The organism is Streptomyces sp. JH002, from assembly GCF_050916115.1.
Taxonomy (GTDB): Bacteria; Actinomycetota; Actinomycetes; order Streptomycetales; family Streptomycetaceae; genus Streptomyces; species Streptomyces xiamenensis.
Window position 1 is genome coordinate 1,257,323 of sequence record NZ_CP087989.1, and the last position, 57,671, is coordinate 1,314,993.

The following is a 57,671-nucleotide window of genomic DNA, read 5'->3' on the forward strand; positions in this document are numbered from 1 at the left end:
CCCGCCGCCGCTCCTTCGGCGCCGGGCCGCTCATCCGCGAACTCACCGGTCCAGCAGGGGCTGCACGGAGGCGCACACGTCCCCGAGCACCGCCGGTACGTCCGCGCCCGGCTTCCACAGCGCGTCCAGCTGGGCGCGCACGGTCTGCGCGATCTGCTCCTGCCCCAGGTGGCTGGGCTTGACCACGCCGCCGGCGATGCCGGCCACCACGGTGTCCTGCAACTGCTCGGCGCTGAGCAGCGGGTTGGTCTGTGCCAGGGTCTCGGCGGTCAGCTGGGACTCGCGGGGCGGCGGGAAGTACTCGGCGAGCCGGGCGGAGTTCTCCGGTGCGGTGAAGTGGGCCAGGAAGTCGGCGGCGATCTCGGGGTGGTCGCCGACCCGCAGTACGCCGAGCCCGGCCTGCCCGATCACCGCGTACTCGCCGGCCGGACCGGCGGGCAGCGGCACCATGTCCCAGGCGAAACCGGCCTCTTCCAGGAGCGAGGCGCGGGAGATCTGGGTGACGGTGTAGGCGGCCTCACCGGCGAAGAAGTCCGCGCTGGTCCCCGGCCCCGGCATCGCGCCGTGCTCGAAGACCGCATCGTGCAGGAAGGTCATCGCCCCGACCATCTCCGGCCGGTCGAAGCCGCACTGGGAGGACTCGTCCCAGGCCCGGGCGTCCCAGCCGGTCCACAGGGTGGCGAGGTAGTCCCAGCCGGTGTAGTCGAAGTCGCGGATCACCATGCCGGAGGCGTCGGTCTGCCCGGCGACGGTGGACGCGGCGCCGATGACCTCGTCCCAGGTCCACTCCCCCGCCCCCGTCATCTCGCTGGGCGCGGGCACCCCGGCCTCGGCCAGCAGGTCGAGGTTGGCGAAGACCGCGAAGGGCGAGGTGGAGAACGGGTAGGCGAACAACTGGTCGTCCTCGCGCCAGAGTTCGGTGGTGGCGGGCAGCAGGTCCTCGAACGCGTACCCCTCGGTCCCGGTCAGCACCTCGTCCAGCGGCACCAGCGCGCCGGAGGAGACGAAGTCCGGGGCGGAGCTCTCGAAGATCCAGGCCAGGTCGGGGGCGTTGCCGCCGGCGATCTGGGTGGTCAGCGCGGTGGTGTACCCGTCGAAGGGCAGCGGGTCGAAGGTGATCTTCTCGACCCGGGGGTGCTCCGCGATGTAGGCGTCGGCTATCTCGTCGAACAGCGCCAGGTGGTCGTCGTTCGCGGTCCACACGGCGACGCGCAGCGAGACCGGCGCGTCGGGGTCGCCCCCGCTGCCGGAGCCGCCGCAGGCGGTGAGGGTCAGCAGGCCGGCCAGCGTGGCCGCTGCCATGGGCCTGCTCATGGAAGGCTTCATTGCACTTCTCCTTGAGTCGTGCCTGGTGTCGTGATGTCCGGTAGGTCGGTGACGTCGCCCGTCGTCGGCGGCGCCGGGTCAGTAACCCGCGATGTCGGGCCAGCTCAGTTCGACGCCCTGGGCGGTCAGCCGGTCCTGGAAGGACGCCAGCTGCGCCGGGTCGTTGCGCACGGCGCGCGGGGTGGTGGACTGCTGGAGACAGTGGGCGGCCAGGGTTCCGGCGGCCTCACCGATGTTCCATTCGACCGGGTGCAGGCGGTAGCAGCCATTGGTGATGTGGGTGGTGCCGATGTTCTTCCCGGCCGGCAGCAGGTTCTCCATGCGGACCGGGATCAGCGCTCCGAGCGGGATGCGGAACGGACTGGCGGCGACGTCGATGTAGTTGTCGCCGCCGGTCGAGGGGTGCAGGTCGATGCGGTACATCCCGACGCCGACGGTGTCGTGGTAGGGGACGGCGCCCTTGTCGCCGCGCAGCGCCACGGACAGGTCCTGTTCCACGACGGTGTACTCGGCGGCGATCCGCCGCGACTCGCGGTAGTACGGCGCCTGGGCCAGGCCGTCCGCCGAACCGGTGATGTCGCCGCGCAGCCGCAGCCCGGGGAAGCCGGTGCCGCCGTCGGGGCGCGGTGCCTCGGTCTGCAGCCAGTACAGCACGCTGTACGACAGTTGCCGGGCCGCCGCCAGCCGGGCCGCCGCGTCGGGGACGTCGATGACGGGGGCCAGGAAGTAGTCGATCATCGGCCAGTTGACCAGGCAGATGTCGCTCTCGTAGGCGCCGGGGGTGAAGTTGCGGCGGGCCGCGATGCGGCGGAACGTCCACAGGTTGGCGTCGCCGCCGGACAGCCGCTGGTCGGCGACGACCGCGTCCGGGTCGTCGTCCGGGTTGGGGGTGAAGCTGCGCGTGCCCGTTTCCAGGGTGCGGGGGTTGGGGGTGTTCCAGCCGAGCAGGTTGCCGCCCCAGAAGTCGGTGCGGAACTCCCGCCAGAACCCGTAGTCGGCGGGCCGGTCGATGGTGTGGTCGCCGTCCACGTGGTCGACGGCGAAGCAGACCGAGACGGCCTGCATGTTCATCGGCTGGGCCTCGGCGGGGGCGCTGGGTTCGCCGGTCACCTCGCCCGACTCGAACCCGGTGACGTACTCGGTGCCGGTCAGCGGCAGCAGTTCGCCGCTCTCGGTGGCGTCGATGACGTACCGGCCGGTGACGGTGATCTCCTCCCCGCCGTCCCGGTGGGCGAGCCGGACGGCGCTCACCCGGTCGCCCTCGGTCTCCGCGCCGATCGGCCGGTAGGGCTGGAGCACCCGCAGCCGCCCGCTGCCGCGGTGGGGGGCGAGCATCTCCTCGATGACGGCGACGGCCACACGCGGCTCGTGGCACAGCCGGCTGACGTGCCCGGCGCCGGGGTTCAGGTCGCGACGTGCCCTGGCCCGCGGCGTCAGCGGGTAGTTGCGGCGGTAGTACGCGCGGATGCCGTCCCGCAGCTGCCGGTAGGAGGCCGTGACGCCGAACTGCTCGACCCAGGAGTGCTCGTCCGGCGGTACGGCCTGGCTGGTCAGCTGGCCGCCGAGCCAGTCGTACTCCTCGGTCAGGATGACCCGTTGGCCGGCGCGCAGGGCGGCGAGGGCGGCGGCGACGCCGCCGAGGCCGCCGCCGACGACCACGAGGTCGGTGTCCAGTTCCGTCATGTCTCGCCTCTCATCAGGGGGTACGGGTGTGCGGGTGCGGCGGAGTCCTCGGTGGGGTCCGCGGTACGGGCGCGGGTGCGGCGGCGCGGTCATCCGGGCGGCGGTGCGAGGCTCGCGCCCCGGTGGCTCGCACAGCCGAGCAGGCGCTGCGTCGCGGTGCTCTCCTCCTCCAGCAGGGCGCTGAGCACCTCCACGGCCTGCCGTCCCATCTCCCGGCGGGGGATGCGGAATCCGGTGAAGTCGATGTCGGCGGTGGCCGGCCGGGTCGGGTCGCCCAGCGCCACGATGGAGATCCCGGCCGGTACCGGATGCCCGAGTTCGCCCAGCCGGTCGGCCAGTTGCTGGCAGTCGGCGGGCTCCTCGACGAACAGCGCGGTCACGCCGTCGGCGAGCAGTTGGGGCAGCCGTGCGATCAGCTCGGCGGTCTCCCCCGCGAGCACGGTGCCCGTGGCGCCGGTGGCGGTGAGCCCGGCGGTGAAGCCGTCCCGCCGGTCACCGCGCGACTCGGCCCGGCTGCCGCTGCCCAGGTAGGCCAGCCTCCGGTGTCCCCGGTCCACCGCCCCGGCCACGAGTGCGGCGACCGCGCCGGGGTAGTCGGCGCCGACGTAGGGCACCGGGCCGCCGGCGGCCGCGCGGCGGCCGACCGAGACGAAGGGGTAGTCCTCGGCCACCAGCCGGGCCAGTTCGCCGGAGTCGGTCTCCCGGCCGAGCAGGATGCAGCCGTCGGCGAGCCGGAAACGGTTGCCGTCGTGGAAGATGCGCCGCCGTCCGTCCACCACCGGGGCGCTGGTCAGCAGCAGAAGATCGCAGCCGAGTTGTTCGGCGCTCTCCTCGATGCCTGCCAGAAAAGGCTGGTAGAAGTCCCGGGTTCCGCTGGGGAAGACGGCCTCGTAGGTGAAGACGCCGATGATCCGGTTGCGCCGGGCGACCATGCGCCGGGCCACCGGGTCGGCCACGTAGCCGGTCTCGGCGATGGCCTCCAGCACCCGTTCCCTGGTCTCCGGCGCGATCCGTACCCCGGCGTCGAGCCGGTTGTTCAGCACCAGGGAGACCGTGGTCTGGCTGACGCCGCTGATCCGGGCGATGTCCTGCTGGGTCACCCGGCGGCGGGGTCCGGTCACGGCCGCCTCCTCTCGACTGCCATCCATGGCGCCATGGTTGATCCGCACGGCCTGCCCATCATCACTAATACGTATTAGTGGCCGGTGCGTTCCGCCATGCTGCATTCCCGGCCGAGGGCCGTCAAGAAGGTAATTCGTATTAGCACCTTGACGCTGCTGCGAGCGGCGCGGAAGCTGTGCTGCCATCGGCTCCCCGAGCGGGAGGACCGAGCACGACCGTCGTCAGCCGTCGGCAACCCCATGTCACGCAACCCCCCTCACTCTTCTCACTCTGGAGTCGTCATGACGGACGAAGTGAGCCCCTCCCCCACCACTCCCCTGAGCCGCCGCACCCTGCTGCGCGGCACCGCGGCGCTGGGCACAGCGACAGCGGCCGGCGGGCTGCTCTCCCTGACCGGGGCCTCATCCGCCCAGGCGGCCGTCCCCGGATTCCCCACCTTCAGCCACTACGGCGTGGTGCTCGACAAGAGCCGGCTGAAGTACAACCCGAGGAACGAGCTGATCTTCCCCTCCGTGCGGTACGTCGCCGGCCGGATCGCCAACCCGCTGGGCCGCTGGTACATGTACTACGCCCCGCACGACGCGCCCGGCGGGATCTGCCTGGCCTACGCCGACACGGCCACCGGCCCCTGGAAGGAGTACCCCAACAACCCCGTCATTCCGCGCACCTGGGCGAGCTTCGACGTCTCCCACGTCTCCAGCCCGGACGCGTTCTACAACCCCGCCGACCGCAAGATCTACCTGTTCTTCCACGGCGAGAACCACACGACCCGGGTGGCGAGTTCGTCCGACGGACGCAGCTTCCAGTACCACAACAGGGTGGTGGGCACCTACATGCTCCCGGGCGTCAGCGAGACGTCCTACGCGCGGGTCTTCCCGCACCCGACCCAGTCCGGCGTCTACATCATGCTCTTCATGGGCAACCACGGCGGCACCCGCAAGATCTACATCGGCTGGTCCCACGCGCTGACCTCCGGCTGGCAGGTCAAGCAGAAGCCGCTGATCTCGCCGCAGGCGGGCGAGGGCGGCCAGCTCTCCGGCGCGCACTACTGGTCGCGCAACGGCGGCGGGCACGTGGTGTACCACTCCGGCGCCGGGAACATCCATGTCGCCCGGGTCGGCACCGGCTTCGACCGCGAGGACCACCTCGGGGTGCTGTACGACTCCCGGTCGGCCGCCCCGGACAACGGACGGGCCGCCGCACCCTCGTTCGTCGAGGTGGACGGACGGCTGCACATGTTCTACGAGGCCGGGCAGCGCGGCGCGACCAACATCGCCCTGGCCCGCGCCAACTGATCTCACACGTGTGGGGCTCCCCCGGCCGGGGAAGCCCCACACGTCAACGCGTCATTCAGCCCTGGGTCGCCAGCGCGTACGGCTCCAGCAGCGCACCCAGCTCCGGGTGGACCCGCGCGGTCAGCAGCGTGCCGTCACCGGTGTGCTCCTCGCGGAGCACCTCACCCTCGGAGTGCACCCGCGAGACCAGCGCGCCCTCGGTGTACGGCACCAGCGCCGCCACCTCCACGTCGGGGCGCGGCAGCTCGTCGTCGATCCAGGCCAGCAGCTGCTCGATGCCGAGCCCGCTGTGCGCCGACACGGCGATCGCCCGCCGCTCCGCGCGCAGCAGCCGCTGAAGGGTCAGCTCGTCGGCGGCGTCGGCCTTGTTGATCACCACGATCTCCGGCACCTGGGTGGCACCGACCTCGCGGATCACCTCGCGCACGGCCGCCAGCTGCTCCTCGGGCACCGGATGCGAGCCGTCCACCACGTGCAGGATGAGATCGGCCTCGCCGACCTCCTCCATCGTGGAGCGGAACGCCTCCACCAGGTGGTGCGGCAGATGCCGGACGAACCCCACCGTGTCCGCCAGGGTGTACAGCCGCCCGCTGGGCGTCTCGGCCCGGCGCACCGTCGGGTCCAGGGTGGCGAACAGCGCGTTCTCCACCAGCACCCCGGCACCGGTCAGGCGGTTCAGCAGGGAGGACTTGCCGGCGTTCGTGTATCCGGCGATGGCCACCGACGGCACATGGTTGCGGCGCCGCTCGCCCCGCTTGATCTCCCGGCCGGTCTTCATCTCGGCGATCTCCCGGCGCATCTTCGCCATCTTCTCGCGGATGCGCCGCCGGTCGGTCTCGATCTTGGTCTCACCGGGGCCACGGGTGGCCATGCCGCCACCGCCGCCGCCACCCATCTGCCGGGACAGCGACTGACCCCAGCCGCGCAGCCGGGGCAGCATGTACTGCATCTGGGCGAGCGAGACCTGCGCCTTGCCCTCCCGGGACTTGGCGTGCTGGGCGAAGATGTCCAGGATCAGCGCGGTGCGGTCGACCACCTTGACCTTGACGACATCCTCCAGCTTGATCAGCTGGCCGGGGCTGAGCTCACCGTCGCACACGACGGTGTCGGCGCCGGTCTCCAGCACCAGGTCACGCAGCTCCTGTGCCTTGCCGGAGCCGATGTAGGTGGCGGGGTCGGGCTTCGAGCGGCGCTGCGTGACGCCCTCGAGCACCTGCGCGCCCGCCGTCTCCGCCAGCGCCGCCAGCTCCGCGAGGGAGTTGTCCGCGTCCTGGGCGGTACCCGAGGTCCACACGCCCACCAGCACCACGCGCTCCAGGCGCAGCTGGCGGTACTCGACCTCGGTGACGTCCTCCAGCTCGGTGGACAGCCCGGCGACGCGGCGCAGCGCGGCGCGCTCCTCGCGGTCGAACTGCTCCCCGTCCCGCTCTTCGTCGAAGGTGCTCCAGTCCGCGTCCTCATCCATCAGGGCGTCGGCCCGGCGGCTCGCGGCGGGGCGTGAGTTTTCCTGAGGAAGGGATGAAAACGTCAATGCGATCCTTAGTCGTTTCGGCGAAGCGGCTGTGACAGCCGTCTGGATGTCAACAAGAACGCCGGGGCACTTCGGAAGATTCCCGCTTTCCCGGACGGGTCCATAGTGGCACGGCGGGATCGGGCCGTCACCCGGTTTGCGGCGCGCCGCTCAGCGCCGCGGCCGGGCCGCCCGCGAGACGTCGTACACGCCGGGCACCTCGCGCATCGCGCGCATCAGCCGGGGCAGTCCCGAGGCGTCGGGCAGTCGCAGCGTGTAGGTGTGCCGTACCCGCTGCTGGCGCGGCGGCTCCACCTCGGCCTGCAGGACGGCGGCGCCGTGCGCGGCGAGCGCCTCGGTCAGGTCGGCCAGCAGATGCGGACGGCCCAGTGACTCCGCGTACAGGGTGACGCGGCAGCCGACGGACGGTGACCGCCAGCCGACCTCCAGCGCCCCACGGCCGGCACCGGTCATGCGTACCGCGGTCGGACAGCTCTCCCGGTGCACGGTGACGGCGCCCCCGCTGACCAGGAAGCCGCGCACCCGGTCCGGGGGGACCGGGGTGCAGCAGCGCGCCAGCCGCACCGGGGCGCCGGGGGCCTCCGCCACCAGCGCCACGGGCTCGGAGGCGGGCTCGGTACGCGCGGGGTCCGGGGCGGCCGGGGGCTGCGGGACGGTGGCGGGCGGCGCGGGCGCGGCGGGGTGCTCGGCCGTCCGCGGCGGCTGGGGCGGCTCCCCTTCCAGGCGGCGCCGGATCGGGATCCGGGCGGCGGGCGTGGTCGCGTACTCCAGCCATTCGGCGGCGGGCCCCGCGCCAGGGCCCGGATCCGGGTCGAGCAGCAGCCGTACGGTGTCGCCGTCGCGCAGCACGGTGCGCAGCGTGGCGAGCCGCCCGTTGACGCGGGCGCCGATGCAGGTGTGGGCGAGCTGCCCGTGCCGGGCGTAGGCCGCGTCCACGCAGGTGGCTCCGGCGGGCAGCTGGAGCGGGCCCTCGTCGTCGGCCTCGGCGAAGACGGTGATCTCGCGGTCCTGGGCCAGCTCGGCGCGCAGCGAGGTCCAGAAGGTGTCCGGGTCGGGCTCCTGCCGCTGCCAGTCCAGCAGCCGGGACAGCCACCCGGGGCGGCCGGGGTCGGCCCGCCCGCCGTCCTCGCCCGCGGCACCCGGCGCCTCCGGCTCCCCGGCGCGGTGCGGGTCGCCGAGCGCGATCACCCCGGCCTCGGCGATCCGGTGCATCGCGTGGGTCCGCACCAGGGCCTCGGCCACCAGCCCGTCGCGGTCGGCGAAGGCGGTGTGCAGCGAACGGTAGAGGTTGAACTTGGGGGCCGCGATGAAGTCCTTGAACTCCGAGACCACCGGCGTGAAGCAGGTGTGCAGCTCGCCCAGCACCCCGTAGCAGTCGGCGTCCTCGGCCACCAGGATCAGCAGCCGCCCGAAGCCGCCGGGACCGAGTCCGCCGCGTTTGAGCAGCGCCCTGTGCAGCGAGACGACGTGGCGGGGCCGGATCATCACCTCGGCCGTGATCCCGGCGTCCCGCAGGATCTCGCGGACCTGGCCGGCGACCCCCTCCAGCGGCTCGGGGCCGGCGCGGTGGGCACGCAGCAGTTCCAGGGCGCTCGCGTGCTCGGCGGGGTGGAGGATGGCGAAGACCAGGTCCTCCAGCTCGGTCTTGAGCGCCTGCACGCCGAGACGCTCGGCCAGCGGGATCAGCACCTCGTCGGTGACGCGGGCGATGCGGGCCTGCTTCTCGGGGCGCATGACCCCGAGGGTGCGCATGTTGTGCAGCCGGTCCGCGAGCTTGATCGACATCACCCGCACGTCGGTGCCGGTGGCCACCAGCATCTTGCGGAAGGTCTCGGGCTCGGCGGCGGCGCCGTACTCCACCTTCTCCAGCTTGGTGACGCCGTCGACGAGCAGTTCCACCTCGGCGCCGAACCCCGCCCGCACCTGGGCGAGGGTCACCTCGGTGTCCTCGACGGTGTCGTGCAGCAGGGAGGCCGTCAGGGTGGTGGTCTCGGCGCCGAGTTCGGCGAGGATGAGCGTGACGGCGAGCGGGTGGGTGATGTACGGCTCGCCGCTCTTGCGCATCTGTCCGCGGTGGGCGGACTCGGCGAGCAGGTAGGCGCGGCGCAGCGCGTCGATGTCGGCGCGCGGATGGTGGCGGCGGTGCACCTGGGCGATGTGCTCGATCGCGTCGGGCAGCCCGTGCCGGGGGGCCGAGGGCCCGAAGACGGCGGCACGCCCGAGCTGACGCAGTCTCAGCACGTCGATCCGGTGGCCGCGCCGTGACCTGGCGGCCTTGCTCGGTCCGATCGCCTCTGCACTCAAGGGGCACCTCCCGGCTGCGTCACCGGGCCGCGTGGCTCCCGTGACAATCCCCTCAGCGGCGCCGGTGCTTGATGGTACCGAGCTGATCACCCCCATCCGCCCGCCCGTTGCCCCTTCCCGCCCGGATCACCCGTTCGAGCGACGAATGTCCCGGCCAACCTGTCCGAAATCCAGCCCCTTGCCGGGGAGTTGACGGGGCGTTCGGTGGCCGGGAGAGGCGCGTCCGAGGGCACGGAAGCCCCGCTTCGCACCACGGTCCGCGCGGCGGGCGCACACGGCCCGTCGCACGGCGGCCCGTCGCACGCGGGGCCCGCGCCGCGGTCAGTGGCCGGGAAGGGCCACCGTGCCCTCGGCCACGATCTCCGCCGGGCCCGTCATCGTGATGTCGCCGTCGGGGTGTTCGGTGATGTGCAGGGTGCCGCCGGGGACATCCACCGTGTACGCGGCCGGCTCGCCGTCCACCACGGGGTTCAGTCCGTCGCGCCGGGCCGTCGCCACCATCACCGCGCAGGCGCCCGTTCCGCACGAGCGGGTCTCGCCCGAGCCGCGCTCGTGCACCCGCAGCGCCACATGCCGGGGCCCGCGATCCACCACGAACTCCACGTTCGTCCCGTGCGGATACACCTCCGCCGGCCGTACCTGCGGCGGGCTCAGCAGCGGACCGGCATCCGCCAGCGCCGTCACGAACGCCACCGCGTGCGGGTTGCCCATGTCCACGTGGCGCGCGGGCCACGACCGCTCCCCGACCCGTACCGTCACGGAGTCGCCGTCGCCGCCGGGCAGCCGGGCGGCGCCCATCGACACGGTCAGCGGACCGTCCCCGGCGACCCGTACCCGCCGCACCCCGGCCCGGGTGGCGACCGGCACCTCGCCGTCCTTCACCAGCCCGGCCCGCTGCAGGTAGCGCACGAAGACCCGCACGCCGTTGCCGCACATCTCGGCGACGCTGCCGTCCGAGTTGCGGTAGTCCATGAACCACTCCGCCTCGCCCGCCAGCTCCCGCGCCTCCGGGTGGGCGGCGGAGCGCACCACCCGCAGCAGCCCGTCGCCGCCGAGCCCGGCGCGCCGGTCGCACAACCGGGCGACCTGGGCGGCGGACAGGTCCAGCACGCCGTCGGGGTCGGGAATGATCACGAAGTCGTTCTCCGTACCGTGGCCCTTGAGGAACGGTACGGACTGCCGTGCGGTGCTCATCTGCCCGATCGTATCGGCCGGGCACCGGCCCCGCGTTCCGGCTCGGCGGCGCCGCTCAGCGCAGCAGCGCCACGCGGCTGACCGCGAGCGCGGCGAGCAGGGCGAAGCCGAGCCCGTAGAGCGTGATCAGCCGCCAGTCGGGGCGGCGCCCGGAGCCCCGGACGGGCAGCCCCGGCAGGGTGTAGCCGACCCGCAGGGCCGCCATCATGCCCAGGCCGGCGGCGCTGCATCCGATGAGCAGGCCGGTCATCGCGACGACGGCGCCGCCGTCGTCGAAGGTGAAGGCGAGCGGGAACGCGAACATCAGGGAACCCAGCAGACCGAGCAGCACGATCGGCACGATCTGCAGGACGCGCAGCCGCCGGGGCGGGCGCAGTTCGCCGTAGGATTCGGCGCGGTCGCCGCTCTCTTCCGGAATGTCCTGGGGCCGCTGCGGCGCCACGGGTTCACCGGCGCGCACCGGCACCGGCTCACCCCGGTGCTGCCGGGGGATGTCTCCGGTGGTTCCGTCTGTCTCGCGAGGGCCGGCCTCCATTGCCACGTGCCCTCCCTAGCTGAACGGTATTCACGGCTGCGGCATCGCTCGATGATGGCACGGGAGGCGGCCGGGACCGGCCTCGTGGAGCGTCCCGATGCCATCACGTGATCAGGATGTGACCGTCCGTTCGAGCAGCTCCCAGGCCCGCTCCTCCAGGGGCGCGCCGGAGGCGTCCGGGGCGCCGCTCAACCAGCGCACCCGGGCGTCGCGGCGGAACCAGGTCTCCTGGCGCCGGGCGAAGCGGCGGGTGGCGCGTACCGTCTCGGCGCGCGCCTCCTCCTCGGTGCACTCGCCCGCGAGCGCCGCCAGCAGTTGCTGGTAGCCGAGCGCGCGCGAGGCCGTACGCCCCTCGCGCAGGCCGGCCTGTTCCAGGGCGCGTACCTCGTCGACCAGGCCCGCCGCCCACATGCGGTCCACCCGGGTGGTGATCCGCTCGTCCAGGGCGGGGCGGTCGGTGGTGATGCCGATCTGGAGGGCCCGGTAGTGGCCGGTCTCCTCGTCCGGTCCCGGCAGATGCGCGGTGAACGGGCGGCCGGTGATCTCGATGACCTCCAGCGCGCGCACGATCCGCCGGCCGTTGCCGGGCAGGATCGCGGCGGCGGCGGCCGGATCGGCGGCGGCGAGGCGGGTGTGCAGGACGCCGGTGCCCCGCTCGGCCAGCTCCGCCTCGAGCCGGGCCCGTACCGCCGGGTCGGTCCCCGGGAACTCCAGCTTGTCCAGCGCGCCCCTGACGTACAGCCCCGAGCCGCCCACCAGGACGGGGGTGCGGCCGGCCGCCAGCAGGCGGTCGATCTCGGCGCGGGCGAGCCGCTGGTACTCGGCGACGCTGGCGGTGACGGTGACGTCCCAGATGTCGAGCAGCCGGTGGGGCACTCCCCCGCGTTCGGCCTCGGACAGCTTGGCGGTGCCGATGTCCATGCCCTTGTACAACTGCATCGAGTCGGCGTTGATCACCTCGCCGCCCAGCCGCCGGGCGAGGGCGGTGCCCAGGTCGGACTTGCCGGCGGCGGTCGGGCCGACCACGGCGATGACCTGGGGGGTTGGGGCTGCGGTGTTCATCCGGTGCAGTCTCGCAGACCACCGGGCGACACCACGAATGAGCGACGTGACGTGATGCGGCCGGGGTCGTTTGCACCTCGGGGGCATGCCAGGGACACACGGAAGATCAGGAGCAGCTCATGGGTGTGGTCAGCAAGGTTTTCGGCCGTTTCCGCCGCCCGACGGACGAGGCGGGGCAGGCGGCCGCGACCGCGCCGGACGCCGGGACGGCGGAGACGCAGGACGCGGCACAGGCTGTGGTGGACGTGGTGGCGAGCGCGGACACCACCGGTGCCCCGGAGGCGGACCGGGACGCCGGACAGCCGGGCGCCGCGGAAGCCGTCGACATCCCGAAGCAGACAGCGGCCGACGAGGCGGCGGATAATGAGGCGGACGAGGGCGCTCGTCAGCAGCAGTAGCCAGCACGTCGAGAAAGCAGGTGGCCGGGATGGGCTTCATGGACAAGCTCAATGTCGACAAGCTGAAGCAGACGCTCAGCCAGAACCGCGACAAGGTCGAGATGGGTCTGGACAAGGCCGCCGACGCCGTGGACTCCCTGACCAAGGGCAAGTACAGCGACAAGATCGACAGCGGCGCGGACAAGGCGAAGGACGCCCTCGGCAAGCTCGGGGACGACGAGGACGGCAAGGACCAGGGCAAGGGCGCCAAGAGCGGCTCCTGATCACCGCCTTCGCGGTGCCGGTACGGAGCAGGCCCGGGACGGATGTCCCGGGCCTGCTCCGTACCCGTTCACGACCAGGTGGCGACGAAGTAGCCCACGCCGTACGGGGCCTCGTCGTACAGCAGGGCACCGCCGAGGCCCGCGCCCCGGCCCGCGCCCGCGAGCAGTTGCCAGCCCGAGCGGCCGGCGACCCGCAGTTCGCGGGCCAGCTCGGCGTCGAGCCCGTCCAGGGCCGCGATGTCGGCACGGCCCAGCGCGGCGGCGGCGTCCGCGTCGAACGCGGCGGCCCGCTCGTCGAAGGCGCCAGGGGCCTTGGGGGTACGGCACGCGCTGCCGTCGCCCATGACGAGCAGCGCGAGCCGTTCGGTGCGGGTGGCCAGCTCCGCGCCGGTGTCGGCGCAGGAACGCCGCTCCAGCGTCTCGCCGATGCCGAGCCCTTCGACGGGGGCGGCGTTCCAGCCCTGCTCGGCCAGCAGCCAGGCGGCCACGGCGAGGGAGGGCGGCAGTTCGCGGCCGTCCTCGGGTGCGGGCACGGCGGCCCGGCCGAGCCGGACGCCGAGGTCCACGCCGAAGCCGTGGAAGGAGCCGGGCGAGCCCTCCGGGTACGCTCCGCGCGCCGCGCTGAGCGCGGGCCCGACCACCACGAGCCGCGAGGGCCGGGCCGCGGCCAGCACCCCCAGCGCGTCGGCGCAGGCGGCCCGCGCGCCGTCCAGTTCCCCGGCGGCACCCCCCGCCACCTCGGGAACGAGCAACGGCGGACAGGGGCACACGGCGGCGGCGACAAGCATGCCGGTCAGCCTAGCGGCGGCGAGGAGCGCTCACCGGAGTCCCACACCAGCTCCCGCGCCGCGAACCGGCACCGGTACGAGGTCCCCATGGTCCCCGTGAGCAGTGCCGGACAGCCGCTCTCCTCACGGAAGACCTGGCGCCGTTCCATCCGGCGCGGGAACACCGGCCTGTGGCCGCGGACGAACGGCCACAGCGCCTGGATGGCTTCCTCGTGCGTTCCGTCGTGCTCGCCGACGAGCCGGGCGTCCCACCAGCGTGCCGTGCCGGTCCGGACGTTCTCCTCGACGAGCGGCCCTCACCACCGTGGCCCGTCCGCCTCGCGCGGGTCAGCAGACGCTGCACCCGCCGCCGGGCTCCGCCGCCTGAGTGGGGGCCGGGGCGCCGATCGTCGGGAGGCCCAGCATCACGCCCTGCGGCTTCGCCGCGGCCGGCGGGGCGGCGTTGCGCAGCTCCCAGGCGTCGCCCGCTCGGGTTCGCCGCACCGCGCTCGGCGGAGCCTCGGCGAGCAGGTGGTGCGGGGCGGCGTAACTGATCTCCACCGTGACCATGTCGCCGGGCCGCACCGGCTGCCCGGGCCGCGCGAAGTGCACCAGCCGGTTGTCGGGGGCGCGCCCCGACAGGCGGCGGGTCGCGTCGTCCTTGCGGCCCTCGCCCTCCGCGACGAGCACCTCCACCGTGCGGCCGACCTGCCGCTTGTTCTCCTCCCAGGAGATCTCCTCCTGGAGCGCGACCAGCCGCTCGTACCGCTCCTGGACGACGGCCTTGGGCACCTGCCCGTCCATCTCGGCGGCCGGGGTGCCCGGGCGCTTGGAGTACTGGAAGGTGAACGCCTGCGCGAACCGCGCCTGGCGCACCACGTGCAGGGTCTCCTCGAAGTCCTCGTCCGTCTCCCCGGGGAAACCGACGATGATGTCGGTGGAGATGGCGGCGTCCGGCATCGCGGCGCGCACCTTCTCGATGATGCCCAGATAGCGTTCCTGCCGGTACGAGCGGCGCATCGCCTTCAGCAGCCGCGAGGAGCCGGACTGCAGCGGCATGTGCAGCTGCGGCATCACGTTCGGGGTCTGGGCCATCGCCTCGATGACGTCGTCCGTGAAGTCGCGCGGATGCGGTGAGGTGAACCGCACCCGCTCCAGGCCCTCGATCCGGCCGCAGGCGCGCAGCAGCTTGGAGAACGCCTCGCGGTCGCCCATGTCGGAGCCGTAGGCGTTGACGTTCTGCCCGAGCAGAGTGATCTCCAGGACGCCCTCGCCGACCAGAGCCTCCACTTCCGCCAGCACATCGCCCGGCCGCCGGTCCTTCTCCTTGCCGCGCAGCGCCGGGACGATGCAGAAGGTGCAGGTGTTGTTGCAGCCGACCGACACCGACACCCACGCCGCGTACGGGCTCTCCCGCCGGGTGGGCAGGGTGGAGGGGAACGCCTCCAGCGACTCGGCGATCTCCACCTGCGCCTCGCGCTCCACGCGGGCGCGCTCCAGCAGCACCGGGAGCTTGCCGACGTTGTGCGTGCCGAAGACCACATCGACCCACGGCGCGCGGCGCGTGATGGTGTCCCGGTCCTTCTGGGCCAGGCAGCCGCCGACGGCGATCTGCATCCCGGGGCGGGCGGCCTTCTTGGGGGCCAGCTGGCCGAGGTTGCCGTACAGCCGGTTGTCGGCGTTCTCCCGGACGGCGCAGGTGTTGAAGACCACCACGTCGGCGGTCTCGGCGTCCTTCCCGGCGCGGACGTAGCCTGCCTGCTCCAGCAGCCCTGACATGCGCTCGGAGTCATGAACGTTCATCTGACAGCCGAACGTTCTGACTTCGTATGTGCGCGCGACTTCCGGCATGCGAGTGCTCAATCCAAAGAGATCCGGGACCTGATATTGCGGATCACCCAGTTTACGTGCCCCCGCCGACAGCCCGCCCTTGCCTCCGGGGGCGGACAGCGCGCAGGATCTGCCGCATGGTCTCCCTGCGCCTCCCGCCCCTGCTGCGCCGCCGTCCGGTGCCGGTCCTGCTCGGTGTCGCCGTCGTGCTCGCGCTGCTGGGGGTGGCGCTGTGGGCACCGGCCACCCGGGGCCAGGAGAGGCTGAGCGGCTCGCTGACGCTGAGCACCGGGGCGCCGAGCGGGGTGTACGCGCGGTACGGGACGCTGCTGCAGAGCCAGCTGGCCCGGGAGGCCCCGGACCTGGACATCACGCTGCGCGGCAGCGCCGGGTCGGTGGAGAACATCGAGCGGCTGGTGTCGGGGGAGGCGGACTTCGCCATCGCGACGGCGGATTCGCTCGCCTCGTACCAGGCGGCGGGCGGCGAGGGCGCGGACACGCTGCTGGCGTGCGCCCGGCTGTACGACGACTACATCCAGCTGGTGGTGCGGGCCGACTCGCCGGTGGAGAGCGCCGCCGACCTGGCGGGGCTGCGGGTCGGGGTGGGGCAGGACCAGTCCGGGGTGCAGCTGGTGACGCGCGAGCTGCTGGCGGCGGCCGGGCTCGACATGGACCGGGACATCACGGCGGTGCGGCAGGGCATCAACACCACGCCCACCATGCTGGAGGCGGGCCGGATCGATGCGTTCTTCTGGTCCGGCGGGCTGCCCACCTCCGCGGTGGAGCGGCTGGCGCGGCACTCGGACGTCCGCCTGGTGCCGCTGGGCGACCTGGTGCCGGCGCTGCGCGGCGAGGACGGCTCCTACCGCGACCACTACCGGGCCGCGGTGCTGCCGCCCGATGCCTATCCCGACATCGCCGGCAGCCAGGTGATCGACACGGTCGCGGTGGCGAATCTGCTGGTGACCACGGACCGGGTGGACGCCGCGCTGGCGGAGCAGATGACCCGGTCGGTGATCAACGGCCGGGACCGGATCGGTTCGCAGGTGCACGCGGCGCAACGCGTCGATCTGCGCACGGCGATCTACACGCAGCCGCTCCCGCTCCATCCGGGGGCGCGGGAGTACTACCGCTCGGCCAAGTCCTGAGCGCCGGCCGCTCCCCGACCGCGTCCCCCCGCCCCCTCGTGCGCGCGGCGGAAGTGATCTAGCCTCGATGGGCGCGCAGTCCTGGTAATCCCGGTAGTCCGGGAAATCCCGGTCATCCCGGTTCGACGACGAGCCTTCGGAGCCCGCCATGCATGACGACCGCAGCATTGTCGAAGACCGGCTGCGGCGCGTTCTCGATGAACGCGTCCGGCCCGCCGTCCACCGGGACCCGGTGCCGCTGACCGTGGAGCGCTGGGACGCTCCCGGCGAGCCCGTCCCCGTCGCCGAGGCGCTGGCCGCCCCGTACGCGCCGTGTGCCGGGGCCGGGGAGCGCTGGGGCCCGGCGTGGGGCACCACCTGGTTCAGGGTGACCGGCAGCGTTCCGCGGGACTGGGCGGGGCGCAGCGTGGAGGCGGTGCTGGACCTGGGCTTCGACCGCGGCATGCCGGGCTTCCAGTGCGAGGGCCTGGTGCATCTGCCCGACGGCACGGTCGTGAAGGGCCTGAACCCGGACAACTCCTGGGTGCGGCTGGCGGACTCGGCGGCCGGCGGCGAGGAGGTGGTGCTGTACGTGGAGGCGGCGGCCAACCCGATCCTGAACGATCCGCGCCCCACCCGCCAGGGCGATGTCCGCACGGCGGGCGACGAGCCGCTGTACCGGCTGGCCGCGATGGACCTGGCCGTCTTCGAACCGCAGGTCTTCGAGCTGGTGGCGGATCTGGAGGTGCTGGGCGGGCTGATGACCCAGCTGCCCGTGGAGGACGCGCGGCGCTGGGAGCTGCTGCGCACCATCGAGTCGGCGCTGGACGTCCTGGACCTGGACGATGTGCCGGGCAGCGCGGGCGCCGCACGCACCCGCCTCGCGCCGGCGCTCGCCGCCCCCGCGCACGCCTCCGCGCACCGGCTGAGCGCCGTGGGCCACGCGCACATCGACTCGGCGTGGCTGTGGCCGCTGCGCGAGACCGTGCGGAAGGTGGCGCGCACCACCGCCAACGTCGTCGCGCTGATGGACGAGCACCCGGAGTTCGTGTTCGCGATGTCCCAGGCGCAGCAGCTGGCCTGGCTCAAGGAGCACCGGCCCGAGCTGTTCGCGCGGGTGAAGAAGAAGATCGCGGCCGGCGCCTTCGTCCCGGTGGGCGGGATGTGGGTGGAGTCGGACACCAACATGGTCGGCGGCGAGGCCATGGCCCGGCAGTTCCTGTACGGGAAGCGGTTCTTCCTGGACGAGTTCGGGATCGAGACCGACGGGGTGTGGCTTCCGGACTCGTTCGGCTACACGGCGGCGATGCCGCAGCTGGTGAAGCTGTCCGGCTCCAGCTGGTTCCTGACCCAGAAGATCTCCTGGAGCCAGACGAACGCCTTCCCGCACCACACGTTCTGGTGGGAGGGCATCGACGGCACCCGGGTCTTCACCCACTTCCCGCCGATCGACACCTACAACTCCGACCTCGGGGGCGCCGAGCTGGCCCGGGCGGCGCGCAACTACCGCGAGAAGGGCCGCGGCACCCGTTCCCTGGTGCCCTTCGGGCACGGCGACGGCGGCGGCGGTCCCACCCGGCAGATGCTGGCCAGGGCCCGCCGGCTGGCCGACCTGGAGGGCTCGCCCCGGGTGCGGATCGAGGAGCCCAGCGCGTTCTTCGACGCGGCCCGGGCGGAGTACGAGGACGCCCCGGTGTGGGTGGGCGAGCTGTATCTGGAGCTGCACCGCGGCACGTACACCTCGCAGGCCAAGACCAAGCAGGGCAACCGGCGCGCCGAGTCGCTGCTGCGCGAGGCCGAGCTGTGGGCGGCCACCGCCGCACTGCGTGCGCCCGGCTACGCGTACCCGTACGAGGATCTCGAACGGCTGTGGAAGACGGTGCTGCTGCACCAGTTCCACGACATCCTGCCCGGCTCGTCCATCGCCTGGGTGCACCGCGAGGCCCGCGCGACGTACGAGCGGGTGCACGGCGAGCTGGCAGCCCTCACCGGGGCCGCCCAGCGCGCGCTGGCCGCAGACCGGGCGGACGGCGGCGGCGACGCCGTGACGGTGTTCAACGGCGCCCCGCACGCCCGCGGCGGCATCCCCGCGGGCGGCGCCGCCCCGCGCCCGCCGCGCGCCACCCCGCCCGTCACCGTGGCCGAACGCGACGGGGGCGGTTTCGTCCTGGCCAACGGCCTGCTGCGAGTGGAGATCGACCACCGGGGCCTGCTGGTCTCGGTGCGGGACGGCGACGGGGAGGGCGTGGGCCGGGAGGCCATCGCCCCGGGCCGCGCCGGCAACCTCCTCCAGCTCCACCCCGACCTGCCCAACCACTGGGACGCCTGGGACATCGACGCCTTCTACCGCCACAACACCACCGATCTCACCGGCTTCGACGAGTTCGAGCTGGCCGAGGCGGACGAGGACGCCGCCACCGTGCGGGTGGTCCGCGGCTTCGGCGCCGGCTCCGCCGTGCGGCAGCGCATCACGCTGCGCTCCGGCGCCCGCCAGGTGGATCTCGACACCGAGATCGACTGGCAGGAGAGCGAGAAGCTCCTGAAGGCCGCCTTCCCGCTGGATGTGAAGGCCGACCACTCGGCCGCCGAGACGCAGTTCGGGCACGTCTTCCGCCCCACCCACACCAACACCTCGTGGGAGGCGGCGAAGTTCGAGATCTGCGCGCACCGCTGGCTGCACGTCGGCGAGCCCGGCTGGGGCGCGGCGCTGCTGAACGACTCCACCTACGGCCACGACGTCACCCGCGAGGTGCGGGCGGACGGCGGGCAGACCACGACCGTACGGCTGTCGCTGCTGCGCGCCCCGCGCTACCCCGACCCGGAGACCGACCAGGGCACCCACCGGCTGCGGTACGCGCTGGCGCCCGGTGCGACGCTCGCCGACGCGGTACGCGAGGGGCACGCCCTGAACCTGCCCGAGCGGTCCGTCCCCGGGAACGCCACCGTCACCCCGCTGGTGAGCGTGGCACCGGAGGCACCCATCGTGGTCGAGGCCGTCAAACTGGCCGAGGACCGCAGCGGCGACGTGGTGGTGCGGCTGTACGAGTCGGGCGGCGGCCGGGCGAGCGGCCGGCTGCTGGCGGGCTTCCCGCTGGCCTCGGCGACCGCCACCGATCTGCTGGAGCGCCCCCTGACCGACGCCCCGGGCTACCCGGTGGGCCGGGACGGCGGGGTGGAGCTGACCCTGCGGCCCTTCGAGATCCTCACCCTGCGGCTGGTGCCGGCCGCCGCTGCGGGCTGACCTCGGGCGCGTGCCGGGGCACGGAGACCAGCACGCGCAGTCCGTGCGGCTGGTTGTGGGCGTAGGCGATGGTGGCGCCGCCCGCGGCCAGCAGCACGTGCACGATGGACAGGCCGAGGCCGGATCCGGAGACGTTCTGGTGGCGCCCGGCCCGCCAGAAGCGGTCGCCGATCCGCTCCAGTTCCTCGTCGTCCAGACCGCGCCCGGTGTCGGCGGTCTCGATGGTGACCCGGTCGCCCTCGGCGGTGACGGTGACGGTGACCTCGCCACCGAACGGCGTGAACTTCAGCGCGTTGTCGACCACCGCGTCCAGCGCGCTGGAGAGCGCGACCGGGTCCGCCCAGCCGGTGACCGCGCCGGCTCCCGCCTGGCGCAGCACCACCCCGCCGCGGCCCGCCACCGGCCGCCAGGAGCCGATCCGCTCGGCGACCAGCGCCGCCACATCGGTCAGTCGCAGGTCCGCGGCGGTGTGCTCGGCCAGCGCCAGGTCCAGCAGGTCATCCAGGACCCGCGCCAGCCGCTTGCCCTCGGCCTGCACGGAGGCGAACTCCGCGCTGCCCTCGGGGAGGTCGAGACCCAGCAGCTCGATGCGCAGCAGCAGGGCGGCGAGCGGGTTGCGCAGCTGGTGGGAGGCGTCGGCCACGAACGCCCGCTGCTGTTCGAGGATCTCCTCGACGTGGTCGGCCATCTCGTTGAAGGACCGCGCCAGCCGTTTGAGCTCGGGCGGCCCGCCGCCGGGCGCCACCCGGGCGGTCATCCGGCCGGTGGAGATCTCGTGGGTGGCCCGGTCCAGCACCCGCACCGGGCGCAGGATCCAGCCGGTGAGCTGGTAGGCGGCGGCCAGCGCCAGCAGCATCGCGGCGGCCAGGCCGTACCCGATGGGCAGCCAGCCGGACAGGATGCGCGAGCGCAGCGGGCCGGTCGGTGACTCGGTGACGACCACCGCGATCACATCGCCGTCGCGGATCACCGGGGAGGCGACCACCAGGGTGCGCTCGTCGTCCCACGGCCACACCTGGCCGGGGCCGCGGCTGCGGCGCCCGGCCAGCGCCTCGGCGAAGGCGTCGCCGTCCTCCTCCCCGCGCGGCGCGGCCCAGCCGTCGGGGGCCACCGCCATCGGCTCCCCGTCCCGCTGGAAGACGCCGGCCTTGATCCCGTACACCTCGTGGTAGCGCCGCAGCTCCTCCTGGAGGGTGCCCAGCGGGTCGGCGGCCCCGTCACCGTCGGGCGAGAGGCCGGCGGCGAACTGGGCGAGCGAGGCGAAGCGGGCGGTGTCGTCGATGCGGTCGACGACGACGCGCTGCTGCTCGGTGCTGGCCTGGCTGGTGGCCAGCGGGATGCCGAGTGCCAGCAGCACCGTGGCGAGCAGCACGGTGAGCAGCAGGAGGAGGCGCGAGCGCATGTCGGGGCGGGTCTCTCAGCGGGGCGGCAGGGCGAGCCGGTAGCCGACGCCGCGCACCGTCTCGACGAGTTCGGGGCGGCGCAGCTTGGAGCGCAGCGAGGCGATGTGCACCTCCAGGGTGCGGCCGGTGCCCTCCCAGCTGGTCTGCCACACGTCGGAGATGATCTGCTCCCGGCGGAAGACCACCCCGGGCCGGTGGGCCAGCAGTGCCAGCAGGTCGAACTCCTTACGGGTCAGCGCGATCCGTTCACCGTCCACGGTCACCTGGCGGGAGGCGTGCTCCAGGGTGACCGGGCCCAGGGACAGGACGCCGCCGGGGCCCTCGGCGCGCTCGGGCTCCTCGGCGGCCTTGCGGCGGCTCACGGCGTGGATGCGGGCCAGCAGCTCGCCGGTGTCGTACGGCTTGACCACGTAGTCGTCGGCGCCGATGTTCAGGCCGTGGATGCGCGAGCGCACGTCGGCGCGCGCGGTCACCATGATCACCGGGATCGAGGTGAGGCGGCGGATCCGGCCGCACACCTCGAAGCCGTCCAGGTCGGGCAGGGTGAGATCGAGCAGGACGACGTCGAAGGAGCCGTTCCGCAGCCGGGTCAGCGCGTCCTCGCCGCCCCGGGCGTGCGCCACGGAGATGCCGTGGCGGCCGAGCACCGCGATGAGGGCGGCGGCCACGTGTTCGTCGTCCTCGACCAGGAGGAGTCTCATCCCGCTCCGCGACCTCCCATCCGCTGCGCTGCCGGTGTGCTTCCTATCTGCATCCATCACGGGGGCGGACCCGGAGTCAAGGGGCTTCCGGAGAGCTGAACTGTTCCGTTATCCGGAAAACGGGGAACGCATACCGACAGCGACCGGGCGTCACCGTACGCATTCCGCGCGATCGGATCGTGATGCTCAATTTCCGCTCAACTCTGCTGACGCTGCCCCGCGTGCTGGCTAGTGTCCCTGCAACCGACGAGGACGGAGCAACCCCACGATGAGCGAGACGTCGCTGACCAAGGAACCCGAGGACGCGTCGCCTGCGACGGGAGACCTGGTCGTCCTGGACAGCGTGAACAAGCACTTCGGCGCGCTGCATGTGCTTCAGGACATCAACCTGACCATCAAGCGCGGCGAGGTCGTCGTCGTCATCGGTCCCTCCGGATCCGGCAAGTCCACGCTGTGCCGTTCCATCAACCGGCTGGAGACCATTGACGCCGGAACGATCACCATCGACGGCGATCCCCTGCCGCAGGAGGGCCGCGAGCTGGCCCGGCTGCGCGCCGATGTGGGCATGGTCTTCCAGTCCTTCAATCTGTTCGCGCACAAGACCGTGCTGCAGAACGTGATGCTCGGCCCGATCAAGGTGCGCCGCCAGGACAAGGCCGAGGTCGAGACCCGGGCCCGGGCCCTGCTCGACCGGGTGGGCGTCGGCAACCAGGCCGACAAGTACCCGGCCCAGCTCTCCGGCGGCCAGCAGCAGCGCGTGGCCATCGCGCGTGCCCTGGCGATGGAGCCGAAGGTGATGCTCTTCGACGAGCCCACCTCGGCCCTGGACCCGGAGATGATCAACGAGGTCCTCGAAGTCATGCAGCAGCTGGCTGCCGAGGGCATGACCATGGTCGTCGTCACCCATGAGATGGGCTTCGCCCGCTCCGCCGCCAACCGCGTGGTGTTCATGGCGGACGGCCGGATCGTCGAAGAGGCCGACCCCCACCAGTTCTTCGACAACCCGCGCAGCGACCGGGCCAAGGACTTCCTGTCGAAGATCCTCGCCCACTGAGCCCGGCACGCCGCACGCAACCGATACGCACAGCACGTTCGACGAAGAGGGAAGTACAACCATGAAGCTCCGCAAGGCAAGCGCGCTGGCCGCCTCCGTTCTCGCCCTGTCCCTGACCGCGACCGCCTGCGGCTCCAGCGACGACGACAACGGTGGCAGCGGTGACGGTGGGGGCGGGAAGATCACCGTCGGCATCAAGTTCGACCAGCCCGGTCTGGGTCTGAAGACCCCCGACGGCTCGTTCGCCGGTTTCGACGTGGACGTGGCCACGTATGTCGCCGGTGAGCTCGGGTACACCCCGGAGAACATCAACTTCGTCGAGTCCCCCAGCCCCGAGCGCGAGAACCTGCTCAAGCGCGGTGACGTCGACTTCATCGTCGCCACCTACTCCATCACCGACACCCGCAAGCAGGAGGTCGACTTCGCCGGCCCGTACTTCGTGGCCCACCAGGATCTGCTGATCCGTGCCGACGAGGACGTCACCAGCGAGGACGACATCAACAACCTCACGCTGTGTTCGGTCGCCGGCTCCACCCCGGCGCAGCGCATCAAGGACGAGATCGCCCCCGAAGCCGGGCTGTTCGAGCAGGCCACCTACTCCGAGTGCCTGGCGGGCCTGGAGAACGGCCAGGTCGACGCGATCACCACGGACGACGTCATCCTGGCCGGTTACGCCGCGCAGGACCAGCACCAGGGCAAGTTCAAGCTGGCCGGCCTGAACCTGTCCGACGAGTTCTACGGCATCGGTGTCCAGAAGGGCTCCGACCTGCGCGCCGACATCAACACCGCCATCCAGAAGATGATCGACGACGGCGAGTGGGACGCGGCCATCGAGAAGAACGTCGGCCCCTCGGGCTACGCCGCCGAGGGCGCCCCGGAGATCACGGAGACCAACTGAGCGTCCGGGCCACGGGGAGGGAGCGCCGCCGCTGACATCCGGCGGCGGCGCTCCGCCCCACCTCCTCATCCCACTCTCCGCCGAGACTGCGAGTTTCCGTGTTCGAATTCCTTGATCTCGAACGGTATGACCTGTTCGGGGCGTTCTGGGTAACGGTGCAGCTCACCTTCTACTCAGCCGTCGGCTCCCTCATCTGGGGAACCATCCTGGCCGGCATGCGCGTCAGCCCGGTCCCGATCATGCGTGCCTTCGGTACCGCCTACGTGCACATCTTCCGTAACACCCCTCTGACCCTGATCATCCTGGCGTGCTCCCAGGGCCTGTACTTCACCCTGAACTTCGACATGGGGGCGGGCAAGGACCTGGAGGCGCTGGGCTTCCGGCTGGCTGTCCTGGGCTTCGTCGCCTATACCGCCACCTTCGTCTGCGAGGCAGTGCGCTCCGGCATCAACACCGTTCCGGTGGGCCAGGCGGAAGCCGCCCGCGCGCTGGGGCTGAACTTCTTCCAGGTGCTGCGGCTCATCGTGCTCCCCCAGGCGTACCGCTCCGTGGTGGCGCCGCTGGCCAACGTGCTGATCGCGCTGACCAAGAACACCACGATCGCCTCCGCCATCGGGGTGGCCGAGGCCTCCGCCCTGATGAAGGCGATGATCGAGAACGAAGCCCAACTGATTCCGATCGCGGCGATCTTCGCCCTGGGATTCATCATTCTCACTCTTCCCATGGGGTTGTTCCTCGGCTGGGTGAGCAAGCGCGTGGCGGTGAAACGATGAGCGACCTCTCCGTTCTGTACGATGCCCCGGGCCCCCGCGCCCGCCGGCGCAACGTCCTGATCGCCGCCCTCTTCGTGGTCCTGCTCGCCGCGGGCGCCTGGTGGCTCTACGGGACCCTGGACGACAACGGCGAACTGGACGCACGCAAGTGGGAGCCGTTCGTCACCGACTCCCGGGTGTGGACGACCTACCTGCTTCCGGGGCTGCAGGCCACCCTGACGGCGGCCGCGCTCGCCATGGTGATCGCGCTTCCGCTGGGCGCGATCCTGGGCATCGGCCGGCTGTCGGACCACTGGTGGATCAGCAGGCCGGTCGGCGCGATCGTGGAGTTCTTCCGCGCCATCCCTGTGCTGCTGCTGATGCTGTTCGCCAACGAGGCGTACGCGATGTGGACGGACGTGGACCGCTCCGACCGGCCGATGTACGCGGTGGTCACGGGCCTGGTGCTGTACAACGCCTCGGTCCTGGCCGAGGTGGTCAAGGCCGGCATCCTGTCCCTGCCCAAGGGCCAGCGTGACGCCGCCCAGGCGATCGGCATGCGCAAGAGCCAGATGATGACCTTCGTCCTGCTGCCGCAGGCGGTCACGGTGATGCTGCCGGCGATCGTCAGCCAGCTGGTCGTCATCGTCAAGGACACCGCCCTCGGTGGCGCCCTGCTCGGCTACAGCGAGCTGATGCGCAGCGTCGGCCTGGTCAGCGCGAACTACGGCAATGTCATCGCCAGCTTCGTGGTCGTCGCGGTGATCTTCATCGTGGTGAACTTCCTGATCACCAGCTTTGCAAGCTGGCTGGAGGGCAAGCTGCGGCGCGGCAAGCGCAGCACGGGGGTGACCGTGACCGTGGATCCGGGCGCCCAGGTCGGCGGCGTCGGCGGGGGGATGGCGGTCGCTGCCCCACCTTCCGGGGACGGCGAGAAGGCCTGATCCGGCCAACCGCCGACTCCCGTACGTCAAGGCCGACTTGACGCAAGAACAACCGCTGGGTTGCATACATGATGTGCTGCCCGTGATCATTGCCGGCGCGGGCCCGATCGGGCTCGCGCTGGCGCTTGCCCTGGCCGGGCACCGTGTCCCCACCATCGTGCTCGATGGTGCCGACGGCCCCCCGCCGCCCCGCCTCGCCCGTACCTGCGTCCTCTTCCCGGACCTCGCCCACTGGGCCAGGCTGCCGGGGCTGGGCCGGGAGACCGCCGCCCTCAGCGGCTGGCACACCCGGCAGCGCGGCCGCACGGTCGCGCACCGTGCCTTCGCCGCCGGTGAGGCGCCGTTCCACCTCCCGCAGCACGCCCTGGAGGGTGCGCTGCGCGCGGCGGTCGCCGGCCAGGAGCTGATCCGTGTCCTGGCCGGGACCCGCGTCACCGCCGTGGAACAGAGCGACACCGAGGTCGTCGTCCGCAGCACCGAACTCACCGAGCAGACCCTGCGCGGCAGTTATCTGGTCGGCTGTGACGGCGCCCGTTCCACCGTGCGCAAGCTGCTGGGCATCGGTTTCCCCGGCCGCACCGCCGTCGAGCGCCACGCCGTGGCGGCGCTGCGCACCGAACTGCCGTGGCCCGGCGAGGGCGGCGTGCACCGGGGCGGCCCCGGTGGCGAGGTGACCGTCCGGCCGCTGCCGGGCCACCGCTGGCGGCTGGATTGGCCGCTGCCCGAGGAGGACGGGCTCATCACCCCGGACGCGATGCTGGAACGGGTGCACACCACCCTGGGGGGCTGGCACGACGGCGACCTGCCGCCGTACGAGCTGCTGGACGCCGGCGTCCAGGTCTGTCATCAGCGCCTGGCCCTGCGCTGGCGCTCGGGGCGGGTCTTTCTCGCCGGGGACGCCGCCCGCCTGCTGGGCGCGCTCGGCACCCAGCAGATCGCCGAGGGCCTGCGGGACGTCGAGAATCTGTCCTGGAAGCTGGCCGCCGCCTGTCATCACGCGGCGGCCGCGCATCTGCTGGACAGCTATGAGATCGAGCGTCGCGCCGCGGTCGCCGACCGGCTGCGGGCCGTGGACCAGGCGCTGCCCCTGGTACGCGGCCGGCGCGGGCTGCTCACCCGGCTCGTGCGCGGCCGGGGCAAGGGGCGGCTGCGGCTGCTCACCGACGGCCACACCGGCGACGGGGCGCTGGGCGCGCCCGGCCGTTACCCGGACTCGCCCCTGACTTTCGTCTCCCGCCGGGCCACCAGCGCCACCCCGCCCGGGTCCCCGGTGCTCGATGTGCCGGTGACCGCGCTGGACGGCACCCGCACCCGGCTGCGGCACTGCCTGGGCGGGCCACTGCTGCTGCTGCTGACCGCCCCCGGTTCGCGGGTGTGGGACGCCAAGCACTGGCTGTCGGCGGGGCTGATGCCCCGGCTGGCGGTGGCCGCCCGGGCGCTGCCGGTGCCCACCGAGTTGCTGGTCACCGAGGACTATCCGGACGCGGCGGCGCACACCCTGCTGGTGATCCGCCCCGACGGCCATCTGGCGGGGACCCTGCCCGGCGCGGACCGGGAGGAGCTGCTGGCCTTCATAGCGCGCTGGCGTGCGGAGACGCAGGCGGGGCCGGACGGCGGGACGGACGCCCGCGCGGACACCACGGTTGCCTGAGGATCCGGGCGGTCAGTGACCGGGCCGCGGCCCGGTCACTGACCGGTGGCGGGCGGCGGCCAGGCCGCGGAGTCCTCCCACCCGTCCTCCTCCTGGTGGCCCTCCGCCTCCAGGGCCTGCCGGACCACCCGCAGGGCCATCCCCTCCGGGTAGCCCTTGCGGGCCAGCATCCCGGCCAGCCGGCGCAGCCGTTTGTCCCGCTCCAGCCCGCGAGTGGCGCGCAGCTTGCGCTCGACCAGGTCGCGGGCGGTGGCCTCCTCGCGCTCACTGTCCAGCGTGCCCACGGCCTCCTCGATGACGGCCGGGTCCACCCCCTTGGTGCGCAGCTCCCGCGCCAGCGCCCGGCGGGCCAGGCCCCGGCCGTGGTGCCGGGACTCGACCCAGGCGCCGGCGAACGCGGCGTCGTCGATGAACCGCAGTTCCTCGAAGCGGTCCAGCACCTCGTCGATCACCGGGTCGGGGATCTCCCGCTTGCGCAGCGCCTCCGTCAGCTGCTGCCGGGTGCGCGGGGACCCGGTGAGCAGCCGCAGGCAGATCGCCCGTGCCCGTTCCGCCGGGTCCCGCGGCTCCCGCTCGTTCTGCGACGCCCCCGCCCCGGCCCTCGACGTGGAGGGGGCGTCGCCGCTCTCGGTGCGCCGGGTCACCGTCAGCTCTTGGCCGCGGCGGCCGCGGTCTTGGCCGTCTTGGTGGCCTTGGCCGCCGGCGCGGGCACGGTCTTCGCGGCGGCGGTGGCGGACGCCCCGGCGGCGGCCGTCTTCGCAGCGTCCTTGGCCGGCTCGGCCTCGCTCGTCTCGGTCTTCGGGCCGATGCCCAGCTTCTCCTTGATCCGCCGCTCGATCTCATTGGCGAGATCGGGGTTGTCGCGCAGGAAGTTGCGGGAGTTCTCCTTGCCCTGCCCCAGCTGGTCGCCCTCGTAGGTGTACCAGGCGCCGGACTTGCGGACGATGCCGTGCTCCACACCCATGTCCAGCAGCCCGCCCTCGCGGCTGATGCCCATGCCGTACAGGATGTCGAACTCGGCCTGCTTGAACGGCGGGGCCACCTTGTTCTTGACGACCTTGACGCGGGTGCGGTTGCCGACCGCGTCGGTGCCGTCCTTGAGGGTCTCGATCCGCCGGATGTCCAGGCGCACCGAGGCGTAGAACTTCAGCGCCCGGCCGCCCGTGGTGGTCTCCGGCGAGCCGAACATCACCCCGACCTTCTCCCGGAGCTGGTTGATGAAGATCGCGGTGGTCTTCGACTGGTGGAGCGCACCGGTGATCTTCCGCAGGGCCTGGCTCATCAGCCGGGCCTGGAGACCCACGTGCGAGTCGCCCATCTCACCCTCGATCTCGGCGCGCGGCACCAGGGCGGCCACCGAGTCGATGACGATCAGGTCCAGGGCGCCGGAGCGGATCAGCATGTCCACGATCTCCAGCGCCTGCTCGCCGTTGTCCGGCTGGGAGAGGATCAGCTGATCCACGTCCACGCCCAGCCGCTTGGCGTACTCCGGGTCCAGCGCGTGCTCGGCGTCCACGAACGCGACCGTGCCGCCCGCCTTCTGGGCGTTGGCCACCGCGTGCAGCGTGAGAGTGGTCTTGCCGGAGGACTCGGGGCCGTAGACCTCCACCACCCGCCCGCGTGGGAGACCCCCGACGCCCAGGGCCACGTCCAGGGCCGTGGAGCCGGTGGGGATGATCTCGATGGGCTCGTCAGGGCGCTCCCCCAGGCGCATCACCGCGCCCTTGCCGAACTGTCGTTCAATCTGTGCGAGAGCGGCGTCGAGCGCCTTCTCGCGGTCCGTACCTGCCATGGGAGCCACCCGGTCCGTCTGATTCGATCGCTTCACACTCACGGACGCTAGTGCCTGCCACTGACAATCGACGCCGACACCCGGCCGGGGCACCGCTCCGCACCCCCATGAGAATGGATGTTCGATTTATGTGTCAAGCGCCCCCGCCCGACCTGTGGAAAACCTCATTTCCGCAGCTCAGCGCAGGTGTGCGGGCACCTCGACCGCGGCACAGACCCCGCGCCAGACGTCTTTGACCGCCCATCCGGCGTCCAACGCCTCGTGCACCGTCCGCCCGCCCAGCTCGGACATCACATGATCCCGGGCGAACGATTCCGCGTACGCGGGCCCGAAGTTTTCCCGCATCCGCGCCCAGAATTCCGTCAACCGCATGGTTCCAGTATCCCGCCCCGCGCGGCCGGTCCCGGCGGCCCTCGCCACGGCCCCGGCCCACCGCCGCTCCCGCCGCCACCCGGCCGTTTGTCAGTGGCCGGGTGCACGATGGTCGGGTGAGCACTTCCAGCGCCCTGAGCGGATTCTCCCCGGCCACCCGCGCGTGGTTCACCGGAGCCTTCTCCGCGCCCACCCCGGCCCAGGAGGGCGCCTGGCACGCGATCGCCGCGGAATCCGACGCGCTGGTGGTCGCCCCCACCGGCTCCGGCAAGACCCTGGCCGCGTTCCTCGCCTCCCTGGACCGGCTGGCCGCCACCCCGCCCCCCGCCGACCCCCTCAAGCGCTGCCGGGTGCTGTACGTCTCCCCGCTCAAGGCCCTGGCCGTCGACGTCGAACGCAACCTGCGCAGCCCGCTGACCGGCATCCGGCAGGAATCCGTACGCCTCGGCCTGCCCGAGCCGGAGATCACGGTCGGCATCCGCTCCGGCGACACCCCGCCCACCGAACGCCGCGCCATGTCCCGCCGCCCCCCGGACATCCTGATCACCACCCCCGAGTCGCTGTTCCTGATGCTGACCTCCGCCGCCCGCGAGGCGCTCGCCGGCGTGGAAACGGTGATCCTGGACGAGGTGCACGCGGTGGCCGGCACCAAGCGCGGCGCCCACCTCGCGCTCTCCCTGGAACGGCTCGACGCCCTGCTGGAGCGCCCCGCACGCCGCATCGGGCTGTCCGCCACCGTGCGCCCCGTCGACGAGGTGGCCCGCTTCCTGTCCCCGCGCCGCCGCGCCACCATCGTGCAGCCGCCCAGCGGCAAACAGTTCCAGCTGTCCGTGGTCGTCCCCGTCCCCGACCTCGGCGAGCTCGGCGGCTCCCCCGTCCCCGACGCCCCCGGCTCCGGCGAGAAGCCCTCCATCTGGCCCTCCGTCGAGGAGCGCATCGTCGACCTGGTGCGGGCGCACCGTTCCACCATCGTCTTCGCCAACTCCCGGCGGCTGGCCGAGCGGCTGTGCAACCGGATGAACGAGATCGCCCACGAGCGCGACACCGGCACCCCGCTCCCCGAGGAACACTCCCCCGCCGACCTGATGGGCGGCTCGGGCGCCGCGAAGGGCGCCCCCGCCGTCCTCGCCCGCGCGCACCACGGCTCGGTCTCCAAGGAGCAGCGCTCCCAGATCGAGGAGGACCTCAAGGCCGGCCGGCTGCCCGCCGTCGTCGCCACCTCCTCGCTGGAACTGGGCATCGACATGGGCGCCGTCGACCTGGTCATCCAGGTGGAGTCCCCGCCCTCGGTGGCCTCCGGACTCCAGCGCGTGGGCCGCGCCGGACACCAGGTGGGCGCGGTCTCCTCCGGCGTGGTCTTCCCCAAGTACCGCGGCGACCTGGTGCAGTCGGCGGTGGTCACCGAACGGATGCGGGCCGGTGCCATCGAGGCCCTGCGCGTCCCGGCCAACCCGCTCGACGTCCTGGCCCAGCAACTGGTCGCGATGACCGCCCTGGACACCTGGGACGTGGACGAACTGCTCGCGCTGGTCCGCGGCGCCGCCCCGTTCGCCGCCCTGCCCGAATCGGCCTTCCACTCGGTCCTCGACATGCTCGCCGGCCGCTACCCCTCGGACGCCTTCGCCGAGCTGCGGCCCCGCCTGGTGTGGGACCGGGTGGCGCACACGGTCACCGGCCGCCCCGGCGCCCAGCGGCTGGCCGTGACCTCCGGCGGCACCATCCCCGACCGCGGCCTGTTCGGGGTGTTCCTGGCCGGCTCCGACCCGCGCAAGGGCGGCGGCCGGGTCGGGGAGCTGGACGAGGAGATGGTGTACGAGTCGCGGGTCGGCGACGTCTTCACCCTCGGCACCACCTCCTGGCGGATCGAGGACATCACCCGGGACCGGGTGCTGGTCACCCCGGCACCCGGGGTGCCGGGCCGGCTGCCGTTCTGGAAGGGCGACCAGCTGGGCCGCCCGCTGGAGCTCGGCCGCGCCCTCGGCGCGTTCCTGCGCGAGGTCGGCGCCCTGGAGCCCGCCGCGGCCAGGGAACGGCTGACCGCGGCCGGCCTGGACACCTGGGCGGTGGACAACGTCCTCGGCTACCTGGACGAGCAGCGCCGGGCGTGCGGGCACGTCCCCGACGACCGCACCATCGTGGTGGAGCGGTTCCGCGACGAACTGGGCGACTGGCGGGTGGTGGTGCACTCCCCCTTCGGCGCGCAGGTGCACGCCCCCTGGGCCCTCGCTCTCGGCGCCCGGCTCACCGAACGCTTCGGCGTGGACGCCCAGGTGCTGCACGCGGACGACGGCATCGTGCTGCGGCTTCCCGACATCGATCTGCTGGGCTTCGACCCGGACGGCGCCACCCCCGACACCGGTCTCGACCCCGCGCGGTACGCGGCGGACGACGGACAGCCCCCGGTCACCGCCGCCGATGTGCTCTTCGAGGCGGGCGAGGTCGATGACCTCGTCACCGAACAGGTCGGTGGCTCCGCGCTGTTCGCCGCCCGGTTCCGCGAGTGCGCGGCCCGCGCCCTGCTGCTGCCGCGCCGCGACCCCGGCCGCCGTACCCCGCTGTGGCAGCAGCGCCAGCGCGCCGCCCATCTGCTCTCGGTCGCCAGCGAGTTCGGCTCGTTCCCGATCGTCCTGGAGGCCGTGCGCGAATGCCTGCAGGACGTCTTCGACGTCCCGGGGCTCGCCGAGCTGATGCGCGACATCGCCGGCCGCCGGGTCCGCCTGGTGGAGGTCACCACCCGCGAACCCTCGCCCTTCGCCCGCTCCCTGCTGTTCGGGTACGTGGCGCAGTACCTGTACGAGGGCGACTCGCCGCTGGCCGAACGCCGCGCCGCCGCCCTCTCGCTGGACTCCCGGCTGCTGTCCGAACTGCTCGGCAAGGCGGAGCTGCGCGAGCTGATCGACCCCGGCGTCCTGGCGGAACTGGAGCGCGAACTGCGCTGGCTGACCCCGGAACGGCGGCTGAAGGACGCCGAGGCCGTCGCCGACGCACTGCGCGTCCTGGGCCCGCTGACCGACGCCGAGCTGACCGAACGCGGCGCGGAAGCGCACTGGGCCGAGCAGTTGGAGCACGCCCGCCGCGCCCTGCGGGTACGCATCGGCGGCCGCGAGCACTGGGCGGCCGTCGAGGACGCCGGACGGCTGCGGGACGCCCTGGGGGCGGCCCTCCCGGTGGGGGTGCCCGAGGCGTTCACCGAGCCGGTGCGCGATCCGCTGGGTGACCTGCTGGCCCGCCACGCCCGTACCCACGGCCCCTTCACCTCCGCGCACGCCGCCGAACGGTTCGGGCTGGGCACCGCCGTCGCCGACGGCGCGCTGCACCGGCTGGCGGCCGAGGGGCGGCTGGTCCAGGGCGAGTTCCACCCCCAGGGGCGGGGCCAGGAGTGGTGCGACGCGACGGTGCTGCGCCGGCTGCGGCGCCGCTCGCTGGCGGTGCTGCGCCAGGAGCTGGAGCCGGTGCCGCCGACCGCGCTGGCCGCCTTCCTGCCGCGCTGGCAGCACGTCGGCGACCCGTCGGGCGGCGGGGGCGGACTGCGCGGCATCGACGGACTGCTGCGCGCCGTGGAACAGCTGCAGGGCGCGCCGGTGCCCGCCTCCGCCCTGGAACGGCTGGTGCTTCCCTCCCGGGTGCCCGGGTACGGCCCGCAGCTGCTCGACGAGCTGACCACCTCCGGCGAGGTGGTCTGGGCGGGCGCCGGGGCGCTGCCCGGCAAGGACGGCTGGGTGGCGCTGTACCCGGCCGACAGCGCCCCGCTGCTGCTGCCTCCCGCGCACCCGCTGGAGCTGACCCCGATTCACCAGGCGGTGCTGTCGGCCCTGGAGGGCGGCTACGGGCTGTTCTTCCGGCAGATCGCCGACCGGGTCCACCAGGAGTGGCCCGACACACCGGAACCCGCGCTGGCCGAGGCCGTGTGGGAGCTGGCCTGGTCCGGGCGGCTGACCAATGACTCGCTGGCCCCGCTGCGGTCACTGCTGGGTTCGGGGCGCACGGCGGGGTCCACCGCCCACCGGGCCCGGCGCAGCACCCCGCGTGGCCGGTACGGCTCCCTGGCGGTGGCGGCCGGCCCCGGCCGCAGACCGCCGGCCTCCCGCGGCGGACCACCCACCGTGGCGGGCCGCTGGTCGCTGCTGCCGCCCCGGGAGAGCGATCCGACGGTCCGCGCGCACGCCCTGGCCCGTACGCTGCTCGACCGGCACGGGGTGGTGACCCGGGGCGCGGTGTCCGCCGAAGGGGTGACGGGCGGCTTCGCAGCGGCCTACCGGGTGCTGTCGGTGTTCGAGGAGAGCGGGCAGGCGCGGCGCGGCTACGTGGTGGAGGGCCTGGGCGCCGCCCAGTTCGCGATGGAGGGGGCGGTGGACCGGCTGCGGGCGATCGCCACCTCCGGGGAGCACCCGGGCCCCGGGACGGCGGGCAAGGCGGTGGTGCTGGCCGCGGCCGACCCGGCCAACGCCTACGGCGCCGCGCTGCCGTGGCCGGAGCCCCCGCAGGACGCCGGCCACAAGCCGGGCCGCAAGGCGGGCGCCCTGGTCGTCCTCGTCGACGGCGCCCTGGTGTGCTATCTGGAGCGCGGCGGCCGCTCCCTGCTCGCCTGGCGGGACGCGGACGATACGGAGGCCCTGCGGGCGGCGGCCGGGGCGCTGGCGGCAGCGGCCGGGCACGGCGCGCTGGGCACCATCACGGTGGAACGGGTCAACGGCACGGCCGTGCTGTCGGACCCCACCTGGGTGCGGCTGCTGGAGGAGGCGGGCTTCCACGCCACCCCGCGCGGATTGCGGCTACGCGGTTGAGCCGGCCGGAGGAGTGCTCCGGAAAGACCGACCGGGAAGGGCCCTGACGGCTCTCCCCGGCGGTGTGGTGCCTGTGTGCTCAGGCCGCTACGACGTCCACGGCCTCGGCCGACGCCTTGATCGTCACATGCTCGTCCGGACGGTGCGTGACCGAGGTCACGCGGACCGGGTTGAGCATCGGGCGCATCGGGGCCGGCACCGCGTCGCTCGCGGCGGACGCGGCCAGCTCGGCGAGTGCCAGCTCATCGCTGACCTCGCGCATCAGTTCCGACATCCGCAGCTCAAGAGCGTCGCAGATGGCGGCCAGCAGCTCCGAGGACGCTTCCTTCTGCCCGCGCTCCACCTCGGAGAGGTAACCGAGCGAGACCCGGGCTGACGAGGACACTTCGCGCAGAGTGCGGCCCTGTCGTTGGCGCTGCCGACGCAGCACGTCACCCAGTAGGCGACGGAGCAGGATCATCGGTGGCTCCCTCCTCGGACCGTTGGCCTCGCTTGCTTCATGCCCCACCGTACCGCCTCGGACTCCACCCGTGCGGGGAGCGATGTCTTGTTCACTCAGGGCTGCAAACATCCATCCTCTCCGTTCTGTTCCGTGTTTCGACCCGCCGCTCGGGCGGTTTGGACGAGTTCTTCGCGCAGCAGAGCGAGCACCGCCCGTACGCTCCCGGCCCGGATCGCGGCCCGGTCCCCACTGAGCTGAATCCGCTGAGCGACGACTCCCCCGGATCCGGGGGGCGAAACCGCTACGTAGACGGTGCCCACCGGCTGACAGTCCTGCGGGTCGGGACCGGCCACCCCGGTGGTGGCCACGCCCCAGTCGGCGCCGAGCCGCTCGCGCACCCCGGTGGCCAGCTGTCCGGCGACCTCGGCGTCGACCGCGCCGCGCTCCGCGAGGAGCGCGGCGTCCACGCCGAGCGTCCCGTGCTTCACATCGGTGGCGTACGCGGTGACCGAGCCCCGGAAGACCCGGGAGGCCCCGGGGATGTCCGTGAGCGCCGCGGCCACCAGGCCGCCGGTGAGGGATTCGGCCACCGCGAGAGTCTGTCCGCGCGCGGCCAGCAGGGTCAGTACCTGGGCCGCGGGGTTGTCCGCCGTGCCGCCGTCACTCACCGTTCGCTCTCCTCCCGCTCCGCCGTACGCCGCCCACCGCGCTCGCGCGCCAGTCCGGCCCGGCGCAGCACGATCGCCTGCCGTATGTAGTCGAGAGCGGTGCCCACCGTGAGCACCACCGCCGCCGCCATCACCCACCAGCGGGCGGTGGCCAGCAGTCCTGGCAGCACCAGGATGTACATGCCGACCGCGACGCCCTGGGCGAGGGTCTTCACCTTGCCTCCCCGGCTGGCTGGGATCACCCCGTGCCGGATGACCCAGAAGCGCAGTGCGGTGATGCCCAGCTCGCGGGCGAGGATCACCGCGGTCACCCACCAGGGCAGCTCGGCCAGCAGCGACAGACAGATCAGCGCCGCGCCCATGATCGCCTTGTCCGCGATGGGGTCGGCGATCTTGCCGAAGTCGGTGACCAGGTTGTAGCGCCTGGCCAGCTCTCCGTCGAAGAGGTCGGTGATCATGGCGATGGTGAACGCGGCCCACGCCCAGGCGCGCCAGACCGGGTCGTGGCCCCCGTCGGCGAGCATCAGCAGCACGAAGCCGGGCACCAGCAGCAGCCGGATCATGGTCAGCACATTGGCGATGTTCCACAGTCCGGGCCCGGCCGCGGCCGCCGCGGCCCGCCCGCCGGCCGGCCGTCCCTTCCCGGCCGCCGCGGCCGGCACATCGCTCATCTGTCGGCCCCGGCGGGTACGGGGACGGTGGCCGGGCGCGGTGCGGCGAACAGGTCCACTCCCTCGGCGCCGGTGATCTCGGTGTCGATGAACTCCCCGACGCCCGGCACCGGGGCGTCCGGGGAGCCGGTGATCAGCATCTGGCCGTCGGTCTCGGGCGCCTGGTGGGCGGCGCGGCCCACCGCGACGACCCCGTCCTCGGCGCCGTCCTCGGCCGCGACGGACTCGATCAGTACCCGGGCCGGCTCACCGATCCGGTCCTCGGCGCGCTGCGCGGTCAGCTGTTCCGCCAGCTGGGTGATCCGCTCCAGCCGCTCGGCGATCACCTCCGGAGCGTTCTTCCGCTCGTAGGAGGCCGCCTCGGTGCCGTCCTCGTCCGAGTATCCGAAGACACCGATCGCGTCCAGGTCGGCGCCGATCAGGAAGCGCTCCAGTTCCGCCACGTCGGCCTCGGTCTCACCGGGGAAACCGACGATGAAGTTGGAGCGCACCCCGGCCAGCGGTGCCTTGCCCCGGATGGTGGCGAGCAGTTCGAGGAAGCGGTCGGTGTCCCCGAACCGCCGCATGGCGCGCAGCACCGCGGGCGCCGAGTGCTGGAAGGAGAGATCGAAGTAGGGGGCGACCTTCTCGGTGCCGGTCAGCACGTCGATCAGTCCGGGGCGCATCTCGGCGGGCTGCAGGTAGCTGACCCGGATCCGCTCCAGGCCGTCGACGGCGGCGAGTTCGGGCAGCAGGGTCTCCAGCAGCCGGATGTCGCCGAGGTCCTTGCCGTAGGAGGTGTTGTTCTCGGAGACCAGCATGATCTCCTTGACGCCCTGCTCGGCCAGCCAGCGCGCCTCTCCCAGCACGTCGGAGGGCCGCCGGGAGATGAACGAGCCCCGGAAGGACGGGATCGCGCAGAACGAGCAGCGCCGGTCGCAGCCGGAGGCCAGCTTCACCGACGCCACCGGACCGTCGCCCAGCCGGCGCCGCAGCGGCGCCCGCGGCCCGGAGGCCGGCGCCAGACCGGCCGGCAGGTCCGCCGGAACGCTCTCCCCGTGCCCGGGCAGCGCCACCTCGGCGCCCTGCCGCTCCACGGGGCTGATCGGCAGCAGCTTGCGCCGGTCGCGCGGGGTGTGCGGCACGTGGCCGCCGCCGGACAGGATGCTGCCGAGCCGCTCGGAGATGTCCGCGTAGTCGTCGAAGCCGAGCACGCCGTCCGCCTCCGGCAGGGCCTCGGCCAGTTCCTTGCCGTACCGCTCGGCCATACAGCCGACCGCCACCACCGCCTGGGTGCGGCCCCGGCCCTCACCGGCCGCCGCCTTCAGGTCGCCGGCCTCCAGCAGCGCGTCGACCGAGTCCTTCTTGGCGGCCTCGACGAAGCCGCAGGTGTTGACCACGGCGACGTCGGCGTCCGCCGCATCATCGACCAGATCCCAGCCGTCTGCGGCCAGCCGCCCCGCCAGCTCTTCCGAATCCACCTCATTACGGGCGCATCCAAGGGTGACCAGGGCAACGGTACGGCGATCGGACATGGGCTCAGCCTACTTCGTCCCCACCGGCCCGCCCGCCCCCGGCCCGGCAACAGAGCCCGCACGCACGGTCGTGCGACCGTGCGGCGGCTCTGCCGGGCGCCGCTCAGCCTTCTTCGGGGTCGCCCTTGGTGTACGTCAGCCGCTGCACCTGACCCGAGTCGCCCACGCTGTCCAGGGGCTTCCCGTTGACATGCAGCTGCACCGCGCCGGCGTTGCCCAGCACCAGATCGATCTGCTCGTCGTCCACGAAGGTCTGGGAGTCGCCGTCGCTCAGCACTCCTTCGAACAGAAGTCGGCCACTGCTGTCCTTGGCGGAGATCCAGCTCGATCCGCCCTCCACCGTGGCCATCACCGTGACCTTGTCGGCCGGCACCCCGGCCACCGCCTCGTCCGACGGGTCGGGCTCCGGGTCGGCGGGCGGCAGCGGCTCGCTCTCCTTGTCCACGCCCTCCGGGCCGCCCTCGGCGGTGGGTGAGGGCGAAGGGCTGTCCTTGGCCACCGAACCGGCCGGGGTGCCGCCGCCGGAAAGGAAGCTGAAGCCCACGAAGGCGATCACCGCGACGATCGCGGCGACCATCGCGGCCGTCCAGTTGGGGCGCCGGGGCTCGGGCCGGATGCGCTCCGCCTCGAAGACGGGCGCGGCGGGCGACGGCGGCGGCGCGGCGCCCTCCTGATCCGCGTACAGCGCGATCACCTCGGCCGGGTCGAGCCCGACCGCGCGCGCGACCATCCGGATGTGCCCGCGCGCGTAGACGTCACCGCCGCTGCGGGAGAAATCGTCCGCCTCGATGGCATGAATGATCGGAGCCCGTACCCGAGTGGCGGAACTGACCTCATCCACGGTCAGGCGCGCATCGATCCGGGCCTGCTGAAGGGTGCGACCGACGGAAGGCCGGTCCTTGGCGGGGGAATTGCCGTTGGACACGGGCGGGCCTTTCGAGCGTGATACCGCGTGCTGTGCGGACAAGTCTAGGGGGGACGCCGAAGGAACGGGCAAGCGGGCCGGTGAACTTTGTCCGCCAACCGAATGGTCCCGCCCGCGCCCCCTCCCGGCCGCACACGGCGCACCGGATTACTCCTTACGGGTGAGGTTCACCCCGGATCACCGCCAGCACCCCCGGCAGTTCGTCCGGCTTCACCAGCACGTCCCGCGCCTTGGATCCCTCGCTCGGCCCCACCACGCCCCGCGACTCCATCAGGTCCATCAGCCGCCCGGCCTTGGCGAAGCCCACCCGCAGCTTGCGCTGGAGCATCGACGTCGAACCGAACTGGGTGGTCACCACCAGCTCGGCCGCCTGGCACAGCAGATCCAGATCGTCGCCGATCTCCTCGTCGATCTCCTTCTTGCGCCCGCCGCCGGCGACCGTGACGTCGTCCCGGAAGACCGGGTCCATCTGCTCCTTGCAGTGCCGCACCACGGCGGCGACCTCGGCCTCGGTGATGAAGGCGCCCTGCATGCGGGTGGCCTTGCTGTCGCCCATCGGCAGGAAGAGCCCGTCGCCCTTGCCGATCAGCTTCTCCGCGCCCGCCTGGTCCAGGATCACCCGGCTGTCGGCGAGCGACGATGTCGCGAACGCCAGCCGCGAGGGCACATTCGCCTTGATCAGCCCGGTCACCACGTCCACGCTGGGCCGCTGGGTGGCGAGCACCAGATGGATCCCCGCGGCCCGCGCCAGCTGCGTGATGCGGACGATCGCGTCCTCCACGTCCCGCGGCGCCACCATCATCAGATCCGCCAGCTCGTCGACGATCACCAGCAGATACGGGTACGGGGCCGGCTCGCGCTCGCTGCCGGGCGGCGCGGTGACCTTGCCCGCCCGCACCGCCGCGTTGAAGTCGTCGATGTGCCGGAAACCGTACGCGGCCAGGTCGTCGTAGCGCAGGTCCATTTCGCGCACCACCCACTGGAGCGCCTCGGCGGCCCGCTTGGGGTTGGTGATGATCGGGGTGATCAGGTGCGGAATGCCCTCGTACGCCGTCAGCTCCACCCGCTTGGGGTCCACCAGCACCAGCCGGACCTCCTCCGGGGTGGCGCGCAGCATGATCGAGGTGATGAGGCAGTTGATGCACGAGGACTTGCCGGATCCGGTGGCACCGGCCACCAGCAGGTGCGGCATCTTCGCCAGGTTCGCCGCCACATAGCCGCCCTCGACGTCCTTGCCGAGCCCGACCAGCAGCGGATGGGTGTCCCCCACCGAGTCGGCGGTGCGCAGCACGTCCCCGAGGTTGACCATCTCCCGGTCGCTGTTGGGGATCTCGATACCGACCGCCGACTTGCCGGGGATCGGGCTGATGATCCGCACATCGGGACTGGCCACCGCGTAGGCGATGTTCTTGGTCAGGGCGGTGATCTTCTCCACCTTGACCGCCGGGCCCAGCTCCACCTCGTACCGGGTGACGGTCGGCCCCCGGGTGAAACCGGTGACCGCCGCGTCCACCTTGAACTCGGTGAACACCGTGGTCAGCGACTCCACCACCGCGTCGTTGGCGGCGCTGCGGGTCCGTCCGGGGCCGCCGCGCTCCAGCAGGTCCAGGGAGGGCAGCGCGTAGGTGATGTCCCCCGACAGCTGGAGCTGTTCGGCGCGCCGCGGCAGCGACTCCACCGGCTCGGGGGCGGCCTTGGTCAGGTCGGGCACACCGCCGCTCGCACCGCGCTGCGCGGGCGGCGCGGCGGCCCCGCTGTCGGCGGCGGAGGCGGTACGGGAGCGGCCGGTGGACACCCGGCTGCTGAGATCGGCGACCAGCGGCGAGGGCTGCACCCCGTGCAGCACGGCGCCGTCCAGGGCGGCGGCGGTCGCCGCGGCCACGTCGATGGGGTCACCGTCCCGCTCACGCGTCCCCTTGCGGCCGCGCGGCGCCCGGCGGCGCTCCAGCGCCTCCTGCTCGAGGCCCTCGGCGTCCTCGCCCGGCTCGGCGCCCTCGCCACGGCGCGGCCGGCGCGGGCGCACCGGACGCTCGGTGCCGCCGTACGGGGCGGCGGAGGCGTACGGATCCCCGTCGTCCTCCTCGGCGTAGACCCGTAGCCGGACGGCGGCCTGCCGCACACGGCGCGGGATGGCGTTGACCGGGGTGGCGGTCACCACCAGCAGTCCGAAGACCGTCAGCAGCACCAGCAGCGCCACGGCCAGCATCTCACCGAGCGTCAGGATCAGCGGGCGGGAGGCCGCCCAGCCGATGTAGCCGCCCGCGTCGCGCAGCGCCTGGGCACCGTCGCTGCGGCCGGGCGCGCCGGTGGCGACGTGCACCAGGCCGAGCACCCCGATCACCAGCGCGGTCAGCCCGACCACGATCCGGCCGTTCGCCTCGCGTTTCTCGGGGTGCGCGAACAGACGCACCGCCATGAAGCCGAGCAGCAGCGGGAAGACCAGATCCAGGCGGCCCAGCGCTCCGGTGATGACCAGGGTGATCAGATCGCCGACCGGGCCCTGGAGATTGGCCCAGGTGCCGGCCATCACGATCAGCGCGAGACCGAGCAGCAGCAGGGCGAGCCCGTCCTGCCGCAGATCGGGGTCCAGCCCTTTGGTGCCGCTCCGTATGCCGCGCATCATGGCACCCACCGAGTGCGCGACGCCCAGCCACAGCCGGCGGGCGACCCGGACCACGATGTTGCGTTTGGGCGCGGCCTTCTTCTTGGCCGGCGGCTTGCGGGCCGCCGCCTTCTTCGCGGGCGCTCTCCGGGCGGGCGCCGTCTTCCTGGCTCCCCCGCCGCTGCGCCCGGCGCCTGCGCTGTGGGAACTCCTGCCGGACGTACCTGAAGCCATGAGGGGCAGATTACCGGGGACTTCGCGCCGGAGCACGGACACCGCTCCCGGGCGCCGCCACCGGGCCGGCGCCGAACGGGTCGCAGCGGGCGCCGCGCAAGCGCGAGGGCACCCGGGCCGCCGCCACGGCGGGCGGCCGCCGCCGGCTGTCCACAGCCGGAACGGGCCCGGCACGTCGCACGCTCCGCCACCGGGCCCGGCCCCTGTCTCTCACTACGGCGACTCGTCCGCCTGGCCCGTGTCGCCCGACCCCGGCTCCAGGGCGTCCAGCGCCCTGCGCAGCCCGGACAGCTTCCGCTCCAGATGCGCCGCCGTGGACACCGCCGCCGAGCCGCCCGATTCGGCCAGCTCCTTGGACAGTGCCTCGGCCTGCTCCTCGACGGCCGCCAGCCGCGCCGACAGCTCCGGCAGCAGACCGCCGGGGCCGCGCTCGGTGTCGGCGGGCGAGGTGCCGCCCTCCAGTTCGCGGCGCAGCAGCGCCGCCTGCTCCCGCAGCTGCACGTTCTTCATGTGCAGCTCGACGAACACCGAGACCTTCGCCCGCAGCACCCACGGGTCGAAGGGCTTGGAGATGTAGTCCACCGCGCCCGCCGCGTAGCCGCGGAAGGTGTGGTGCGGGCCGTGATTGATCGCGGTGAGGAAGATGATGGGGATGTCCCGGGTGCGCTCCCGCCGCTTGATGTGCGCGGCGGTCTCGAAGCCGTCCATCCCCGGCATCTGGACGTCCAGCAGGATCACCGCGAAATCGTCTGTGAGCAGCGCTTTGAGCGCTTCCTCCCCTGACGATGCCCGGACCAGTGTCTGATCGAGCGCGGAGAGGATCGCCTCCAGCGCCAGCAGATTCTCGGGTCGGTCATCGACCAGGAGGATCTTGGCCTTCTGCACCATGGCCCGTCCTCCTCGCCCCTTGCGGCGTCGCCGTGGCGCGCCGCTGTCCAGGACGGCTGTTGTGCACGCCGCCCACTCCTGTGCCGGACATGTTGGCACCCACGCGCGCGGGACCGCCAGCGATCCCGGTCACCAGCCCAGGGGGTGGCGGCCTACGGTGGGCCCCGCTTCGTCACGGGAAGCCGAAATCACTTTCGGCCAGCTCCCCGCTCCACGGGCGATTACCCTGCCCGCCGTTCAGCAACCGACCGCGCACGGCGCCCGGTGATCAGCGCATTGCGCTGCGTCACCATACCATGTGCGCACGGGAGCGGCGAACAGAGTGAACCGCACACCGTCAACGCCCGCAACCCCTGGATGGTTCCGTCAACACCGGCCGTGGGAAAGGTCACTTCCTCTCGATCCACTCCTCCATCACGGCCACCAGATGATCGGTGTCCACCGGCTTGGTCACATAGTCCGAGGCGCCCGACTCGATGCTCTTCTCCCGGTCGCCCTGCATCGCCTTCGCGGTGAGCGCGATGATCGGCAGCCCGGCGAACTGCGGCATCCGGCGGATCGCCGCCGTCGTCGCGTACCCGTCCATCTCCGGCATCATGATGTCCATCAGCACGAGCACCACGTCCTCGTTGGACTCCAGGACCTCGATGCCCTCCCGCCCGTTCTCCGCGTAGAGCACCGAGAGTCCGTGCTGCTCCAGCACGCTGGTCAGCGCGAACACATTGCGCACGTCGTCGTCGACGATCAGCACCTTGCGGCCCCGGAAGTCGTGGAACTCCCGCCGCCTGCGGACCGCCTCCCGGCCCCGCTCCGCCTCGCGCTCCCCACCGCCGGACGGCACCTCCGGCTCCCGGAAGCGCCGCGTCATGGTGGCCGCGGCCCGCTCGGCCGCGGAGGACGCCGCCGTACGGTTCCCGGACCCGTTCTGCGCGTGGTCCTCACTCTCCCGCGCCCGCGGCAGCGCCGGCGGCGCGGCGGGCGCGGAGTCGGCCTCCGGTACGGGGCCCTCCCCGTTCCGTACGGCACCGGACGCCCCGGCGTCCGGCTCGGGCAGGCGCGCCGCCTCCAGGGCCCGGCGCTCGGCCGCCTTGCGCGCGATCGCCTCCCGGGTCTGCGCGCTGTCCAGCACCGGGGCGGCTCCCTCCGTCAGCTGCCGGTATCCGGGCGGCGGCAGCTCGGTGGGGTGCAGCGGCAGGAACAGCGTGAACGTCGATCCGCGCCCCGGCTCGCTCGCCGCGTGGATCTCACCGCCCAGCAGCCGCGCGATCTCCCGGCTGATCGACAGCCCCAGTCCCGTACCCCCGTACTTGCGGCTGGTCGTGCCGTCCGCCTGCTTGAACGCCTCGAAGATCACCCGCATCTTGCTCGCCGCGATCCCGATCCCGGTGTCCGAGACCGAGAACGCCACCAGCGGCGCGTCCCCGTTCTCGATCGACCCGTTCGCCAGCATCTGCTCCCGGATCTCGTACGGCGCCTCGGCGCCGGCCGCCCGGATCACCAGCTCCACCGAACCCGTGTCGGTGAACTTCACCGCGTTCGACAGCAGGTTCCGCAGCACCTGCAGCAGCCGCTGCTCATCGGTGTGCAGCGTGGCCGGCAGCTCGGGCGAGACCCGCACCGACAGCTCCAGGTTCTTCTCCGCCGTCAGCGGCCGGAAGGACGCCTCCACGTAGTCCACCAGCTGCACCAGCGCGATCCTGGCAGGCGAGACGTCCATCTTGCCCGCCTCGACCTTCGACAGGTCCAGGATGTCGTTGATCAGCTGCAGCAGGTCCGAACCCGCCCCGTGGATCGTCTCGGCGAACTCCACCTGCTTGCGCGAGAGATTGCCCTCGGCGTTGTCCGCCAGCAGCTTCGCCAGGATGAGCAGCGAGTTCAGCGGCGTGCGCAGCTCGTGCGACATGTTCGCCAGGAACTCCGACTTGTACTTCATCGACAGCGCCAGCTGCTCGGCCCGCTCCTCCAGGACCTGCCGGGCGTCCTCGATCTCCGAGTTCTTCACCTCGATGTCGCGGTTGGTGCGCGCCAGCTGATCCGCCTTGAGGACGAGCTCCTCGTTGGAGTTCTTGAGCGCCCGCTGCTGCTCCTCCAGCTCGTTGCGGGTCACCCGCAGTTTGTCCGCGGTCTCCTGCGTCTGGTCCAGCAGCATCTTGGTCCGCGTGTTGACGCTGATCGTGTTGACGCTGCCGGCGATCATCTCCGCCATCTGGTTGAGGAAGTCCCGTTCGATGACGGTGAACTCACCGAACGTCGCCAGCTCCAGCACACCGAGCACCCGGTCCTCGAACACCACCGGCAGCACGATCACCTGCGCCGGCGGGGCCTGCCCCAGACCGGAGGAGATCGCCAGATAGCCCTCGGGCGTCGGCCCGAACATGATCGTCCGGCGCTCGGCCGCGGCCGTGCCGATGAGCGAGTCACCCGGCCGGAACGAGGTCGGATGCGCCCCCGCCGCGTAACCGTACGAGCCGATCAGCCGCAGCTCGAACCCGTCCCCGTCATCGGGCCCCGCCACCACCGGCGACTCCGCGTCGGCGGGCATCGACAGGAAGAACGCGCCGTGCTGCGCGGAGACCGCGGGCGCCAGCTCGCTCATGATCAGCCCCGCCACGTCCTTCAGATCGCGACGGCCCTGCATCAGCGCCGAGATCCTGGCCAGATTGCTCTTGAGCCAGTTCTGCTCGTCGTTCGCCTTGGTGGTGTCCCGCAGGTTGGTGATCATCGTGTTGACGCTCTCCTGGAGCGCGAGGATCTCGCCCTCCGCGTCGGTCTCGATCCGCACCGTGTGATCCCCGCGGGTCACCGCCGTCGCCACCCGGGCGATCGTGCGCACCTGCTGGGTCAGGTTCCCCGCCATCTCGTTGACGGAGTCCGTCAGGTCCTTCCAGGACCCGGCCACATCACGCACCACCGCCTGCCCGCCCAGCTGTCCGTCCGTGCCCACCTCACGGGCCACCCGGATCACCTGATCCGCGAACATCGACAGCTGATCGACCATCGTGTTGATCGTGCTCTTCAGCTCCAGGATCTCGCCCTGGGCGTTGATGTCGATCTTCTTCGTCAGATCGCCGCGCGCGATCGCGGTGGTCACATCCGCGATGTTGCGCACCTGGAGCGTCAGATTGGTGGCCATCTGGTTCACCGACTCGGTCAGGTCCCGCCAGGTCCCCGACACCCCCGGCACGCTGGCCTGGCCGCCCAGCTGCCCCTCGGTGCCCACCTCGCGCGCCACCCGCGTGACCTCGTCCGCGAACGACGACAGCGTCGTCACCATCTTGTTGACGGTGTCGGCGAGCTGCGCCACCTCGCCGCTGGCCTCGATCGTCACCTTCTTCGACAGATCACCGTTGGCCACCGCCGTGGCCACGTCGGAGATGCCGCGCACCTGCATGGTCAGGTTGCTGGCCATCACGTTGACGTTGTCGGTGAGGTCCTTCCAGGTGCCCGACACCCCGCGCACCCGCGCCTGGCCGCCGAGCTGCCCCTCCGTACCCACCTCGCGGGCCACGCCGCTCACCTGGTCGGCGAAGGAGGACAGCTGGTCGACCATCGTGTTGACCGTGGTGACCAGCTCCAGGATCTCGCCCCGGGCGTCCACCGTGATCTTCTTGGTCAGATCGCCGTCCGCCACCGCCTTCATCACCTCGGCGATGCCCCGCACCTGATCGGTCAGGTTGTTCGCCATGCTGTTGACGGACCGGGTGAGGTCCTTCCAGGTGCCGGAGACCCCGTCCACCCGGGCCTGACCGCCCAGGCGGCCCTCCGTACCCACTTCCTGGGCGACGCGTGTCACCTGGTCGGCGAAGGACGAGAGCTGGTCCACCATCTGGTTCAGGGTGTCCTTGAGCTCAAGGATCTCGCCCTGCGCGTCGACGGTGATCTTCCGCGACAGATCACCCCGGGCCACCGCCGTGGCGACCTCCGAGATGCCCCGCACCTGGCTGGTCAGGTTGGTGGCCATGTCATTGACCGAGTCGGTCAGGTCCCGCCACACGCCGCCGACCCCGGCGACCATCGCCTGCCCGCCCAGGCGGCCCTCCGTCCCCACCTCACGGGCCACCCTGGTCACCTGGGCCGCGAACATCGACAGCTGGTCCACCATCGTGTTCATGCTGTTCTTCAGTTCGAGGATCTCGCCGCGGGCGTCCACGGTGATCTTCCGCGACAGGTCGCCCCCGGCCACCGCCATCGTGACCTGCGCGATGCCCCGCACCTGATCGGTCAGATTCGTCGCCATGTCGTTGACGGAGTCCGTCAGCTGCCGCCAGGTGCCCGAGACGCCGTCCACCCGCGCCTGGCCGCCCAGCCGGCCCTCGATGCCCACCTCGGTGGCCACCCGCGTGACCTGCTCGGCGAACGAGGACAGCTGGTCCACCATGGTGTTCACGGTGTTCTTCAGCTCGGCCATCTCGCCCGAGACATCGACCGTGACCTTCTGCGACAGATCACCGTCCGCCACTGCCTTGGTCACCGTGGAGATGTCCCGCACCTGCGCGGTGAGGTTGCGGAACGCCGTATTGACCGAGTCGGTCAGGTCCCGCCACTCCCCGGCCACACCCAGCACGGACGCCTGGCCGCCCAGCGCGCCCTCGTGGCCGATCTCCCGGGCCACCCGGGTCACCTCGGACTGGAACGACGACAGCTGGTCCACCATCGTGTTCACCGTGGTCTTCAGCTCCAGCATCTCGCCGGAGACATCCACGGTCACCTTCTTCGACAGGTCACCGTTGGCCACCGAGGTCGTCACCTCGGCGATGTCGCGCACCTGCGCCGTCAGATTCCGGAAGGCGTCGTTGACCGTGTCGGTCAGCTCCTTCCACGTACCGGCCACCCCGTGCACCCGGGCCTGCGCGTCGAGGCGGCCCTCCGTACCGATCTCCGAGGCCGCCCGCGTCACCTCGTCCGCGAAGTTGCGCAGCGTGCCGTTCATCTCGGTGACGGTGCGGGCCAGCTGCGCCACCTCGCCGCGCGCGCTGACCCGGATCGTCTGCGACAGGTCACCGTTGGCCACCGCCGTCGTCACCCGGGCGATGTCCCGCACCTGGGCCGTGAGGTTGGTGGCCATCGTGTTGACGTTGTCGGTCAGGTCCTTCCAGACACCGGCCACGCCCTCCACCCGTGCCTGGCCGCCGAGCTGGCCCTCGGTGCCCACCTCGCGGGCCACCCGCGTCACCTCGGACTGGAAGGAGGAGAGCTGATCCACCATGGAGTTCACGGTGTTCTTCAGCTCCTGCATCTCCCCTTCGACATGGACGGTGACCTTCTGCGACAGATCGCCGTCCGCCACCGCCTTGGTGACCGTGGAGATGTCCCGCACCTGCGCGGTCAGCCGCAGCACCATCTGGTTGACCGAGTCCGTCAGGTCCTTCCAGGTGCCGGCGACCCCCGGCACATGCGCCTGACCGCCCAGCTTGCCCTCGGTGCCCACCTGGCTGGCCACCCGGGTCACCTCGTCGGTGAACTCCGACAGCTGATCCACGAGGGCGTTGACGGTGCGCCCCACCTTCAGGAACTCGCCGCGCAGCGGACGCGCCGAGCCGTTGCCGCCCGGGGCCCGCAGCTCCATGCGCTGGTCCAGGTCACCGACGGCGACCGCCGACAGGACGCGCCCCACCTCGGCCATCGGCCGCGCGAGATCGTCCACCAGCTCGTTGGCGTCGTCGATCGCCTTGGCCCAGGCGCCGTCGCTGACCCCGCTCTCCATCCGTTCCGTGAGTTTTCCCTCACGGCCCACGACCCGGCGTACCCGCGACAACTGCCCGGTGAGATGCAGATTACGGTCCGCGACCTCGTTGTAGACGGCGGCGAGCTCGGCCATCGGCCCCTCACCGGCCACGGTCAGCCGCCGCCGGAAGTTCCCGTCCCGCATCGACTCCAGCGCAGAGAGCAGCCGGCCCAGCGCCACGGCGTCCACTTCGACCGTGCCGCTTCCCCGAGACTTCCCGCCGCGCCCACGTGTTCCGGTGCGCGCCACTGCTCCCTCAGACACCACTGTGTCCCTCCTGCGGTTGGACCATTTCGCCCGGGCTTACCTCAACGAGCCTTCCCAGTGTTTCACTCTCGAAGAACCGGGCGATAACAGTTCGGCAGCATCGCACACCCCGGTATCCCGGTCGGGGGGAAATCACCGGATCCGACGCCCGCGCGGGCGGTCAACGTCAGTAATCTGGCTTCCGGCCGTCGATGAGGCGTCCGGAAGCGACGAGAGACCTTTTTGGGGGAGTGACGTGATCACCGCGCGAGCCGCTGCCACCTTCGAGCCGGTTGGGCGCTCCGTCGCCACGGCACGCGGCTTCGTCCGGGACACACTCCAGGGCTGGGGACTGGCGGAGCTGATCGAGGACGCGGTCGTGCTGACCAGCGAGCTGGTCACCAACGCCGTCATCCACGCGGGGACCGCCGCCGAGGTCCGCTGCCTGCGCGACGACACCGGCGTCCGCTTCGAGATCATCGACCGGCACCCAGAACGCGAACTGCCGATCGGCGACGTCAGCCGGGGACGGGACCTGAACAGCGAGGGCGGCCGCGGGCTCATGCTCTGCGCGGCCCTCGCCTCCCGCTGGGGCGTCGACTACACCACCGCCGACAAATGCGTGTGGTTCCGCCTCGAACAGCAGACCTTCCCGGCCGGCACCCGCTCCGCCGGGCCCCCGCTGCCCAGCGAGGCGCTGCCGCTGGCCGAGACCCGGGTCAAGGTCGCCGTCATTCAGGTCGACCGCGCCGACGCCGTCACCTCCTGGAACGCCGACGCCCAGGCCCTTTTCGGCTACCCGCCCGAGCAGGTCATCGGCAAGCCGCTGGCCGACCTCGCCGCCTGGCCGCAGACGCCCGGCACCGGCACCGGCATCGCCGAGGCGCTGTCCCTGTCCCGCTGGGAGGGCAGCTACGGGCTGCGCGACTCCGAGGGCCGTACGGTCCCGGTCTACGCCTGCCACCTGCGGGTCCGCGACGCCCGCGGCGAGCCCTCCACGGTCTGCCTGATCGTGCACGACCGCGAGCGCGCCATCCTGCAGACCCCCACCCGCGGCTCCGCACGGACCACCGCGGGCCCCGAGGGCAACGAGCGGCCGCAGAGCGACCCGCTGGACGCCCTCATCGGCTCTCCCCCGCCCGATGACCTGGACGGCCTCCTCCAGCGCACCGTGGAGCGCGCACGCGACCTCCTGGACGGCGACGCGGCCTTCCTGCTGCTGGCCACGGACGACGAGACCGAGCTGGAGGTACGCGCCTCCACGGGGCTGCCCTCCGCCCGCCAGCGGTTCGCCCGCGTCCCGGTGGAGGCCGGCAGCGGACGGTACGGCTCGGCCCGGATGCCGTCCGTCCACGAGGACCTGTCCGCCTCCCCCGGCGCGGTGCCCCTGCTGTCCGGCACCGGCATGCACGCCGTGGTCACCGTGCCCCTCAAGGTCGAGGGCCGGCTCACCGGCTCCCTGGGCGTCGCCTCCGAGACCCCGGGCCGGTTCTCCAACGAGGAGGCGCTGCGTCTCCAGTTCGCCGCCGACCGCATCGCCCTGGCCGTCGAATCCGCTCGCCTGACGGAGCTGGAGCGGCTGCGCCGCAATTCGCTGTCCTTCCTGGTGGAGGCGTCCGAGCTGCTGGCCGGCACCCTGGACCGCGATCAGACGCTGGCCCTGATGGCACAGATGATCGTGCCCACCCTGGCCACCTGGTGCGGCGTCTACACGATCCCGGAGGCCGGCTCCGAGCCCGTGCTGTCCTACGTGCTGCACGAGGACGAGGACCGCATCGACGGCATCAAGGACCTGCTGGCCCGCGTCGATCCCCCGGACCCGGACATCCGGCTCGGCGTCCGTGCCTGGACCGCCCCGGCCGACGCCGCCCACAACACCGCGCTGCGCAGTTCGCTGCGCAGCCTGGCCATGGGCCGGCTGCCCGCGCCCCGTACCCCGGGGCCCAGCCTGGCGACGGCCTCCGCGGTGGGCGGCGAGACGGTACTGCTGCCGCTGATCGCCCGCAACCGGGTCATCGGGCTGCTGGCGCTGGGCCAGCCGGCCGACGAACGCTTCCGCCAGGACATCCTGGAGCTCGCCGAGGACCTCTCCCGGCGGGCCGCACTGGCGCTGGACAACGCCCGCCTCTACAGCGAGCGCACGGCCACCAGCCAGTCCCTGCAGCGCAGTCTGCTGCCGCCGGAGCTGCCGGAGATCGACGGCGTCGACGTGGAGGTCATCTACCGCGCGGCGGGCGAGGGCAATGAGGTCGGGGGCGACTTCTACGATGTCTTCCCGATCCGCGAGGGCGCCTACGGCTTCGCCATAGGAGACGTGTGCGGCACGGGCCCGCTGGCCGCGGCGGTCACCGGTCTCGCCCGGCACGCGCTGCGGCTGCTGGCCCGTGAGGGCCTGGGCGGCCCGGCGGTCCTGGAGCGGCTCAACGCCGCCATTCTGGACGAGGGTTCCCGCTCGCGCTTCCTGACGCTGCTGTACGGCGAGCTGTGGCCGCAGCCGGGTGGCGGCGCGCTGCTGAAGATGGTGTGCGCCGGCCACCCGCTGCCGCTGCGTCTGACCCCGGACGGCCGGGTGGAGGCCGCCGCGGACCCGCAGCCGCTGCTCGGTGTGATGGAGGACCTGGAGCTGTACGAGCAGCACACCACGCTCAACCCGGGCGACGTCCTGCTGTGTGTGACGGACGGCGTCACCGAACGCCGTGAGGGCACCCGCATGTTGGGCGACGACGGCCTGGCCGAGGTGCTGAGCAACTGTACGGGGCTGACCGCCGGCGCCGTCGCGGCCCGCGTGCTGCGCGCCGTGGAACGCTTCGCCTCCGACGCCCCGTCCGACGACATGGCGATTCTGACCCTGCGCATCCCGGAGTGAGACAAGGCGGCCGGGCGGCGTGTGTCCGCCCGGCCGGCCCACCCCGGAGCCGGGCGGCGTGCCTCCGCACACGGCAACGCAAAAAGGCCCCCACCATCAGGCGGGAGCCTTTCCTATGTCTTGCTTCGGAGCCCCAAAACGGAATCGAACCGTTGACCTTCTCCTTACCATGGAGACGCTCTGCCGACTGAGCTATTGGGGCATTGTTCGGCGGCGACCTACTCTCCCACACGGTCCCCCATGCAGTACCATCGGCGCTGAAAGGCTTAGCTTCCGGGTTCGGAATGTAACCGGGCGTTTCCCTTTCGCCATGACCACCGAAACTCTAATGGTTGTCATTCGAAAAAAAATCACAGTGGACGCGAGCATCTGAGGACAAGCCCTCGGCCTATTAGTACCAGTCAACTCCACCTCTTACAAGGCTTCCATATCTGGCCTATCAACCCTGTCGTCTACAGGGAGCCTTAACCCATCAAGTGGGTGGGAGTCCTCATCTCGAAGCAGGCTTCCCGCTTAGATGCTTTCAGCGGTTATCCTTTCCGAACGTAGCCAACCAGCCATGCCCTTGGCAGAACAACTGGCACACCAGAGGTTCGTCCGTCCCGGTCCTCTCGTACTAGGGACAGCCCTTCTCAAGACTCCTGCGCGCGCAGCGGATAGGGACCGAACTGTCTCACGACGTTCTAAACCCAGCTCGCGTACCGCTTTAATGGGCGAACAGCCCAACCCTTGGGACCAACTCCAGCCCCAGGATGCGACGAGCCGACATCGAGGTGCCAAACCATCCCGTCGATACGGACTCTTGGGGAAGATCAGCCTGTTATCCCCGGGGTACCTTTTATCCGTTGAGCGACGGCGCTTCCACAAACCACCGCCGGATCACTAGTCCCTGCTTTCGCACCTGCTCGACCTGCCAGTCTCACAGTCAAGCTCCCTTGTGCACTTACACTCACCACCTGATGACCAACCAGGCTGAGGGAACCTTTGGGCGCCTCCGTTACTCTTTAGGAGGCAACCGCCCCAGTTAAACTACCCACCAGACACTGTCCCCGATCCGGATCACGGACCCAGGTTAGACATCCAGCACGATCAGAGTGGTATTTCAACAACGACTCCACCTGAACTAGCGTCCAGGCTTCACAGTCTCCCACCTATCCTACACAAACCGAACCGAACACCAATATCAAGCTATAGTAAAGGTCCCGGGGTCTTTCCGTCCTGCTGCGCGAAACGAGCATCTTTACTCGTAGTGCAATTTCACCGGGCCTATGGTTGAGACAGTCAAGAAGTCGTTACGCCATTCGTGCAGGTCGGAACTTACCCGACAAGGAATTTCGCTACCTTAGGATGGTTATAGTTACCACCGCCGTTTACTGGCGCTTAAGTTCTCAGCTTCGCCACACCGAAATGTGACTAACCGGTCCCCTTAACGTTCCAGCACCGGGCAGGCGTCAGTCCGTATACATCGCCTTACAGCTTCGCACGGACCTGTGTTTTTAGTAAACAGTCGCTTCTCGCTGGTCTCTGCGGCCACCCCCAGCTCAGAGAGCAAGTCTCATCACCGGAAATGGCCCCCCTTCTCCCGAAGTTACGGGGGCATTTTGCCGAGTTCCTTAACCATAGTTCACCCGAACGCCTCGGTATACTCTACCTGACCACCTGAGTCGGTTTAGGGTACGGGCCATTGTGAAACTCGCTAGAGGCTTTTCTCGACAGCATAGGATCATCCACTTCACCACAATCGGCTCGGCATCAGGTCTCACCCTCGTGTGGAACGGATTTACCTGCTCCACGGGCCACACCCTTACCCCGGGACAACCACCGCCCGGGCTGGACTACCTTCCTGCGTCACCCCATCACTCACCTACTACAGGTCTGGACCACCGACTCCACCACTCCACCCACCCCCGAAGGGACAGATGGCGGCTTCGCGGGCTTAGCATCGCCTGATTCAGCGTTGGCGCTCCACAACGGGTACCGGAATATCAACCGGTTATCCATCGACTACGCCTGTCGGCCTCGCCTTAGGCCCCGACTTACCCTGGGCAGATCAACTTGACCCAGGAACCCTTAGTCAATCGGCGCAAGAGTTTCCCACTCTTGTATCGCTACTCATGCCTGCATTCTCACTCGCATACCGTCCACAACTCGTTTCCACGGCTGCTTCACCCGGCACACGACGCTCCCCTACCCACCACAACCCTCGTTAGAAGTATTGTTGCAGTGACACGACTTCGGCGGTGTACTTGAGCCCCGCTACATTGTCGGCGCAGAATCACTCGACCAGTGAGCTATTACGCACTCTTTCAAGGGTGGCTGCTTCTAAGCCAACCTCCTGGTTGTCTCTGCGACTCCACATCCTTTCCCACTTAGCACACGCTTAGGGGCCTTAGTCGATGCTCTGGGCTGTTTCCCTCTCGACCATGGAGCTTATCCCCCACAGTCTCACTGCCGCGCTCTCACTTACCGGCATTCGGAGTTTGGCTAAGGTCAGTAACCCGGTAAGGCCCATCACCTATCCAGTGCTCTACCTCCGGCAAGAAACACACGACGCTGCACCTAAATGCATTTCGGGGAGAACCAGCTATCACGGAGTTTGATTGGCCTTTCACCCCTAACCACAGGTCATCCCCCAGATTTTCAACTCTGGTGGGTTCGGGCCTCCACGAGGTCTTACCCTCGCTTCACCCTGCCCATGGCTAGATCACTCCGCTTCGGGTCTAGGGCATGCTACTCAATCGCCCTGTTCGGACTCGCTTTCGCTACGGCTACCCCACACGGGTTAACCTCGCAACACACCGCAAACTCGCAGGCTCATTCTTCAAAAGGCACGCAGTCACGGCCACACGCACAAGTGCGCATGACGACGCTCCCACGGCTTGTAGGCACACGGTTTCAGGAACTATTTCACTCCGCTCCCGCGGTACTTTTCACCATTCCCTCACGGTACTATCCACTATCGGTCACCAGGGAATATTTAGGCTTAACGGGTGGTCCCGCCAGATTCACACAGGATTTCTCGGGCCCCATGCTACTTGGGAAACCTTTAAGTGAGCCATGCAGATTTCAGCTACGGGGGTCTTACCCTCTACGCCGGGCCTTTCGCATGCCCTTCGCCTATCCACACAGTTTCTTACTCACCGACCGTCCGGCAGAACGATCAAAAAAGCTCCCACAACCCCGCATGCGCAACCCCTGCCGGGTATCACACACATACGGTTTAGCCTCCTCCGGTTTCGCTCACCACTACTCCCGGAATCACGGTTGTTTTCTCTTCCTGCGGGTACTGAGATGTTTCACTTCCCCGCGTTCCCTCCACACCGCCTATACATTCAGCAGTGGGTGACAGCCCATAACGACTGCCGGGTTTCCCCATTCGGAAACCCCCGGATCACAGCTAGGTTGACAACTCCCCGGGGACTATCGCGGCCTCCCACGTCCTTCATCGGTTCCTGGTACCAAGGCATCCACCGTGCGCCCTTAAAAACTTGGCCACAGATGCTCGCGTCCACTGTGCAATTCTCAAACAACAACCGAAGATTCGACCTTTCACAGCCGTACCTTCAGACACCCAACAGCGAGCCAAATGATGCAGTCAATGTTCCACCCATGAGCAAACCACCGCCGAACACTCGCCGGCGTAGTGGCTCTGGACTACCAAAGGCAGCCTAGAAGCTCCTTAGAAAGGAGGTGATCCAGCCGCACCTTCCGGTACGGCTACCTTGTTACGACTTCGTCCCAATCGCCAGTCCCACCTTCGACAGCTCCCTCCCACAAGGGGTTAGGCCACCGGCTTCGGGTGTTACCGACTTTCATGACGTGACGGGCGGTGTGTACAAGGCCCGGGAACGTATTCACCGCAGCAATGCTGATCTGCGATTACTAGCGACTCCGACTTCATGGGGTCGAGTTGCAGACCCCAATCCGAACTGAGACCGGCTTTTTGAGATTCGCTCCACCTCGCGGTATCGCAGCTCATTGTACCGGCCATTGTAGCACGTGTGCAGCCCAAGACATAAGGGGCATGATGACTTGACGTCGTCCCCACCTTCCTCCGAGTTGACCCCGGCAGTCTCCCGTGAGTCCCCGGCACCCCCGAAGGGATCCGCTGGCAACACAGGATAAGGGTTGCGCTCGTTGCGGGACTTAACCCAACATCTCACGACACGAGCTGACGACAGCCATGCACCACCTGTACACCGACCACAAGGGGGCGACCATCTCTGGCCGTTTCCGGTGTATGTCAAGCCTTGGTAAGGTTCTTCGCGTTGCGTCGAATTAAGCCACATGCTCCGCCGCTTGTGCGGGCCCCCGTCAATTCCTTTGAGTTTTAGCCTTGCGGCCGTACTCCCCAGGCGGGGCACTTAATGCGTTAGCTGCGGCACGGACAACGTGGAATGTTGCCCACACCTAGTGCCCACCGTTTACGGCGTGGACTACCAGGGTATCTAATCCTGTTCGCTCCCCACGCTTTCGCTCCTCAGCGTCAGTATCGGCCCAGAGATCCGCCTTCGCCACCGGTGTTCCTCCTGATATCTGCGCATTTCACCGCTACACCAGGAATTCCGATCTCCCCTACCGAACTCTAGCCTGCCCGTATCGACTGCAGACCCAGGGTTAAGCCCTGGGCTTTCACAATCGACGCGACAGGCCGCCTACGAGCTCTTTACGCCCAATAATTCCGGACAACGCTTGCACCCTACGTATTACCGCGGCTGCTGGCACGTAGTTAGCCGGTGCTTCTTCTGCAGGTACCGTCACTTTCGCTTCTTCCCTGCTGAAAGAGGTTTACAACCCGAAGGCCGTCATCCCTCACGCGGCGTCGCTGCATCAGGCTTTCGCCCATTGTGCAATATTCCCCACTGCTGCCTCCCGTAGGAGTCTGGGCCGTGTCTCAGTCCCAGTGTGGCCGGTCACCCTCTCAGGCCGGCTACCCGTCGTCGTCTTGGTAGGCCACTACCCCACCAACAAACTGATAGGCCGCGGGCTCATCCTGCACCGCCGGAACTTTCCACACACGAGCATGCGCTCATGTGTCGTATCCGGTATTAGACCCAGTTTCCCGGGCTTATCCCAGAGTGCAGGGCAGATTGCCCACGTGTTACTCACCCGTTCGCCACTAATCCCCGGCCGAAACCGGTTCATCGTTCGACTTGCATGTGTTAAGCACGCCGCCAGCGTTCGTCCTGAGCCAGGATCAAACTCTCCATGAATGCTTCATGTAAGAGCAAGGAAAATCCTCGCTTAAATGCTGCACCTCAGACGAGGTCGAGATGCAGACTCAGTAAATACTGTGTCTATTGAAAGACTTGGCATTGACTATTTGGCACGCTGTTGAGTTCTCAAGGAACGGATGCTTCCTTTGGTTCCCTCTCGGGCCCCTCCGGGCTTTCCCTTCGTGTTTCTCACCTTATCAGAGGTAACTTCCGTGCCTTTCCCGGCACTTGAGTCTGCTCTCCGACGTCCCGGTTTCCCCGGCCAGTTGGACTGTCCGGCGTTCCCGTTGCGGCGATGACGTAAACGTACTGGAGCGGGGCGCCCGGATGCAAATCCTGGCGCCCCGCAGGCAGATGACGGGGTCCTCGCGGGCCCGTCCCCCTCAGACCTCGACCACGACCGGCATGATCATCGGGCGCCGGCGGTACACGTCGGACACCCACTTGCCCACCGTGCGGCGCACCAACTGCTGCAGCTGGTGAGCCTCGACCACGCCGTCCTGGGCGGACTTGGCCAGCACTTCGTCGATCTTCGGGATGACCTCGGCGAAGGCCGCGTCGTCGATGCCCGAGCCGCGCGAATGGATGCTCGGACCGCTGACGATCTTGCCCGTACTGCTGTCGACCACCACGAACACGGAGATGAAGCCCTCGTCCCCCAGGATCCGCCGGTCCTTCAGGCTGGACTCGGTGACGCCGCCGACCGACAGGCCGTCCACGTACACATAGCCGGCCTGGACCTTGCCGACGATCTTCGCCTTGCCCTTGACCAGGTCGACGACCACGCCGTCCTCGGCGATCACGATCCGGTCGGCCGGTACCCCGGTGAGCGCGCCGAGTTCGGCGTTGGCGCGCAGATGGCGCCATTCGCCGTGCACCGGCATCAGGTTCCGCGGCTTGCAGATGTTGTAGAAGTACAACAGCTCGCCGGCCGAGGCGTGCCCGGACACATGGACCTTGGCGTTGCCCTTGTGGACGACGTTGGCGCCCCAGCGGGTCAGTCCGTTGATCACCCGGTAGACCGCGTTCTCGTTCCCGGGGATCAGGGAGGAGGCCAGGATGACCGTGTCGCCCTCGACGATGCGGATCTGGTGGTCGCGGTTGGCCATCCGGGACAGGGCCGCCATGGGCTCACCCTGGGAGCCGGTGCACACCAGCACGACGTCCCGGTCCGGGAGATCGTCCAGCGCCCGTACGTCCACCACCAGGCCCGGCGGTACCCGCAGATAGCCCAGGTCCCGCGCGATGCCCATGTTGCGGACCATGGAACGGCCCACGAAGGCGATCTTGCGCCCGTGTTCCTGGGCGGCGTCCACGATCTGCTGGATGCGATGCACATGGCTGGCGAAGCTCGCCACGATGATCCGCTTGTCGGCCCGTGCGAAGACCTGGCGCAGCACCCCGGAGATCTCCCGCTCGGGGGAGACGAAGCCGGGGACCTCGGCGTTGGTGGAGTCCGACAGCAGCAGGTCGATGCCCTCCTCGCCGAGCCGAGCGAAGGCCCGCAGGTCGGTGAGGCGGCCGTCCAGCGGCAGCTGGTCCATCTTGAAGTCGCCGGTGTGCACGACCATGCCGGCCGGGGTGCGGATGGCGACCGCGAGCGCGTCCGGGATCGAGTGGTTGACCGCCACGAATTCGCAGTCGA

The 57,671-nt window shown here is 70.9% G+C and carries 36 protein-coding genes, 1 tRNA gene, 3 rRNA genes and 1 pseudogene (2 of these 41 running past the window's edge); 12 read left to right on the forward strand and 29 right to left on the reverse strand.

All coding sequences use genetic code 11. The features are described 5' to 3' along the window. The 4 genes from H7827_RS05300 to H7827_RS05315 all read right to left on the reverse strand — a co-directional run. A protein-coding gene (locus H7827_RS05300; protein ID WP_386540466.1) for a carbohydrate ABC transporter permease crosses the window boundary here: on the reverse strand, positions 1-34 show its 5' end (the start). 911 nt of this gene lie to the left of the window's left edge; the window shows 34 of its 945 coding nt (coding positions 1-34); its start codon is at positions 32-34; its stop codon lies off the left edge, out of view. Positions 35-42: 8 nt separating this feature from the next. After that, the gene (locus H7827_RS05305) at positions 43-1,302 is read right to left on the reverse strand and encodes an ABC transporter substrate-binding protein (RefSeq protein WP_432743060.1); all 1,260 of its coding nucleotides are present in this window, start codon (positions 1,300-1,302) and stop codon (positions 43-45) included. A gap of 102 nt (positions 1,303-1,404) precedes the next feature. Beyond that, positions 1,405-3,009: an FAD-dependent oxidoreductase gene (locus H7827_RS05310; protein WP_386540469.1), complete on the reverse strand. Its 1,605-nt coding sequence runs from the start codon at positions 3,007-3,009 to the stop codon at positions 1,405-1,407. 89 nt (positions 3,010-3,098) lie between these two features. Further along, positions 3,099-4,130, reverse strand: a complete 1,032-nt coding sequence (locus H7827_RS05315) for a LacI family DNA-binding transcriptional regulator (RefSeq protein WP_432743062.1) — start codon at positions 4,128-4,130, stop codon at positions 3,099-3,101. Positions 4,131-4,412: 282 nt separating this feature from the next. Between H7827_RS05315 and H7827_RS05320 the strand changes: the two genes are divergently transcribed. Beyond that, complete coding sequence (locus tag H7827_RS05320; RefSeq protein WP_432743064.1) at positions 4,413-5,426, forward strand: hypothetical protein; 1,014 nt, start codon at positions 4,413-4,415, stop codon at positions 5,424-5,426. Between the two features lie 55 nt (positions 5,427-5,481). On the opposite strand, the gene hflX is transcribed toward H7827_RS05320, so the two are convergent. The 5 genes from hflX to miaA form a co-directional block, all read right to left on the reverse strand. Continuing rightward, on the reverse strand, positions 5,482-6,957 hold the full coding sequence (hflX, locus tag H7827_RS05325; protein ID WP_432743066.1) for a GTPase HflX: 1,476 nt from the start codon (positions 6,955-6,957) through the stop codon (positions 5,482-5,484). A 150-nt stretch (positions 6,958-7,107) separates the two neighbouring features. Next, positions 7,108-9,261, reverse strand: a complete 2,154-nt coding sequence (locus tag H7827_RS05330; protein WP_386540475.1) for a RelA/SpoT family protein — start codon at positions 9,259-9,261, stop codon at positions 7,108-7,110. A gap of 321 nt (positions 9,262-9,582) precedes the next feature. Further along, the gene (gene dapF, locus H7827_RS05335; protein WP_432743068.1) at positions 9,583-10,455 is read right to left on the reverse strand and encodes a diaminopimelate epimerase; all 873 of its coding nucleotides are present in this window, start codon (positions 10,453-10,455) and stop codon (positions 9,583-9,585) included. A gap of 55 nt (positions 10,456-10,510) precedes the next feature. Next, on the reverse strand, positions 10,511-10,990 hold the full coding sequence (locus H7827_RS05340) for a hypothetical protein (protein ID WP_432743070.1): 480 nt from the start codon (positions 10,988-10,990) through the stop codon (positions 10,511-10,513). Positions 10,991-11,101: 111 nt separating this feature from the next. After that, a complete protein-coding gene (miaA, locus tag H7827_RS05345) occupies positions 11,102-12,052 on the reverse strand; it encodes a tRNA (adenosine(37)-N6)-dimethylallyltransferase MiaA (RefSeq protein ID WP_432743072.1) in 951 nt (316 codons plus the stop codon). A gap of 119 nt (positions 12,053-12,171) precedes the next feature. Here miaA and H7827_RS05350 point away from each other — a divergent pair, with 119 nt between their 5' ends. Beyond that, positions 12,172-12,450 carry a hypothetical protein gene (locus tag H7827_RS05350; protein ID WP_386540479.1) on the forward strand — a complete coding sequence of 93 codons (279 nt, stop codon included), beginning with the start codon at positions 12,172-12,174 and terminating at the stop codon, positions 12,448-12,450. A gap of 38 nt (positions 12,451-12,488) precedes the next feature. Further along, complete coding sequence (locus H7827_RS05355) at positions 12,489-12,713, forward strand: antitoxin (RefSeq protein ID WP_386540481.1); 225 nt, start codon at positions 12,489-12,491, stop codon at positions 12,711-12,713. 68 nt (positions 12,714-12,781) lie between these two features. Here the strand turns inward: H7827_RS05355 and H7827_RS05360 are convergent, their stop codons facing one another. Then, on the reverse strand, positions 12,782-13,501 hold the full coding sequence (locus tag H7827_RS05360; protein WP_432743075.1) for a class III extradiol dioxygenase subunit B-like domain-containing protein: 720 nt from the start codon (positions 13,499-13,501) through the stop codon (positions 12,782-12,784). Between the two features lie 327 nt (positions 13,502-13,828). Continuing rightward, positions 13,829-15,331, reverse strand: a complete 1,503-nt coding sequence (miaB, locus tag H7827_RS05365; protein ID WP_030730123.1) for a tRNA (N6-isopentenyl adenosine(37)-C2)-methylthiotransferase MiaB — start codon at positions 15,329-15,331, stop codon at positions 13,829-13,831. Between the two features lie 116 nt (positions 15,332-15,447). Here miaB and H7827_RS05370 point away from each other — a divergent pair, with 116 nt between their 5' ends. Continuing rightward, positions 15,448-16,458: a TAXI family TRAP transporter solute-binding subunit gene (locus tag H7827_RS05370; protein WP_386538946.1), complete on the forward strand. Its 1,011-nt coding sequence runs from the start codon at positions 15,448-15,450 to the stop codon at positions 16,456-16,458. Between the two features lie 148 nt (positions 16,459-16,606). After that, positions 16,607-19,678 (forward strand): alpha-mannosidase, encoded by a 3,072-nt coding sequence (locus H7827_RS05375; protein WP_432743078.1) that lies wholly within the window; start codon positions 16,607-16,609, stop codon positions 19,676-19,678. Here the strand turns inward: H7827_RS05375 and H7827_RS05380 are convergent. Together H7827_RS05380 and H7827_RS05385 are read right to left on the reverse strand one after the other, a co-directional pair. Further along, the gene (locus tag H7827_RS05380) at positions 19,641-21,080 is read right to left on the reverse strand and encodes a sensor histidine kinase (RefSeq protein WP_432743080.1); all 1,440 of its coding nucleotides are present in this window, start codon (positions 21,078-21,080) and stop codon (positions 19,641-19,643) included. The two genes, H7827_RS05375 and H7827_RS05380, sit on opposite strands and share 38 nt — an antisense overlap. 15 nt (positions 21,081-21,095) lie before the next feature. Beyond that, positions 21,096-21,782 carry a response regulator transcription factor gene (locus H7827_RS05385; RefSeq protein ID WP_030730111.1) on the reverse strand — a complete coding sequence of 229 codons (687 nt, stop codon included), beginning with the start codon at positions 21,780-21,782 and terminating at the stop codon, positions 21,096-21,098. 268 nt (positions 21,783-22,050) lie between these two features. Between H7827_RS05385 and H7827_RS05390 the strand changes: the two genes are divergently transcribed. From H7827_RS05390 to H7827_RS05410, 5 genes are all read left to right on the forward strand, one after another. After that, complete coding sequence (locus H7827_RS05390) at positions 22,051-22,836, forward strand: amino acid ABC transporter ATP-binding protein (protein WP_030730108.1); 786 nt, start codon at positions 22,051-22,053, stop codon at positions 22,834-22,836. A 61-nt stretch (positions 22,837-22,897) separates the two neighbouring features. Further along, positions 22,898-23,734: a glutamate ABC transporter substrate-binding protein gene (locus tag H7827_RS05395; RefSeq protein WP_386538940.1), complete on the forward strand. Its 837-nt coding sequence runs from the start codon at positions 22,898-22,900 to the stop codon at positions 23,732-23,734. A gap of 98 nt (positions 23,735-23,832) precedes the next feature. Continuing rightward, positions 23,833-24,507 (forward strand): amino acid ABC transporter permease, encoded by a 675-nt coding sequence (locus H7827_RS05400; protein WP_030730102.1) that lies wholly within the window; start codon positions 23,833-23,835, stop codon positions 24,505-24,507. Beyond that, positions 24,504-25,430, forward strand: coding sequence for an amino acid ABC transporter permease (locus tag H7827_RS05405; protein ID WP_386538938.1), 927 nt, complete (start codon positions 24,504-24,506; stop codon positions 25,428-25,430). The genes H7827_RS05400 and H7827_RS05405 overlap by 4 nt, the downstream gene beginning before the upstream one ends. 73 nt (positions 25,431-25,503) lie before the next feature. Continuing rightward, positions 25,504-27,081 (forward strand): FAD-dependent monooxygenase, encoded by a 1,578-nt coding sequence (locus H7827_RS05410; RefSeq protein ID WP_432743084.1) that lies wholly within the window; start codon positions 25,504-25,506, stop codon positions 27,079-27,081. Between the two features lie 35 nt (positions 27,082-27,116). Here H7827_RS05410 and recX read toward each other — a convergent pair. The 3 genes and pseudogenes from recX to H7827_RS05425 all read right to left on the reverse strand — a co-directional run. Continuing rightward, positions 27,117-27,794, reverse strand: a pseudogene (recX, locus tag H7827_RS05415) (recombination regulator RecX); the annotation flags it as partial. Beyond that, positions 27,728-28,873 carry a recombinase RecA gene (gene recA / locus H7827_RS05420; protein WP_432743086.1) on the reverse strand — a complete coding sequence of 382 codons (1,146 nt, stop codon included), beginning with the start codon at positions 28,871-28,873 and terminating at the stop codon, positions 27,728-27,730. The pseudogene recX and the gene recA, both read right to left, overlap by 67 nt. Before the next feature lie 177 nt (positions 28,874-29,050). Then, positions 29,051-29,245 carry a DUF3046 domain-containing protein gene (locus tag H7827_RS05425; RefSeq protein WP_030730086.1) on the reverse strand — a complete coding sequence of 65 codons (195 nt, stop codon included), beginning with the start codon at positions 29,243-29,245 and terminating at the stop codon, positions 29,051-29,053. Positions 29,246-29,361: 116 nt separating this feature from the next. On the opposite strand from H7827_RS05425, the gene H7827_RS05430 reads away from it, so the two are divergent. Then, entirely contained in the window at positions 29,362-34,029 is a 4,668-nt protein-coding gene (locus H7827_RS05430) for an ATP-dependent helicase (protein ID WP_432743088.1), read from the forward strand. A 79-nt stretch (positions 34,030-34,108) separates the two neighbouring features. Here H7827_RS05430 and H7827_RS05435 read toward each other — a convergent pair whose 3' ends face one another. The 8 genes from H7827_RS05435 to H7827_RS05470 form a co-directional block, all read right to left on the reverse strand. Next, positions 34,109-34,489 (reverse strand): helix-turn-helix domain-containing protein, encoded by a 381-nt coding sequence (locus H7827_RS05435; RefSeq protein WP_247481294.1) that lies wholly within the window; start codon positions 34,487-34,489, stop codon positions 34,109-34,111. A 95-nt stretch (positions 34,490-34,584) separates the two neighbouring features. Then, positions 34,585-35,139, reverse strand: a complete 555-nt coding sequence (locus tag H7827_RS05440; RefSeq protein ID WP_432743090.1) for a CinA family protein — start codon at positions 35,137-35,139, stop codon at positions 34,585-34,587. After that, positions 35,136-35,810, reverse strand: coding sequence for a CDP-diacylglycerol--glycerol-3-phosphate 3-phosphatidyltransferase (gene pgsA / locus H7827_RS05445; RefSeq protein ID WP_432743092.1), 675 nt, complete (start codon positions 35,808-35,810; stop codon positions 35,136-35,138). Before pgsA ends, H7827_RS05440 begins: the two co-directional genes overlap by 4 nt. After that, on the reverse strand, positions 35,807-37,324 hold the full coding sequence (gene rimO / locus H7827_RS05450) for a 30S ribosomal protein S12 methylthiotransferase RimO (RefSeq protein WP_432743094.1): 1,518 nt from the start codon (positions 37,322-37,324) through the stop codon (positions 35,807-35,809). The genes pgsA and rimO overlap by 4 nt, the downstream gene beginning before the upstream one ends. A gap of 103 nt (positions 37,325-37,427) precedes the next feature. Next, positions 37,428-38,249, reverse strand: coding sequence for a helix-turn-helix domain-containing protein (locus H7827_RS05455; protein WP_386538924.1), 822 nt, complete (start codon positions 38,247-38,249; stop codon positions 37,428-37,430). A gap of 154 nt (positions 38,250-38,403) precedes the next feature. Beyond that, positions 38,404-41,085: a DNA translocase FtsK gene (locus H7827_RS05460; RefSeq protein WP_432743097.1), complete on the reverse strand. Its 2,682-nt coding sequence runs from the start codon at positions 41,083-41,085 to the stop codon at positions 38,404-38,406. Between the two features lie 213 nt (positions 41,086-41,298). Further along, on the reverse strand, positions 41,299-41,973 hold the full coding sequence (locus H7827_RS05465; protein WP_030730065.1) for a response regulator: 675 nt from the start codon (positions 41,971-41,973) through the stop codon (positions 41,299-41,301). A 388-nt stretch (positions 41,974-42,361) separates the two neighbouring features. After that, positions 42,362-47,962 (reverse strand): HAMP domain-containing protein, encoded by a 5,601-nt coding sequence (locus H7827_RS05470; protein ID WP_432743100.1) that lies wholly within the window; start codon positions 47,960-47,962, stop codon positions 42,362-42,364. A 238-nt stretch (positions 47,963-48,200) separates the two neighbouring features. Between H7827_RS05470 and H7827_RS05475 the strand changes: the two genes are divergently transcribed. Beyond that, positions 48,201-50,810 (forward strand): SpoIIE family protein phosphatase, encoded by a 2,610-nt coding sequence (locus H7827_RS05475; RefSeq protein ID WP_386538917.1) that lies wholly within the window; start codon positions 48,201-48,203, stop codon positions 50,808-50,810. A 129-nt stretch (positions 50,811-50,939) separates the two neighbouring features. Here the strand turns inward: H7827_RS05475 and H7827_RS05480 are convergent. The 5 genes from H7827_RS05480 to H7827_RS05500 all read right to left on the reverse strand — a co-directional run. After that, a tRNA-Thr gene (locus H7827_RS05480) sits at positions 50,940-51,012 on the reverse strand. A gap of 3 nt (positions 51,013-51,015) precedes the next feature. Further along, positions 51,016-51,132, reverse strand: a 5S ribosomal RNA gene (gene rrf, locus H7827_RS05485). 49 nt (positions 51,133-51,181) lie between these two features. Continuing rightward, positions 51,182-54,304: ribosomal RNA gene (locus H7827_RS05490) — 23S ribosomal RNA — on the reverse strand. 189 nt (positions 54,305-54,493) lie between these two features. Continuing rightward, positions 54,494-56,023, reverse strand: a 16S ribosomal RNA gene (locus tag H7827_RS05495). The 16S, 23S and 5S rRNA genes sit together here with 1 tRNA gene alongside, the layout of an rRNA operon. A 386-nt stretch (positions 56,024-56,409) precedes the next feature. Further along, positions 56,410-57,671 carry the 3' portion of a ribonuclease J gene (locus tag H7827_RS05500; RefSeq protein WP_200363708.1) on the reverse strand. 424 nt of this gene lie beyond the right edge of the window, so only the last 1,262 of its 1,686 coding nucleotides appear in the window; its start codon lies off the right edge, out of view — the gene reads right to left on this strand; it ends in the stop codon at positions 56,410-56,412.

Coding starts and splice junctions, on each gene's coding strand:
- H7827_RS05380 (WP_432743080.1), bottom strand. CDS start 21,080: ATGCGCTCGCGCCTCCTCCTGCTGCTCACCGTGCTGCTCGCCACGGTG.
- H7827_RS05350 (WP_386540479.1), top strand. CDS start 12,172: ATGGGTGTGGTCAGCAAGGTTTTCGGCCGTTTCCGCCGCCCGACGGAC.
- H7827_RS05460 (WP_432743097.1), bottom strand. CDS start 41,085: ATGGCTTCAGGTACGTCCGGCAGGAGTTCCCACAGCGCAGGCGCCGGG.
- H7827_RS05390 (WP_030730108.1), top strand. CDS start 22,051: ATGAGCGAGACGTCGCTGACCAAGGAACCCGAGGACGCGTCGCCTGCG.
- H7827_RS05355 (WP_386540481.1), top strand. CDS start 12,489: ATGGACAAGCTCAATGTCGACAAGCTGAAGCAGACGCTCAGCCAGAAC.
- pgsA (WP_432743092.1), bottom strand. CDS start 35,810: ATGAGCGATGTGCCGGCCGCGGCGGCCGGGAAGGGACGGCCGGCCGGC.
- H7827_RS05425 (WP_030730086.1), bottom strand. CDS start 29,245: ATGCGGTTGACGGAATTCTGGGCGCGGATGCGGGAAAACTTCGGGCCC.
- H7827_RS05405 (WP_386538938.1), top strand. CDS start 24,504: ATGAGCGACCTCTCCGTTCTGTACGATGCCCCGGGCCCCCGCGCCCGC.
- rimO (WP_432743094.1), bottom strand. CDS start 37,324: ATGTCCGATCGCCGTACCGTTGCCCTGGTCACCCTTGGATGCGCCCGT.
- recA (WP_432743086.1), bottom strand. CDS start 28,873: ATGGCAGGTACGGACCGCGAGAAGGCGCTCGACGCCGCTCTCGCACAG.
- H7827_RS05465 (WP_030730065.1), bottom strand. CDS start 41,973: ATGGTGCAGAAGGCCAAGATCCTCCTGGTCGATGACCGACCCGAGAAT.
- H7827_RS05435 (WP_247481294.1), bottom strand. CDS start 34,489: ATGATCCTGCTCCGTCGCCTACTGGGTGACGTGCTGCGTCGGCAGCGC.
- H7827_RS05320 (WP_432743064.1), top strand. CDS start 4,413: ATGACGGACGAAGTGAGCCCCTCCCCCACCACTCCCCTGAGCCGCCGC.
- miaB (WP_030730123.1), bottom strand. CDS start 15,331: ATGCCGGAAGTCGCGCGCACATACGAAGTCAGAACGTTCGGCTGTCAG.
- miaA (WP_432743072.1), bottom strand. CDS start 12,052: ATGAACACCGCAGCCCCAACCCCCCAGGTCATCGCCGTGGTCGGCCCG.
- H7827_RS05310 (WP_386540469.1), bottom strand. CDS start 3,009: ATGACGGAACTGGACACCGACCTCGTGGTCGTCGGCGGCGGCCTCGGC.
- H7827_RS05360 (WP_432743075.1), bottom strand. CDS start 13,501: ATGCTTGTCGCCGCCGCCGTGTGCCCCTGTCCGCCGTTGCTCGTTCCC.
- H7827_RS05395 (WP_386538940.1), top strand. CDS start 22,898: ATGAAGCTCCGCAAGGCAAGCGCGCTGGCCGCCTCCGTTCTCGCCCTG.
- H7827_RS05305 (WP_432743060.1), bottom strand. CDS start 1,302: ATGGCAGCGGCCACGCTGGCCGGCCTGCTGACCCTCACCGCCTGCGGC.
- H7827_RS05340 (WP_432743070.1), bottom strand. CDS start 10,990: ATGGAGGCCGGCCCTCGCGAGACAGACGGAACCACCGGAGACATCCCC.
- dapF (WP_432743068.1), bottom strand. CDS start 10,455: ATGAGCACCGCACGGCAGTCCGTACCGTTCCTCAAGGGCCACGGTACG.
- H7827_RS05370 (WP_386538946.1), top strand. CDS start 15,448: ATGGTCTCCCTGCGCCTCCCGCCCCTGCTGCGCCGCCGTCCGGTGCCG.
- H7827_RS05385 (WP_030730111.1), bottom strand. CDS start 21,782: ATGAGACTCCTCCTGGTCGAGGACGACGAACACGTGGCCGCCGCCCTC.
- H7827_RS05375 (WP_432743078.1), top strand. CDS start 16,607: ATGCATGACGACCGCAGCATTGTCGAAGACCGGCTGCGGCGCGTTCTC.